Below are 57,671 nucleotides of genomic sequence, written 5' to 3'. Positions count from 1 at the left end.
GCAGCGGCTGGAGGAGAACAAGTTGCGCGGTCTGGACAGCCATCTGTCCTACCGGATCGGGTTGCGCACCTTCTCGGCGAACGAATCGCGTGCTGTGCTCGGTATCACCGACGCCTACCACCTGCCCAGCGTGCCGGGCTCCGCCTATCTCAAGAGCGACGCGGACGATCCGTTGCGGTTCAACGCCAGCTACGTGTCCGGGCCGTATGTTTCGCCGCGGGGCACACAACAGATCGACGGGCGTCCGGTGGGTGGCCAGTCGGCGGTGGTGTTCACCGCGAGCGAGGTGGAGGCGCCCGAACAGGAGTCGGCCTTCCCCGACAGTGCGGTGGGCCGCGGACTTCCGGAACTACCGCCGTCGCCGGGTGAGCTGCCACCCCCGCCGAGCGAGGTCGCCCGGCCCACCGAGGCTGTGCCTGCCACCCTGCTGCAGGTGGTCGTCCAGCGCCTGACCGGGCACGGACGGCCAGCGCACGAGGTGTGGTTGCCGCCATTGGACGAGTCGCCCTCGGTGGACATGCTCCTGCCCGATCCGGATTGGCGATCGCCGGCGAACCGGCACGGTCAGCTGTGGATGCCGATCGGCGTGATCGACAAGCCCTACGAGCAGCGCCGCGACGTGTTGGTCATCGACCTGTCCGGAGCGCAGGGCAATCTCGCCGTGGTCGGCGGCCCACAGGCGGGTAAGTCGACGACCCTGCGCACTATCATCATGGCGGCCGCTGCGACCCACACCCCCGAACAAGTGCAGTTCTACTGCCTGGACTTCGGTGGCGGTACACTCGCCGGCTTGGCGGGTCTGCCGCACGTCGGATCGGTAGCGGGCAGACTGGAGATCGACCGGGTCCGCCGGACCGTCGCGGAGATGACCACGCTGCTTCGCCAGCGCGAGGAACGCTTCCGCGAGCTGGGCATCGAGTCGATCCACGAGTTCCGCCAGCGCAAGGCGAAGCTGAACCAAATGACCGCCCAGGATCGTGCGGCCGACCCGCTGTCAGAGGATCTGCACGGCGACGTATTCCTGGTGGTCGACGGATGGCCGACAATCCGCGCCGAATTCGATGTGCTCGAGCCGGCTTTGAACGCGATCGCGGCGCAGGGCTTGTCCTATGGCATCCATCTCATGGTCGCGGCGACGCGCTGGGCCGAGATCCGACCTGCCGTCAAGGATCTCATCGGAACCAGGTTGGAGCTTCGGCTCGGCGACCCGTCCGACTCCGAGATGGACCGGCGCACCGCCGTGCTTGTCCCCGTTGGTCGTCCGGGGCGTGGCTTGACCCCGGAGAAACTGCATATGCTGATCGCGTTGCCGCGGCTGGACTCGGACTCCCAGCCGCTGACGCTGGCCGAGGGTGTCGGCGCCGCGAAGCAACAGATGAACGAACTCTTCGGCGGTCGCCGCGCCCCCGAGGTGCGCATGCTGCCCCTGAAGATCCCGCGCGGGGAGGTGCTCGCCGCCGCACGCCAGCGTGGCATCGAACTCGGCCCGACGCGGGTCGTCGTCGGGCTGGGGGAAGCCGAACTCGAGCCACTCGTCCTGGATTTCGGTATCCAGCCACATCTCATGGCGTTCGCTGATGTGGAATGCGGCAAGACCACCTTGCTGCGCAACATCGTCATGGGCGTGGTGGAGAACTCGAATGCCGAGCAGGCCAGGGTCATCCTCATCGACTACCGGCGTACCATGCTCGGACTCATCGAAGGCCAGCAGTTGGCCGGATACTCGACCTCGTCGCAGACATCGGTCGGAATGATCAAAGAGGTCGCCGGCTACCTCGGCAAGCGCATCCCTGGGTCGGACATCACCCCGAAACAGCTACGAGAACGCAGTTGGTGGACCGGGCCGGAGATCTATGTCGTCGTCGACGACTACGACATGGTGGCGACCGGGCAGAACCCGCTGGAACCGCTGCTCGAGTATCTCCCGCAGGCTCGCGACATCGGCCTGCACCTGATCGTGGCCCGACGCTCGGGCGGTGCTGCTCGGGCGTTGTACGACAAGGTGCTCGGCAGGCTCAAGGAGCTTTCGGTCGACGCGTTGCTGATGAGTGCGCCCAAGGACGAAGGAAAACTGCTGGGTGACATCCGGTCGTCGAAGCTCCCGCCGGGCCGAGGCATCCTGGTTTCCCGTAGTGGCGAGCCGGAGATGATCCAGGTGTCCCACCTGCCGCCGATGTAGGGAGCGTCGACAGTCCCAGTGCAGCAACCGACGACTCAGACGACTACTACCGCAGAGCCGGTTTCCACCTGAACCACATCGCAGGCCAGGTGGCGACCGGCCTCTCCCTGGCACGCCGAGCCGCAGCGTCACCTCCGGACCGGGCTCCATCTTCGCGCTGAACGCCTTGGACGGTTCGCGGTCGGCCGCCTTGGTTATCGCTTCGAAGATGTGGTGTCCGGACCTCGGCTGGTCCGGACGGATACGGTCGGTGACAACCGATCCCGTACTTCTTGGTCTCGGACAATCATTCCGCGCGAAACCACTGTGTGGACTAGATTTTCGGTGACCAGTACCTGGATCGCATTGCGGGCGGTGGTAATCGAGACCCGTATACCATCGGCAAACTCGGAATGACGGGGCAGTCGATCACCTGGCTTCCCTTCGGCCGCGCGGACCTCCTCCTCGTGGAAGGGGTCCGCGATCCGCATACGTCGGACCACCCGGCATCTTGCTCCTCGGCGGTCGTGCAGGTAACGAAGTGGACTCTTCGTGACTCTCTACGGCCGAGTAACGCTTGACAGGCGCCTTCAGAGGTTTATCGTATTGAGCGTCCTGATCCGGTGTTGTGCGGCGATGACGGCGAGGCAACGTGGCAGGTTCGAATTCAACAGTTGTAATGGCCCCCCCGGACACACCGAGGTGTGTCGATTCACTAGTGCATTCTGCGGCACCCGGACTAGTTCCTATGTCCGACCTGCTCGTTCGGGCGTGTCGCGGGCACCGTGTTGTCGGCGGCCCGCTGCTGTGGTTCGCCCGTGACCTAGCGGTACTACACGAACGTCGGCTGGTCGGCCGCGGCGGCTCGGTGGACACCACCCCGGCGGTGATCCGCGAAATCGAGCGCCGCAGAGCCGAACTGGTGATGGCGATCGACGACTGGGTGCTGCGCAGCGTGCCGCAGCATCGGTTCGGCGCCACCCTGCACACGGAGACGGTGGGCGCGGTGATCGACCGGCTCGCGGAGTCGTCGGTGCGTGCGCACCACGCGTTGATGACCCTGGACGCGCACGACGAGCTGCTGCACAGCGCCTGGCATCGTCTCGCCGAACTCGCGGACGGCTACGACGATCTGGTGCGCGACGTCATGGCGGGCAGACGGCGACTGCCCGAGTGGTGAGTCGGTAGCTCGGCACTCCACGCTCTCTACGCGCCGAGTCATCGGTTTCCCTGCTCGACCGAATTTTCCTGATAGAGCGCGTCTTTCGACGCCCGGCGTACGGGGTCTGTTCCGAGCGACCTGCGAGCAGTGGCTAGCGGTGCCGTTTCGAGCGACCTGCGAGCAGTCGCTAGCGGTGCCGTTTCGAGCGACCTGCGAGCAGTGGCTAGCGGTGCCGTTTCGAGCGACCTGCGAGCAGTCGCTAGCGGTGGCCCGACAGCGTCACGGGCGATAGCGGCGGTGATCGGTGGCGAAGTCGTCCGCGACGGTCGCGGCAAGCTCCACGTAGGCCCGCTTGGTCTGCTTGTGCAGCTGGTGCAGGTCGATCTCGGCGCCCACGGACATGTGTGGGTCGAACGGGATGATGTGCACGGCCCGGCAGCGGGACAGGAAGTACTCCCGCAGCTGCTGGATGCCCACGTTCGGCGACCCCGACCGCGGCGAGTTGATCACCACCACAGCGTTGCGCACCAGGTGGTCGTGCCCGTGCAGCGACAGCCAGTCCAAAGTCGCAGCGGCACTGCGCGCCCCGTCGATCGCGGGGGAGGAGATCAGCACCAGCGAGTGGGCCAGATCGAGCACGCCCGACATCGCCGAGTGCATCAATCCGGTGCCACAGTCGGTGAGGATGATGTTGTAGAACCGCTGCAGGATCCGCGCGACCGCGCGGTACTCCTCCTCGCTGAACGCTTCCGACGCAGCCGGATCACGTTCGCTGGCAAGCACTTCCAACCGGCTGGTGGACTGCGAGGTGTGTCTACGAACATCCGAGTACCGCTGGATCGACGAGTCGAGCAGCAGATCGCGCACCGTGGACCTGGTCTGCAGCGGCACCCGCTGCGACAGCGTGCCGAAGTCCGGATTGGCGTCCACCGCGATCACCCGGTCGCCCCGAATGGACGCGAAGATGGAGCCGATACCCATTGTCGTGGTGGTCTTTCCGACGCCACCCTTGAGCGAGAGCACCGCGATCCGGTAGTCGCCACGCACCGGTTGCCTGATCCGTGCGACCAGCTCCTGTAGCCTGCGCTCCTCGGCGGACATGCCGGGGTTGATGGCGCCGCCGGAGACATGGTGCACGGCCTTGCGCCACCCGCTTCCCGGCGGTCGCTTGACCTGCCGCCGCGGGACGTTGTCGAACAAAGGCTGCTGGTACTGCGCAGTCGGCTGGTAGTTCGGCTGCTGGGCGGGCGGCTGTGCGTATCCCGGCGGGTTGCTCCGCTGCGAGCCGTCCGCCTGTGGAGTGGGCTGTGCATACCCCTGGGGCTCAGGCCGGTACTGCTCGCCGGTCGCCCGGCTGTATGGCGCTGCCTGGCCGGATTCCTCCCGCGCGCGGGAGCCGCCGTGCTCGGTGGTGTTGCGCAACTGGTCGGCGGGTTCGCCTACTGGGGCGGGGCCGTTGACCGGTGCCGGTCCGCCGACGAACTGGGTCGGGTGGCCAGTGGATTCGGCCTGACCCGTGTTCGGGTATTCGGCGGGCCCGTGCGGCCCGATCCGTTCGCCGCCCGGCGCCTGGCCGCCCGCGAACTCCGGTGGGTGCCCGGCGTGTTCACGGACGGGGATGCTCGGAGCGTGCGGGCCTGAAGCGTAGTTTGTGTCCTTCCGAGCCGAGTCGGTGTGCTGCTGCGGGGCCGGCGGTTCCAGGCCCGGCTGCCGGTCGAAGTTCGGCGCTTGTTCGCCTGGCGTCTGGGGACCAGGCCGCTGGTCGAGCTCCTCGGCGGGCAGTCTGTGTCGTCCGCTTGCGACGGGCCGTGCCGAGGCGGCCACCGACGCTGTCGAAGAGGTCCAGCTCGACCCCGCGGTATCCGGTTGGATGCGAGCGGGATTCGCCGATCCGGCCGCACCCGACTGCCGGGACTCGGCGTCCGGCTGCGCCGCGGCTTCGGGCGCTGCCCCGTGTTCGGGGGGCGGTGTGGCACCCCACCACGGTGGTGGACCGCCGGAACCCGCCGCGGCAGGACCGCCGGTGGCTGCGGGGGAAGACCCCGTCGGTGCGGCGACCTGACTGGTCGGCGGTGTCGAAGGGCGCTCGCCGATGGGCGGCGTCGCCGAACTATCTGCTTGCCGCGGTGTCCGGTCCTCGCCGACGAACGGCGGGGTAGACCAGTCATCGGACGGCGCGGACGACCGACTCGTCCTGGTGTCCCGCACGACCGGAGGCCCCCCCGTCGGCGGGGCGAGCTGACTCTCGAGCGCCGGCACGGCGGGACGGCTGTCGGCAGGCGCGACTGTGCGGTCCGCACCCGTCGGTACTGCGGGGTGTTCACGGATCGGGGGTGTGGTTCCGTTTTCGCCCATTGGTCGGGGACCACCGGCCTGCCACGCACCTGCCGACCCCGTCGCGGAGGGCGAGGTGTGGTTCGCTGCCGTGGGTGGTGTCGCGGGGTGCTCGCCGATCGGAGGTGTGGACCGTTCACCAGGGGGCGGGGTGGGCCACTGGCTCGGCCGCGTCGCGGCAGTCGGTTCCTCGGTCGGATGGTTGTCGGTCGGCCGAGTGGAGGGCCATTCACCGGGCTGTGTCCCGGCCGGACGTTCACCCGTCTGCGCCGACGGGCCGACGGCGCCGTCGTGCATCGACCGTCCGGTGCTCTCGCCGTCCGGCACCTGGCCGGTCTGCTCACCGAGTACCCGTTGTGGCGAGTCGGGAAGGGATGGCGGCGGCGGCAGATCCGGCCTGCGGGCCTGGTGCGGCGCGGAGCGGCCGTTCGGCGCCGGCGGCTCGGCGGCCCTGCTGCCCAGCGGCTGGAATCCCGGGGAGGGCTGCGAGGGGTTGCGGGTCGGCAGGCCGGGTTGTGCGCCGCCGGTGTGCTGGGGCTCGCCCTCCCAGGAAAGGTTCTGATGCGGCGGCGCTTGCTCGGGTACGGGTTGCTGCCACGAGCCGTGCGGTCGCTGGTCCCGCGGCGGCGCTTCCGGTCCGGGCTGGCGCGCGTGGCCCTGACCGTTCGGACGCTGTTCCTCGCCGGGGTGTCCGTCCTGCTTGTCGCGGCGCCAGCCTTTGCGGCGCTTCTCCGGGCGTTCGGCTTCCGGTGCCCGGTTCTTGAACCGCCCGCGCCTGCGGTTGGAGGTTTCCTCGATGAGGTCGTCGTGCGGGAGATTCTGTACCGGCGCTTCGTAGCCGACCTGTGTGACTTCGCTCTCGGACAGCCATGGTGGCAGCATGGGGAGGCCGTCGTCGTTACGGCTCACGACTGCACCTCGCTAGCGCTCGGCTCCGCCGTGGCCAGGGGCACTGTGCCTGTGGCTCGCTCACTCACGGCTGCACCTCGCTAGCGCTGGGCTCCGGTCGCTCAGGGGCGCTGTCCCTGTGGCTTGCTCGTTACGCTCGCTCACGCGTCCCCCTTGATCTGCTCGACCCGATTACCTGGACAGCGGTCAGTTTACGCGACAACGTGATACCACCGCGGCGGCGGACCCGACGCTCACCAGGCATGGGAAGGTAGCTACGAAACGCCTGACGAAGCGGGTACACAGGGAGGCATTTTTGCCCGATCCGGGGCAGGTCGGTAAGCTGGAGCGGCGGTGCACCTAGGCTCCGACTGTTTGCATGCGTCCGGTTGTGTCAACGATCGGTCCATACAAGCAGAAACAAGGCAAACAAACCAGGTTGAGTGTAACCGGGATCGCGGAGGACATGGCGAAGAAAGACGGGGCCATCGAGGTCGAGGGTCGAGTTGTCGAGCCGCTGCCCAATGCGATGTTCCGGATCGAGCTCGAGAACGGACACAAAGTTCTCGCGCACATCAGCGGGAAGATGCGGCAGCACTACATTCGTATCCTCCCCGAGGACCGCGTGGTCGTCGAGCTCTCGCCCTACGACCTGTCGCGTGGCCGGATCGTGTACCGCTACAAGTGATCGCGCCAGGCGCGGTCGGGTCGGTGCGAGTCGGCCGTGTCCCGGTTCGGGCCGGGGCCGAGTCGAAAGACTCACCACAGAGACTTCCCCAGTCGCCGACTGGGGAAAACCTGTGTTCACACCCGTGTGAACCACAACAGATTGGACGGACGTGAAGGTTCAGCCGAGCGTCAAGAAGATCTGCGAGAAGTGCAAGGTGATCCGCCGTCATGGCCGGGTCATGGTGATCTGCGAAAACCTGCGCCACAAGCAGCGCCAGGGCTGAGCGGAAGCGGGGGAGACCTCGCTCCACCGCGCCCGAGGCTTTGCCGACGGCGTCGCTCGACGCAGCACCAGCCAAGCACCGAACCGCAGTTCGGATTGGCAAAGACGAACTCCCAGCACCAGCCGCACGCTGCGGAAATCCGGGTTCGCCCGGAGCGTGCGCGCCTACCACCGGTTCGGAGGCCGGTGCCCCACAAGACGAGGGGACGGACAGGGAGCAGACCTCCGCGACACTAAGGAACTGCCATATGGCACGTCTCATGGGCGTTGATCTCCCGCGCGAAAAGCGCATGGAGATCGCGCTGACCTACATCTACGGCATCGGCCGTACCCGCTCCAAGGAGATCCTCGAGGCGACCGGCGTCAGCCCGGACCTGCGTTCGAAGGACCTCAGCGACGAGCAGGTCACGCAGCTGCGTGACTACATCGAGGGTTCGGCCCTCAAGGTCGAGGGTGATCTGCGCCGTGAGGTGCAGGCCGACATCCGTCGCAAGATCGAGATCGGCTGCTACCAGGGCCTGCGCCACCGTCGTGGCCTGCCCGTGCGTGGCCAGCGCACCAAGACCAACGCGCGTACCCGCAAGGGTCCGAAGCGCACCGTCGCCGGCAAGAAGAAGTAGGGATAACCGATGCCTCCGAAGTCCAGGGCCTCCGGCCCCAAGAAGACCCAGAAGTCGCGTCGCCGGGAAAAGAAGAACGTCCCGCACGGCCACGCGCACATCAAGAGCACGTTCAACAACACGATCGTGTCGATCACCGACCCGAACGGCAACGTCATCTCCTGGGCGTCCTCGGGCCACGTCGGCTTCAAGGGTTCGCGCAAGTCGACCCCGTTCGCCGCGCAGCTCGCCGCCGAGAACGCCGCCCGCAAGGCGCAGGAGAACGGCGTCAAGAAGGTCGACGTGTTCGTGAAGGGCCCGGGCTCGGGCCGCGAGACCGCGATCCGCTCGCTGCAGGCCGCCGGCCTCGAAGTGGGCACGATCTCCGATGTCACCCCGCAGCCACACAACGGCTGCCGTCCGCCCAAGCGGCGTCGCGTCTAGCGGGAAAGGAATAGCGAAAAATGGCTCGTTATACAGGCCCCATCACCCGCAAGTCGCGTCGTCTGCGCGTCGACCTCGTCGGCGGCGACCAGGCGTTCGAACGTCGCCCCTACCCGCCCGGCCAGCACGGCCGCGCGCGGATCAAGGAGAGCGAGTACCTGCTTCAGCTGCAGGAGAAGCAGAAGGCTCGCTTCTCCTACGGCGTCATGGAGAAGCAGTTCCGCCGGTACTACGAAGAGGCCAACCGTCTCAAGGGCAAGACCGGTGACAACCTGCTTCGTCTGCTCGAGACCCGGCTCGACAACGTCGTGTACCGCGCCGGCCTGGCGCGTACCCGCCGGCAGGCTCGCCAGCTGGTCAGCCACGGCCACTTCCTGGTGAACAACCGCAAGGTCGACGTCCCCAGCTTCAAGGTCTCCCAGTACGACATCATCGATGTCAAGGAGAAGTCGCTCGGCACGCTGCCGTTCCAGGTCGCGCGCGAGACGGTCGGCGACCGCCCGGTTCCTGGCTGGTTGCAGGTCATCCCGGGTCGCCTGCGGATCCTGGTCCACCAGGAGCCGGAGCGCGCTCAGATCGATGTGCCACTGCAGGAACAGCTGATCGTCGAGTACTACTCGAAGTAATCAGCGCCGAGCCGTCCTGGTTACCCTGGGCGGTTCGCGCACACAGCGCTGCTGCTGGTGCGTGATGGTCACTAGCGACTGCTTGCAGGTCGCTCGAGCGGCGATCACGCACAACCCCTAAGGCGAGGCGTCAAATAGCGGGCGCCCAAACAGGAGGATGATCCACATGCTGATTTCACAGCGTCCGACGCTGACCGAAGAGGTCGTCGCCGAGAACCGCTCGAAGTTCACCATCGAACCGCTCGAGCCGGGCTTCGGTTACACCCTGGGCAACTCGCTGCGCCGTACCCTGCTGTCCTCGATTCCGGGGGCCGCGGTCACGAGCATTCGTATCGACGGTGTCCTGCACGAGTTCACCACCGTTCCCGGTGTGAAGGAGGATGTCACCGACATCATCCTGAACCTCAAGGGCCTGGTCGTGTCCTCGGAGGAGGACGAGCCGGTCACGATGTACGTGCGCAAGCAGGGCCCCGGTACCGTCACCGCCGGTGACATCGTTCCGCCGAGCGGCGTCGTCGTGCACAACCCGGACATGCACATCGCGACCCTGAACGACAAGGGCAAGCTGGAGATCGAGCTCGTCGTCGAGCGCGGTCGCGGCTACGTCCCTGCCGTACAGAACAAGGCGTCCGGCGCGGAAATCGGCCGGATCCCGGTGGATTCGATCTACTCACCGGTGCTCAAGGTGACCTACAAGGTCGAGGCCACCCGTGTCGAGCAGCGCACCGACTTCGACCGGCTCATCCTGGACGTGGAGACCAAGAACTCCATCAGCGCGCGGGACGCGCTCGCCTCGGCGGGCAAGACCCTGGTCGAGCTCTTCGGCCTGGCCCGCGAGCTGAACGTCGAAGCGGAAGGCATCGAGATCGGCCCCTCGCCGGCCGAGGCGGACCACATCGCCTCGTTCGGTCTGCCGATCGAGGACCTGGACCTCACCGTCCGGTCCTACAACTGCCTCAAGCGTGAGGGTGTGCACACCGTGGGCGAGCTGGTCGCCCGCACCGAGTCGGACCTGCTGGACATCCGCAACTTCGGCCAGAAGTCCATCGACGAGGTCAAGGTCAAGCTGCACGCGCTCGGCCTCTCGCTGAAGGACAGCCCGGCGTCGTTCGACCCGTCCAGCGTGGTGGGCTACGACGCGAGCACCGGGACGTGGAGCGACAACGGCACATTCAGTGACACCGACGGTGGCGAGCAGGACTACGCCGAGACCGAACAGCTCTAGGCCGTCGGGGTAGGCGCCTCGGACCGGCCGACAACCCGGCGCGAGCGACGGGCCGTAGGCGGAAGCGGAGCGTAACCGCGAAGGGCCCCGGGAGCGCCGGCAAAATACAAGGAGAACCACACAATGCCCAAGCCCAAGAAGGGTGCCCGCTTCGGCGGGTCGGCGTCGCACCAGAAGGCGATCTTCGCCAATCTGGCCACGGCGCTCTTCGAGCACGGCCGGATTACCACCACCGAGGCCAAAGCCAAGGCCGTGCGCCCGTACGCGGAGAAGCTGATCACCAAGGCGAAGGGCGGCACCCTGGCCGACCGTCGCGAGGTGCTCAAGGTCATCCGCAACAAGGATGTCGTGCACGACCTCTTCGCGGAGATCGGCCCATCGTTCGAGGGGCGCGAGGGTGGCTACACCCGCATCACCAAGACCCTGCCCCGCAAGGGTGACAACGCGCCGATGGCGATCATCGAGCTGGTCCGGGAGAAGACCGTGACCAACGAGGCTGATCGCGCTCGCCGCGTTGCCGCGTCGCAGAAGGTCGCGGAGGCCCCGGCCGCCGAGATCGTCGAGGGGGAGGCCGACGAGGCCGTCGCCGAGACCGGCGAAGCTCCGTCTGTCGACGGGGCCGCCGAGTACAAGAAGGACGCCTGACGCCTCGCGTCGCAGTTCTCGAACGAGCCCGCCACCCGCACTGGGTCGGCGGGCTTGTTCGTTTCGACTAGGAGACAGTGTGACCGTGGAGGATTCGGTGGGATCGACGTCGGCCGACCCGCAACCAGTTGGGGCGCAGGCACCCGAGAGCGGCGCGGTCGACGCGCCGGGGGTCCGTGTCCGGCTCGATATCGCGTACGCCGGCACCGACTTCCTCGGCTGGGCGCGTCAGCCAGGACTGCGCACCGTGCAGGGGGTGCTGGAGGAGTCACTGACCAAGGTGTTCCGTGAGCCGATCCAGCTCACCGTGGCGGGGCGCACGGACGCGGGCGTGCACGCCGAGGCGCAGGTAGCGCATTTCGATACGACCGCGGAGCTGGACGCGGGCAAGTTGGTGCATCGGATGGCGCGGTTCCTGCCGAAGGACGTGCGGATCAAGGATGCACGGCTCGCACCGCCGGATTTCGACGCGAGGTTCTCCGCGATCCGCCGTCACTACACCTATCGGTTGACCACCGCTCCCTACGGCGCCGAGCCGTTACATGCGCGCAGCGTGGTCGCATGCCGGTCCGACGTCGACGTCGACGCTATGCGCGCGGCGTCGCGAAAGCTGTTGGGGCTGCACAACTTCGCCGCATTCTGCCGCAGGAGGGAGGGTGCGACCACCGTCCGCGAGCTGCAGCGCTTCGACTGGGTGCGCGACGGTGACCTGCTGACCGCCTACGTCAGCGCGGACGCGTTCTGCTGGTCCATGGTTCGCAGTCTCGTCGGTGCGGTCCTCGCGGTCGGGGAGGGCCGCCGCACTCCGGAGTGGGTCGGCGAGCTGCTGCACGAGACCGAACGTTCCAGTGCGGTCACCGTGGCGCCCGCGCACGGCCTGAGCCTGATCGGCGTCGATTATCCCGCCGACGGGGAACTCGCCGCCCGCAATGCGCAGACGCGCGAGATCCGGTCCGTCCCAGTCGGGGACGGAAGATGCTGCGGCGACTGAGGCGTTGAGAAGAGTATTCAGGCGCAAGGTTTCCCCGCACCCGCGCAGGGGTGCGGGGAAACGAGGCGGTCACTTCGAGGACTGCCCTGTCTGCGCTTCGATCGTCTTCGGCTGGGACCCACCGGAAATTTCGATGCGGCGGGGCTTCGCGCGTTCCGCGATGGGGATCGTCACCGACAGCACACCATTGTTGTAGGTCGCGCTGATCTGTTCGGCATCGACATTGTCGCCGAGAGACAGCTGACGCATATACGTGCCCGCGAAGCGTTCCGAGGCGATCCATTGGACGCCTTCCTCGCTGGAAACAGTACGTTGCGCGCGCAGGGTGAGCGTGCCGCTGTCGACACTGACGTCGATCGAGCCTGGGTCCACACCTGGCAGGTCGGCATTCAGAACGTAGTGATCGCCCGCTCTGAACAGATCCATCGGCATGAATCTCGGTGCGCGAGCGGTCCCGACGGTTTCACCGAGCAGCTGACGAGCGACGGTGTCGATGTCATGGAATGGATCGAATCTCAGCACAGCAATCACCTCCATTTCCCAGTGGTGACGCCTGCCACGGCGGCGGGCGCCGGTAGCTGTGCACCCGCCACGTTAGCCCTCTCCGCACGCGAGGGCTATCGACCTCTCAGGTCGAAGCCCGGTCGCCGACGGGCATGGAATACCCGTATGCGCGCCTGTGTTGGCTCCGGACATGGCATTCGACAGTCTCGGACGGTTCGGAGTGTGGCGGGCGTACAACGGGTTCAGCCCGGAGGACGCGCGGGAGTTGGAGCAGCTGGGCTACGGCACGCTGTGGTTGGGCGCCTCACCGCCCGCGGATCTCGCTACGGTCGAGCCGCTGCTGGCGGCGACCGAGACGATCACCGTGGCCACCAGCATCGTGAACATCTGGGCGTCGGCGGCGAAGGAGGCCGCCGAATCGTTCCACCGGATCGAGGCGCGTTTCCCGGGCCGGTTCTTGCTCGGCGTCGGCGCCGGCCACCCCGAACACACCGGTGAATACCGCAAGCCCTACGACGCGCTTGTCGAGTACCTCGACGAACTCGACGCCGCCGGTGTGCCCACCGAGCGCCGCGCGGTGGCCGCGCTCGGCCCGCGCGTGCTGAAACTGGCCGCCGAGCGGTCCGCGGGCGCGCTGCCGTATTTCGTGCCGCCGCAGCACACCGCGCAGGCCCGCCGCACGATCGGCCCGGAGGCGCTACTGGCGACCGAGCACAAGGTGGTGCTGACCGACGACCCGAGCGAGGCGCACGCGATAGCCGATGGGACGATCGGTTTCTACCTCGGCCTGACGAACTACGTGTCGAACCTGCGCAGGTTCGGCTTCACTGACGCCGACTTCACCACTCCACCCGGCGACCGGGTGTTCGACGCCGTCGTCGCGCACGGAACGCCGGAACAGGTCGCCGCCCGATTGACCGAGCACCTCGACGCGGGCGCGAACCACGTGGCCCCGCAGATCCTCGGCGACGACTACCTCGCGGCGCTGCGCACCCTCGCGCCGTTGCTCGCCGAAAGGTCCTGAGCTTCCCTTCGAGCAGACGAACTCGTTCGGCCCTCGGCGTCAGCCGGGGGCCGAACCCGTTTGCGCATACCAGGGGCTTTGCCACGATCGTCCTAAGGGATTGTTAGGAAGTGAGCAGAGCCATTCCGCCGGACCTGTGACTGCCGACACACTGATCTGCGACGACGCGATGAGGCGTCGGAGTGAGGAGATCTTGTGACTACGACACAGCCAGTAGGCGAGCGCCGGGTGGTCGCGAACGTTCTGCGCGGGTCCATCGGCAACCTCGTCGAGTGGTACGACTGGTACGTTTACGCCGCATTCAGCGTGTACTTCGCGAAGACGTTCTTTCCCAAGGACGATCCGACAGCGCAGCTGTTGTCCACCGCCGCCGTGTTCGCCGTCGGCTTCCTGATGCGTCCGATCGGGGGCTGGGCGCTGGGCCGGTACGCGGACAGGTTCGGTCGCCGCTCGGCGCTGACCCTGTCGGTGACCGTGATGGCGGCGGGCTCCTTGTTGATCGCCGTGACGCCCGGATATCAGACCATCGGCCTGGCCGCGCCCGCCCTACTACTTGTGGCCCGGCTGCTGCAAGGTCTTTCGGTCGGCGGTGAGTACGCCACCAGCGCGACCTATCTGTCGGAGGTGGCCTCGGCAGGCAAGCGCGGGTTCTACTCCAGCTTCCAGTACGTGACCCTGGTCGCCGGCCAGCTCGTCGCGCTCGGAGTGCAGATCGTGCTGCAGCAGTTCCTCGACACGGCCCAGATGAACAATTGGGGCTGGCGGATTCCGTTCGTGATCGGCGCGGCCGGTGCGCTGATCGTGATGTGGCTGCGGCGCGGCATGGACGAGTCCGAGCAGTTCCGCGCCGAATCCGAGCGGGCGAACAGCACAGCCGAAGCCGTGACGGCCGTGTCCTCGGGTGTACAGAAGTCGCGCGGTTCGCTGCGCATCCTGTTGCAGTATCCGCGCGAATGTCTGCTGGTTATCGGGCTGACGCTGGGTGGAACCGTCGCGTTCTACACGTACACGACCTATATGCAGAAGTTCATGATCAACACCTCTGGCATTTCCAAGTCGACCGTCGCGTGGATCAACTTCGTCGCGCTGCTGGTCTTCGTGGTGCTGCAACCGCTGGCCGGTGCGCTGTCGGATCGGGTCGGCAGGCGCAAGTTGCTGATCTTCTTCGGCGTCGCGGGGACCGTGCTGACCGTGCCGATCATGACCGTGCTCGCGCACACCACCAATCCGGTCGCGGCTTGGGCGCTGATGATGGGCGCTCTGGTGATCATCACGGGATACACCTCGATCAACGCCATCGTGAAGGCCGAGCTGTTCCCGACCAAGATCCGCGCGCTCGGTGTCGGCCTGCCGTACGCCCTGACCGTCGCCATCTTCGGCGGCACGGCGGAGACGATCGCGCTAGCACTGAAGAAGGGCGGCCACGAGTCGCTGTACTTCTGGTACGTCGCGGGATGCATCGCCGTCTCGCTGGTCACCTACTACTTCATGCGGGAGACCTCGACGGTGTCGACGATCGACGCGGACGAGCCCACCACCGACGCCGATACCAGGTCCGGCGTCGCGGTGGCCGAGCCGGGACGACCGTTCGTCACCGTGCGTGACTGACCGCCCGGCACACGCGCCGATCCACCCGCTATGGGAGGATCGGCGCGTGCGGCTTGCGGTGGTCGAGGACGACGACGGCGTGGGAGACGCGCTGGCGGAGGCGCTCAACGCCCGCGGTTACCGTGCCGAACGCCTACGCCGCGGTGCGGATCTGCTGATCGCCCACCGTGACTACGACGCGGTGATCCTCGACCTGGGGCTACCCGATGGTGACGGCCTGCAGGTGCTACGCCGACTGCGCGAGGTGAGCACGGTGCCGGTGCTGATCCTGACCGCGCGCAGCGACGAACGCTCCATCGTGCGCGGCCTGCGCGGCGGCGCCGACGACTATCTGGTGAAGCCGCCGCGGATCGCGGAGCTGGTGGCGCGGCTGGAGACGGTGACCCGGCGCGCGGCCGCCGCTGCGCAGCAGGCGCAGTCGGTGGTGGTCACCGGTGACGTACGGGTCGACCTCGGCGCCCGCATGGTCGAGGTGGCCGGCGTGCCGGTGACGTTGACGCAGAAGGAATTCGAGTTGGTCGAGGCGTTGGTGGAACGGCCGGGCGCCGCCGTGAGCCGCCAGCAGCTGATGGACCGGATCTGGGGCGATGCCTTCGTCGCGGTGTCGCGTTCGCTGGACGTGCACATGACCGGCTTGCGGGCCAAGCTGAATCGGCCGGGCCTGATCACCACCATTCGCGGCTACGGATATCGGTGGGGGCAGTGAGCACGATGCGCGCAGCCGGGCGGGCCGGAGGTATGCGATGCGGCGTCGCCTGCTGGTCGCGCTGACGGTCTTCGCGGCCATCGCGGTGCTGGCGTTCGCGGTTCCGCTGTCGCTGACCATCGCGACCAGCCGCACCCAGCAGTTGGTGCTGGCGCGCTCCGGGGATGCCGACCGGTTCGCGAACCTCGCCGATGACGCCGTCAGCACGGGGGACAGCCGTGCGCTTGCCGACGAGGTGAGCCGCTATCACGAGCTGTACGGCGAGAACGTGCTCGTGGTCGATGCCAGAGGCACCACAGCGGTGAACGCGGGCGCTGACGTGACCGATCCCGGGGTTGTCGCGGCGGTGGCGGCCGCGCGCCGCAATCAGCGTCCGCACGCGGTGGACAAGCTGACACCGTGGGGCGCGCCGACCATGCTCGTCGCGCGGCCCGTCGGCACCGGCGTTCAGGTGAACGGCGCTGTCGTGATCGAGGCGTCCACGGCCCGAGCCCGCGGTGACATCGGGCGGGCCTGGGCGGTGATCGTGATCGGTGGCGTGGTGGCCATGACGTTGTTCATGCTGCTGGCGGTGACGCTCAGCCGCTGGGTGCTGCGGCCGCTCGCGGCGCTCTCGCACGCGGTCGCGGAATTGACCGCGACGCTGCCGAAGCCGCGTGCGGACACCGTCGCGCCGGTATCGATCGCGGGTCGCCATGGCGGGCCGCCGGAGATGCGGGCGCTCGCCGAATCGTTCGACGCTATGGCTTTCGCCGTCGCCGATTCCGCGGACGCGCAGCGCCAGCTCGTCGCCGACACCGCGCATGCGATGCGTAATCCGCTGGCTGCCTTGACAATTCGACTCGACTCCTTGGAGTCCGCGATTCCGGAGAGCGCCGCGAGTACCTTCCGTGGCGCGGGCGCCGAGGTCGACCGCCTGACCGCGCTGCTCGACGGCCTGCTCAGTCTCGCTGTCGCCGAGACACCCGCTGCGTTCGACGCCGTGCGAAGCGCCGACGACAGGCACTGCGACGCCGTGCAAGTGGTCGCCGACCGGTTCGACGCCTGGTGCTCGGCATTCACGGCGGCCGACCAGGAACTACACGTCGCGCCGTCACCCGCGCATGCCGACGTCGCGGTCTCCGCCGACGTGCTCGCCCAGATTCTGGATGTCCCGCTGAGCAATTCGTCGCGCTACGCGGGTCGCGGTGCATACACCGAGCTGACCGTCGCGACGGAGCCCGGCTGGGTCACGGTGACCGTCCGCGACGACGGCGCTGGGGTACCGCCCGGCGAGATCGACAAGCTCACCACCCGCTTCTTCCGCGGCTCGTCGGCACCGTCCGGCGGCTCCGGGCTCGGCCTGCCGATCGCCGCGGCGCTGACGCAGGCGCGCGGCGGTACCCTCACGGTCGAAGCGATCCATCCGCACGGCCTCGCGATCGGTGTCCGACTGCCCGCGGTGGTGGACCGATGACACGGCGCGAACCGGGTGGCATCGGTCGGCGCGGATTCCTCGCCCTCGCGGTCGCGGCCGGAATCGCGGGGTGCGGTCCGCGCGCCGCGGGGGCCACGGTGCGGCTGGCCTCCGGTGAGGTCGGCGGCTTCTATCACGCGTTCGCGGGGTTGCTCGGCGCCGCGGCGGCGAAGGACGGGGACGTGCGGATCGAACGGGTCACCACAGCGGGTTCTCAGGCCAATCTGACGCTGCTCGCACGCGGAGAGGTGGATGCCGCACTCGCGCTCTCGGACTCGGTGGGGGACAGCATCGACCGAGTGGCCCACCCGTCGCCCGACCACCACCCCTCATCGAGTAGCTCCGCGACGCTGTCCGCGTTGGGGCGGGTGTACGAGAACTATCTGCAACTGGTCGTGCGTTCCGATAGTCCGATCGGTGCGGTCGCGGATCTGCGCGGGGCGCGGGTGAGTCTGGGGGCGGAGGGGTCCGGTGCGGCGCTGACCGGCGAGCGGATCCTGCGGGTCGCGGGGTTGAATCCCGGTGTCGATGTGGCGATTTCGCATCGGCCGTTGCCCGAGGCGGTGGCCGCGTTGGGCGATGGTGACGCGGACGCGTTGTTGTGGGCGGGCGGTGTGCCGACGGCGTTGCTCGAGGTGCCGAGCCGGATGCGGCTGGTGGACATGGGTGAACTGGCCGCGCCGATGCGGGAGCGGTTCGGGCCGGTGTACGACCGGGTCGCGATTCCCGCCGACGCCTACCCGGGTGGCATCGCGGTGCACACGATCGGTGTGGCGAACCTCTTGCTCGCCGCCGCCGGCATGCCGAACGAGGTGGCCGCCTCGATCGTGGAGCTTCTGGTGTGGCAGGCGGATTCGCTGGTGCCCACCGAGGCGGCGGGCACCCAGTTCCTCGACGGTCGCTCGCTGATCAGCACCGGTTCTATCCCGCTGCATCCCGGAGCGGCCGAGGTCTACCGCCGCTGGCACGGCTGATCGGCGTCCCATTCCTGGCCAGCGGCGATGTGCGGGCGTGACCGGTCAGGAACGGACCAGGCGGGCGATGGCGTCGGTGGCTTCCTTGATCTTGGCTTCGGCCTCTGGGCCGCCCGCGACCGCCGCGTCCACCACGCAGTGGCTGATGTGATCCTCGAGCAGGCCCATCGCGACCGCTTGCAGTGCCTTGGTCATGGCGGAGACCTGGGTGAGGATGTCGATGCAGTACTTTTCTTCCTCCACCATCCGCTGCAGACCGCGCGCCTGACCCTCGATGCGGCGTAGCCGTTTGAGGTAGTCGTCCTTGGCGGTGATATAGCCGTGCGTCGCGTGATCGTTGGGGGTGGCTGCCACCGGTGTCTCCTCGCTGCCTGCCGGTCTGCGGGACGGACCGGTCAATACCCCCCTAGGGTACATCTGCCGGGGTGAATTGTCAGGTCAGGGCCCCGTACCGCCGGGTCGCGCCCAGGCCGGCGCTGGCACCCGGCACGCCCCGCTCCACGTCGAACGATTCCTCCGGTGAATCATCCCCGACGTCGGCCCGGCGCGGTCGCGCCGCCCCGTGATGCGGCGGCCGAGGCGAGACGGGACAATTGCGATATGAGTTCGCACTCTCGGCCTGCGCTCGCTGTCATCGGCGGCAGTGGTTTCTACGATTTCTTCGACAACGAGGCGACGACCGTCGAGGTCGAGACCCCTTACGGGTCGCCGAGCGCGGCCATCGCGGTCGGCGAGGTGGAGGGCAGGCCGGTTGCCTTCCTGCCCAGGCACGGCAAGAACCACGAGTACGCACCGCACACCCTGCCGTACCGGGCCAACCTGTGGGCGATGCGCTCACTCGGCGTGCGGCGGATCTTCGCGCCGTGCGCGGTCGGCAGCCTGCGCGCGGACTGGGGCCCCGGCACCGTCGCGGTGCCGGACCAGCTGGTCGACCGGACCTCCGGCCGACCGCAGACCTACTTCGGCGGCGGCGGCATCCATGTCTCGTTCGCCGACCCGTACTGCGACGAACTGCGTGCCGCCGCCATCAAGGCCGAGACCGACGCGCTGCCGATGATGCACTCGGGCACCATGGTGGTGGTCGAGGGGCCGCGCTTCTCCACGCGCGCCGAGAGCCGATGGTTCGCCGCGCAGGGCTGGGAGCTGGTGAACATGACCGGCCATCCCGAAGCTGTACTCGCCCGCGAACTCGAAATGTGCTATGCGGCAGTCGCTTTGGTGACCGATCTGGACGCGGGCCTGGAGGAGGGTGGCGGCGTGCACGCCGTCGACGTCTTCGCCGAGTTCAAGCGCAATCTCGCGCCGTTCAAGGAACTCATCCGCCGCGCGGTAGGTGCGGTCGACGGTACCGACACCTGTGAGCGGTGTCGTGTGCACGCGGGAGTGTCGCTGCCGTTCGAACTACCGTGAGCCCGATGCGGCCTGCACGCATGGGATTTCACGGCCACCGTGTCACCCGCGCAGGGGTTGGTCGAATTCGCGGCCATCAGCTGATTCCTCAGTGGCGGGATGGCCGACGACCACAGCGTCCGATAAGTACAGTCCCAGTCCCGCAATCGAGCCCTGACGCCGCGGCCAGGCTGATGCAAGAGAACGTGATGCCCGAATTCGGTCAGGAGAGGTGAATGCGGGTCACTCAGGCGGTTTTCACTTGAACGCGTCGGCGTGCGCCGTTGCCCACTGCTCGAAAGTGTGGGGTGGGCGCCCTATCACCTGCTCGACAGTGGGGTAGAGCGTCGCCTCGTCCAGCGTGCCGTCGGCGAAGAAGCGGAGGAAGGCGTCAACGTACTCCTGTGGCATGGTGGCGGCCAGCTCGGCCTCCGTCTCCTCAGTGCTGAGCCCGTGCGCGACGAGCGGGCGGTCGAGGACGGCGGCGAGCACCGCGATCTGTTCGGCGGGTAGCAGCGCCTGCGGTCCGGTCAGCTCGAGGACCTGCCCGTCCAGCCCGCCGTCGGTGAGCGCTGTCGCCGCGACCGCAGCGATGTCGGCGGGATCGATCCCCCCGACCCGTACGTCGGGGAACTGTACGCGGACGACGTCGCCGACCGCGAGCTGGGGCAGCCAGCGCAGCGAGTTCGACATGAACGACCTGGGCCGCAGAAATGTCCAGGCCAGCTCGGACGCGCGCACCGCACGCTCGGACAGCGTCATATAGCGGGACACGGCATTGTCCAGGTCCTGCAGCGCGGCCGAGCCGCCCGAGAGCAGCACGACCCGTTGCACCCCGGCCTTTTTCGCCCGTTTCAGCAGGTCGGGGAGGTCGTTGTAGCCGGAAAGCAAGAACATGCCGTGCACGCCGTCAAGCGCATCGCTCAGCGTCTCCGGCCGGTTCAGATCACCGGTGACCGCCTCCACTCCGGATGGCAGGGTGGCCTTCGCGGGGTCGCGCACCAGCGCCCGCACCGGCTTGCCCTGCTTGCTCAGCGTCCGCACCAGTTCCGCGCCGATATTGCCGGTGGCTCCTGCGACCAGGATCATTTCGTCTCCTCCCGTGACTGCACTGCGCTTGTCGTGCCGAACATAGCGACACACAGCGCGGTTCAGGTAAGAATTCGTCCCCGACGGCGGGAACCCGCGTTACAGCCCTGGTCTTCTGTCGGCAGTCCGAACAAACGCGGTGGTCCATGGCTGATGTCCGGGTGCCGCGGGGCGATACACAGGAGGTTAGGCTCGCGCGGTGGACAACCCGTTGCGACTAGAGGTCATCGTGGCCAGCGTGCGTCCGAAGCGGTTCGCGCCGGTGGTCGCAGACTGGTTTCTGCGCACAGTGCGTGCGCACCCCGAATTCGACACAGGCGTCATCGACCTCGCGTACACCCCGCTGCCGGTCGACCTCACCGAGACCGAAGCGACCGCGGCCTACCGTGCGCGGCTGGCCGCGGCCGACGCCTTCGTGGCCGTCACCTCCGAGTACAACCACGGGTACCCGGCATCACTGAAGACCGCTTTCGACACCGCCAAACACGAATGGCGCGCCAAACCCATCGCTTTCGTCTCCTACGGCGGCCTCTCCGGCGGCTTGCGTGCGGTGGAGCAGCTGCGGCAGGTGGTCGCCGAGATCCACATGGTCTCGGTCCGTGAGACGGTCAGCTTCCATCAGGCCACAAAGCAGTTCGACGATACCGGCGACACCAGGGACGGTGCCGCGATCGATGCCGCGGAACGCTTGCTGCGCCAGTTGGCGTGGTGGGCGCGCACATTGCGGGCTGCCCGCACAGCCGACCCGTACCCGGCGTAACGGCTACTGGTTTGCCATGACACGACGGCCGCGCGGCTGACCGATGTAGGTGGCTTCGCGCGGGATGGACACCAGCGTCAGGTCGACCTGGGCCGTGCCGGTGCGCAAGGCGACGTGGTTGCCGATCGCGCCGGGCTGGTGGATGGCCAAATCGGGACGGGTGGCGGGCCAGCCCATCGGATCGCCCGTCACGTAGATGGTGGTGACGCCCGCGTGCGGGGCGGGCGCGAGTACCCCGTCGACCACCGTCGCGGTGAATCCCGCGTCGGATTGGTGGGTTTCGACGGCGATGGTCAGTCGCTCCGGGTTGCCGATCGTGGTGACCAGGTTCTCCCACGCCTGCGCCCGGTCGGTGCGGATCAGGATCCGCTCGCCGACGGCGAGCGCGCGGAACACCAACTGCTGCGCCAAGTACAACTCGCCTGCGACATACACCGTCGAGATGCCCGCGCCGACGATGCGGACCGCGACGCCCTGTCCTTCGTCGTCCGAGCCGATCAGCTGGCCGCAGCCGGAGGAGGGCAGGTGCAGTGCGTCGATCACGTCGATCGGGTACTCGATCATCGGGACGGTGTCGTCCAGGCCGGGGACGGCGATCGGCAGATGGGCGAGCAGTCCGTCGCGGTGCCGTCCGTTCATCGAGACCATGCCCGCCAGCTCGGTCCGTTCCGGCAGCTCACGTGCGGTCAATCGCCATGCGGCACCGACGCTTACCGACTCGGCCGAGCTGCCGGGGCGCAGCCGCACTGCCACCGTGGTGTCGCGCGACGGGGCCACCCACAGCTGGGCGAGCAGGTCGGAGCCGAGATGCTTCGGGTCGACCGCGCTGCCGATGTTCACGCTGTTGCCGATCTCCGCGTAGCGCCAACGATGTTCGAGCGTGCGCGGATCGAAGTCGCCGGTGATCTGCAGTACCGCCTTGCGGATCTCGGGCGCGGTCAGGATGCGGGCATTGCAATCGGCGTCCTCGAGCGTTCGCATGATGCGCTGGGTGGCGATATTGACGGCGCGCGAGGCGCCCTCGGCTCCGCCACCGCGTCGCGCCGCGGCCTCCGGGCAGGCCACCGCGTCGAAACTGATCGCGAGCCACACCGTGCGGTGCGCGGTGGCGGGCAGTGGACCGAGCAGCGATTCGTAGATCTGACCCGCGGGCGTGCCGGAGCGGCTGCGATGCCCGTGACTGATGATGTCGATGCCGCTGAGCAGGATGTCGTGTTGGTTCAGGCAATTCGCCAGTTCCGGCAGCGGAAGCAGGTGCGAGGCGTGCACCGTGGTGCGGGCAATCCTGGTCAGCCCGCCGGGCGGCGGAAGTACCTCGACGACCGCGACCACGCGGCTACCGTCCCGGTACAGGCCCAGCGACCGTCCGTCCGTGCCGCGAAAGTCGACGGTGTCGCCGAGCCGGTATTCCCGGCGGGTGGAATAGCGCCACCAGGTGTCGATCCAGTCCAGCAGCGTGCGTTTACCGACCGGAATGAGCGGGATCAGCATCGCTACCACCGCGGCGCCGAGCGCGGGTAACGCCGGAAGACCGGCGAACAGCGCGATCAATCCGGTGATCAGGCCAATGATCTGTGCGATCAGCAGATTTCGCATCGAGACGCGTCCGAGGAGCGGCTGTGGTCCCGCTCCGGCCGGTTCCGTCATCGTCGTCCCCCAACTACACCCGGTGTCGGCCGGTTCGCAGTGGCCGAGCTGAACAAGAGTCCTCGGGAACTGTACTGTGTTCGGCGAACGCGAGCACTGTTCGGGGGAGGAATAATGCCTTCAAAACCCACCACACGGTGGCAGGTGAGTGGCTACCGCTTTCTGGTCCGGCGAATGGAGCACGCCTTGGTGCGCCGGGACGTGCGAATGCTGCACGACCCCATGCGTTCTCAGTCGCGCGCGTACGCCGCTGGCCTGATCCTGGCCTGCGTCGTTCTCGCAGGCTGTGGCGTGCTCGCACTGCTGCGCCCGCAGGACAAGATCGGCGACAACAAGATCCTGATCGGCAAGGATTCCGGCGCCGTATACGTGGTGATCGACAATGTGGTGCACCCGACCCTCAACCTCGCCTCGGCCCGCCTCGCCGCGGGGGATGCGGCCAAGCCCGCGATCGTGAAGGAATCGGAGCTGGGGAAGAAAGCGCGCGGTCAATTGATCGGCATCCCAGGCGCTCCCGGCTCGTTGCATTTCGACAAGGACGGCAAGGGACGCGTCTGGACGGTGTGCGACACCATCCAGCTCGACGGCACCAATAAGGCCACCACCTCGGTGCTCATCGGCGATCTCGATCTCGGCGACAAGGCGGCGACGATGCCACGCGACCGGGCGATGCTGGTGCAGAGCAAGTCCGTCACCTACCTGATCTACGACAACAAACGCGCTCGCATCGACACCGGGACCAACGCCGTGATGGACGCTCTCGGCATTCGCGGCGCGACCCCGCGGCCGATCAGCGAGGGGCTGATCAATGCGATTCCCGAGGTGCTGCCGATCGAGCCGCCGCGCATCGATGATCCTGGTGCGACCCCGAACTATCCGATCGGCGACCACAAGGTCGGCGAGGTCGTCCAGGAGACCGGCACCCAGCAGCACTACGTGGTGCTGCTGGATGTCCTGCAACCCATTTCGCCGCTGACCGCCGACATCATCCGCAACGCGAATCCGGGCGCGACGCGCAACCCGAAGATCGAGCCGTACGAGCGCACCGCGGCCAACGTGGCTTCGAGGCTGCCGGTGCAGGACTACCCGGAGACCGCGCCAACTCTTGTTCAGGCCAAGGACCGGCGGGTCAGCTGCCTTTCCTGGAAGCCGATCACAGCGGCCGCCCGTGCCGCGGGCGGCGGCAACCATGCCGAACTCGCGATCGTCACCGGTGTCGACCTCCCGATGCCGAGCGACGCGCGACCGGTGCCACTGGCACAGGCCGACGACAGCGGACCCAACGTCGACTCCGTGTACTTCAAGCCGGGTTCCGGCGCGTTCGTGCAGACCACCGGAATCGAGCCGGACAGTCAGCGCCGCGACAGCTTGTTCTATGTCTCCGACACCGGCGTGCGCTACGGCATCAAGAACGACGATGCCGCGAAAGCACTGGGCATGCACCAGGATTCGGGTGTGACGCCGGAACGAGCACCCTGGTTGATCGTCGGCCTGCTCGCCAGCGGGCCGACCATGGGGCGCGAAGAGGCGATGGTTGCCCACGACGGTGTCGCGCCGGATCAGTCCCCTGCGAAAGCACTTGTGAAGAACCAGAATTGACGTCCGCCTGCCCGGCTGACGCCGAGCAGGAGAATGATTGGCTGCGTGTCCGGTCGGGGCCCCACTCTTGCGACTGTGCCACAAGGATCATGTTCTAGAACGTGGCTCAGCGATCCCGGCTGGCGACGCTCTTATCGCTGGATTTCCGCTCTGCCGGTTACATATCGTCGCCGGATACGCCGAACCTGCGACGGATAGGAAACGACGCGAGCAGGCCCAGGGCGAGCAGTGCCGCAATGGTGCCGCTGCCGATCAAGGCCACGTTGCGCGCACGATGGTCCGGTGATGGTGCTGGAGCGGGTACCGCGAGCTGAACACTCTTCGGTAGAGATGGCCGCTTGGGTGGCAATTCGTGGGTTACCTCAGCGGTCAACGCAGCCACCGGGTCGACGGCACCGTAGCCGATGTAAGGGTTCCATGTTTCCGCAGGGGCGTGTGCCGTGGCCTCGATGCGTTTGATGACCTCCAGCGCGCTCAACTCTGGGAAACGGGCTCGCACGAGTGCGGCGACACCCGACACCAGGGGCGTGGCGAAGCTGGTGCCTTGAATCGGACCGAGCTGTCCCTGCTGCCGGATGCTGCTGACTTGGACCGCGGTTCCTTTGCTGTTCGGATCGTTGAACAGTGGATCGAGAGAGGTGATGTTCTCACCAGGCGCCGCCACGCCGAGCCACGGCCCGGGCACAGTGAACTTCGACGGCTGCCCGTTGTGGTCGATGGAACCGACGGAGAGCACGTAGTCGTCATAGCGGGCGGGCGACACATTCAGGTTCACCTTGCTCCACGGGTCCGCGGCTGGATCGAGAGGATCGATGACCGCGTTGGTGCCCTTGCAGTTCTCGTCGGAGTTGCCGGCTGCGACCACCACGACCACGTTCTTCTCGATCGCGGCGTACCGGACCGCGGCGCCCAGGTCAGTATCTTCGAATGGCTCCGAAGTCGGCCTGCAGGCGACCTCGGACACATTGATGACGGTGGCTCCCATGTCCGCCGCGCGACGGATCGCCGACGCCATGGTGCGAGTGGTGCCGTACGCCTGGGGCAGCGCGTCCGGCCCCTTGTCCCGGTTTGCTCCCTCCTTCTGATACAGGCCGCTACTCTGCCGGATGCCGAGGATCCGCGCCTCGGGCGCGACCCCCGAGAAGCCTTGACCGTCAACCTTCGTCGCCGCTATGAGCCCCGCGACCAGGGTCCCGTGCGCATCGCAGTCCTCGGTTCCGTCGCTGCTGCTCACGTAGTCGCCGCCCGCGATCAGCCCCGGCAGCCGCGGATGACGGACGACGCCGGTGTCGATGACCGCCACGAGTTGTCCTGCGCCCCGGGAGAACTGCCAGGCATGTTCGAGGCCGAGCGAGAGCTGCGCAGCCGGGGTCGTCGGCCCGTCGCCGCCGGACCCGGTACCGACGCAAGGGGTGTTCGACGCCCGCTCGGTCTTGTCCGGCGGTGCGGCCGGATTGCCCGGGGGTGGTGGCGTGTCCGGGCTCACTGTCGGCTTCTCCGCGTGCGCGAGCGGGCTTCCCGTAGTAGCTCCGAACCCGACGGACACGCTGAGTGCGAGAAGACATGCGGCCGTGCCGGTCCGGACAGCACGGAAACGTCTGCCACCCAAATGCTTCGGAGTCATCGGGGCGAGCTCACAGCCCGCGGACGAGTGAGTAGAGGTCGGCGACCCAGAATGCCAGCGGCAGTACGGCGGCGACGAATCCGTACTCGAGCAGTTCGACTCCGCGGCGCATCGGCGGGGTGGCCGACTGGTTCGGGATGATGATGCCGAGGATCAGCGCCGCGATCAGCCCCACCATCGCCGCGCCGAACACCGCGAGCGGCTGGTCCAGCGCGAAACCGGCCCCCACCAACATGATCAGCACGATCGCCGAGCCACCCGAGATGAGTACCACGGCCTGCTCGGCGCCCACGTATGTGCGGCTGCGGAACATCAGCACCACCGCGCAGACCAGCGCGAGCGCCACGCCCTGCCAGTACGGGACGTCGGCCTTCGGGTCGGTGGCCGCGAGCGCGCCGGTGGCAGTGATCAGCGTGGTCGCCGCGACCAAGCCGGCGAGGTACATACGGGCACGTTCCGACTTCACCCGCAGGACGTCCATGGTCGGCAGCGCTCGGTGGTCGTCAGGATCGTCCTCGGTCGGGTCGATCGGTGTGCCGGGCGAAGGGACCGGCGGCAGCGGCAGTTTCGCGAGCAGCATGGATACCCGGGGCGCGAGCGAGAGCCCGCCGAGCCCGAGTGCCGCGACGCCCGCGCCGATCGCGCGCTCGGGCTGGTCGGTGAACAGACCGACCAGCGCGGCGGGCACCGCGTAGGTCGCGAGGGTGGCCGCGCCGATGAACACGGCGAGGCCGACACCGGTGACGCGCCAGGCCAGGATCGCGGTCGCGCCCAGCACCACCGAACCGAGCAGAATGTGCGCCCAGCCGTAGTGGTCGGGCACGTAGAGCATGCCCGCGGTGAACGCGGCGGGCAGCGCGCAGCCACCGAGCACCAGTGCGGTGGCGGTGTCGCCGTACATCCTGCTCAGCACCATCGCCGCCACCACGAGCAGGATCGCGACGACCAGCGCGACCGAGCCGCCCACCGCGATCGGCAATGCGCCGGGAGACAGCAGCAGGCCGAGACAGCCGACGGTCATGGTGACCGCTGCGAGCACCGAGCCGGTGATCCGCGCGACCTTCGGGGTCCAGCTGCGGTAGTGGTCGGTGTCGGCGATCGCGACGTTGTACATGATGTCGTCGAACAGCGGTGTCGGCGCCGTGTGTGAGGCGCTCTCCAGCATCAGCAGTTCGCCGTCGCGGACGCCGTGCTCACCCAGGCTGAGCGAGTTGGAGAACGGGGGATGACCGATGCGGGCGAGTACCCATTCGGCGGGCTCGAAACGCTCACCCTCGTTGTCGAAGTCGTTCGTCCTGCTGTGCTGGGCGACCATGTCGACGACGCTCGGAATCACCAGCGCGACCGGCACGTCGACCGGGATCGCCATGTCGACCTGGGTGTGCTTGGCCAGAATCGTCACCCTGGCGAGGTCGGGCGCGCGGACGATACCGCGCGAGGATTCTTCGTCGATGTGGTCAAGGCGCGCGTGCGTCAAGCTTCCCCCAACTCGGTCTTCTGCCTCGTGATTCCGCGAACCCGTCGGCCGTTGGCGAGCTTGCGAACCCACGGTTCGGGCAGCAGAATGCTGGTCGAACTGTACGACATGTCGGCTGTGACCTCTACACTGAGCCCGAATCACAGCTCGCCTAAGGGGGATTCTCGTCGATGAGCACTGTCCGCTTCCAGCGCCGTGCGCGCCGCGAGATGCCGCGTTTGCCCGGCGGCGAGGTCACGCTGCAGCCGCCGCCCGAAATCCCCCGGGTGACACCGGGAAACCTGCTGACGAAGCTGATGCCGGTCGTGATGGTGATCGGCATGGTCGGCATGATGGCCCTGATGTTCACCCAGGGCGGCGGCATCGCGTCGAACCCGATGGGCATGATGTTCCCGGTCATGATGCTGTTCTCCATGGTCGGCATGTTCGCGGGCCAGGGCGGCGGTAAGGGGCAGAAGGCCGCGGAGGCCAACGAGGACCGCAAGGACTACCTGCGCTATCTCGACCAGGTCCGCAGGGACGTCGACGAGACCGCGCGACAGCAGCGCGCGTCGGTCGAATGGAGCCATTCCGAACCGGGATTGGTCTGGATGCTCGCGGGCACCAGCCGTATGTGGGAGCGCCGCGCGGGCGACAAGGATTTCTGCCACGCTCGCATCGGTATCGGCGGTCAGCGCCTGGCCACCCGGCTGGTCGCGCCGGAGACCGGCCCGGTCGAAGAGCTCGAGCCGATCGCCGCGGTCTCGCTGCGCCGCTTTGTGCGCGCCCACTCGACCGTGCCCGACCTGCCGACCGCGATCGCGGTCAAGGGCTTCGCCACCATCGCGCTGGACGGTGACCGCGGCGAGGCGCGGGACATGACCCGAGCGATGTTGGTGCAGCTGTGCATGTTCCAGGCGCCGGACCAAGTGCTCGTCGCTGTCGTCTGCGGGGCGGACACCGCGCGGGAATGGGAGTGGACCAAATGGCTCCCGCACACCCAGCATCCCGACGCACAGGACGGCATCGGAACCCAGCGCATGTTCTACGGATCGATCCGGGAAGCCATGGCGGGACTGCATCCGTTGCTCGGCAATCGGGTTCGGTACTCCAGGAATCAGCCCGCCAACGCGAACATGGTGCACATCGTCATCGTCGTCGACGGTGGTCTGCTCGAGGCCGAGGACGATCAGCTGCGCGAATCCGGCTACGAGGGCGTCACGATCATCGACCTCTGCGGCTACGCGCCGCGCCTCGCGGTGTCCCGCGGCATCAAGATGATCGTGGAGAACGGCGAGTGCGTCGGCCGCGGCGCGACCGGCAATCAGGAACGCTTCGCGCTCATCGACCGGATCAGTCCGCAGCAGGCCCAGCAGGTGGCGCGCAGACTCGCGCCCTATCGCGCCGCGACCCAGCGCAGCAGTGACGTGGAAACCGATGACTCCGAGGTGATCTCGACCTGGAGCCAGCTGATGGGCCTCGGCGACATCGGCGCGTTCAACCCCGAGCATGCCTGGCGTCCGCGCTACGGCAGGGAACGCCTGCGTGTGCCGTTCGGCGTCGGCGCCGACGGCCTTCCGGTCGAATTGGACATCAAGGAGGCAGCCGAGAACGGCATGGGTCCGCACGGATTGTGCATCGGCGCCACCGGTTCCGGTAAGTCGGAGTTCCTGCGCACCCTGGTGCTCAGCCTGCTCGCCACCCACTCGCCGGACCAGCTGAACCTGGTGCTCGTCGACTTCAAGGGCGGCGCGACCTTCCTCGGTCTCGACGGGGTGCCGCACGTCGCCGCCGTCATCACCAACTTGGAAGAGGAAGCCGACCTCGTCGACCGCATGAAGGATGCTTTGGCCGGCGAGATGAACCGCCGCCAGGAGGTGCTGCGCGCGGCGGGCAACTTCGCCAACGTCTCCGAGTACGAGAAGGCCCGCGCCGCCGGCGCCGACCTCGACCCGCTGCCCGCTCTGTTCGTCGTGCTCGACGAGTTCTCCGAACTGCTCACCCAACACCCGGATTTCGCGGAGCTGTTCGTCATGATCGGCCGCCTCGGCCGTTCACTGCACGTGCATCTGCTGCTCGCCTCGCAGCGCCTGGAGGAAGGCAAGCTCAAGGGCCTGGAGAGTCACCTGTCCTATCGGATCGGTTTGAAGACGTTCTCCGCCAACGAATCCCGTCAGGTCCTCGGCGTGCCGGATGCCTACAACCTGCCGAACCTCCCCGGCGGCGGCTACCTGAAGGCGGACTCGGGCGAGATCCAGCGCTTCCAGGCCTCCTATGTCTCCGGCCCGTACGTCGGAGGCGGCTCGCAGCGTGACATCACCATTGCCACCCAGTCCGGCGAAATCGACATCAAGGCACGGCCGTTCACCGCGACACACGTCGGCTTCCGCGCCGCGGACCGCGTTCCGCTGCCACCCGAGCCGAGTCTGGAAACCCAGCATGACGAGGACGGCGAGCAGCTGTCCAACGTGAACATGCTGGTCTCCCGGATCCGCGGGCACGGCCGCCCGGCCCACGAGATCTGGCTGCCGCCGCTGGACGAGGCCCCCACGCTCGACCAGCTCATCCCGCGCTCCATCCGCACCGGCGAGTACTCCGCGGTGGCCACGCTGCGCGCCCCGATCGGCATCGTCGACCGCCCCTACGACCAGCGCCGGGACCCGATGGTCGTCGACCTGTCCGGTGCCCGCGGCAACGTCGCCGTCGTCGGCGGCCCGCAGTCCGGCAAGTCGACCGCGCTGCGCTCCCTGATCATGGCGATGTCGTTGACGCACACCGCCGAACAGGTGCAGTTCTACTGTCTCGACTTCGGTGGTGGCACGCTCGCCAGCCTGCTCGGGTTGCCCCACGTCGGCTCGGTCGCGAGCCGGTTGGACGAGGATCAGGTCCGGCGCACCATCGCCGAGATGACGACTATCGTCCGGCAGCGCGAGGCGCGCTTCCGCCAGCTCGGCATCGAGTCGATGACGGAGTTCCGCCGTCTGCGTTCGATGGATCCGGCCAGCAGCCCGGCTGCGACCGGCGCGCACGAAGATCCGTTCGGCGACGTATTCCTGGTGATCGACGGCTTCGGTTCGATCCGCCAGGACTTCGAGATGCTCGAGCAGACCATTATGAACCTTGCGGTGCAGGGTCTGTCCTACGGCGTGCACGTGGTCATCGCCCTCGCCAGGTGGGCCGAGGCGCGCCCGGCGCTCAAGGATCAGATCGGGACCAGAATCGAACTGCGCCTGGGTGATCCGATGGATTCCGATTTGGGCCGCAAGTTCGCCTCGCTCGTCCCGCAGGGCCGACCGGGCCGCGGTATGACGCCGGAGTGCCTGCACATGCTGACCAGCCTGCCGCGCATCGACGGCAGCGCGAACCCCGACAACCTGGGCCAAGCGGTCGGCGACGCGGTCGCCACCATCGCCGGGCTGACGCCGGGCCGTCCGGCACCGCAGATCCGCATGCTGCCCGAGCAACTCCCGCGGGAGCAGCTGCTGTACCTGGCGGGGGACTGGCCGTCGCAGGTCGACCCGAACAGCAAGTGCATGCGAATCCCGGTCGGTATCAACGAGTCCGAGCTGGCGCCGGTCTACATCGATTTCGCCGAGAGTCCGCACTTCATCATCATCGGCGACACCGAATCGGGTAAGACGACGCTGCTGCGTTCGCTGATCGAGGGTATCGCCGCGTCGAACACCCCGGACCAGGCGCGCTTCATCCTCGGCGATTACCGGCGCACCATGCTCGGCCTGGTCCCCGAGGGCTATCTCGCGGGTTACGGCTCGACGGCACCGCAGTTTACCCAGAACATGAACGATCTGGCTGCCTACGTCAGCAAGCGCACGCCAGGGCCGGATGTCACGCCCCAGCAGCTGCGGGAACGGTCCTGGTGGACCGGCCCGGAACTGTACGTCATCGTCGACGACTACGACCTGGTGTCCACCTCGGCGGGTAACCCGGTGCAGGCGCTGGTGGAACACTTGCCGCACGCCCGTGACCTCGGATTCCACCTGGTCATCGCCCGCCGCTCGGGTGGAGCGAGCAGGGCGATGTACGAGGCTACGTTGGCCAGGATGAAGGATCTCGGCTCGGCCGGTCTGATCATGAGCTGTAGCCGCGACGAGGGTGTGCTGATGGGAACTACGCGGCCGAGCCTCATGCCGCCGGGGCGCGGCACCCTCATCACGCGCAACGGTGAGGGATTGGTGCAGTCGGCCTGGATGCCGTTGCCCTGATGTCCACCGTAGAGCTGGTGGTCACGGAGACGCGTCTGTGGGCACGTGGCGCGACCACACACTGGGACGTGCCGCCCTCGATCGTCCTGAGCAGCAACGGGTTCGACCTGGTCGTCGGTGAACCGCTGACACCGCCCACTCTGGTGAGTTCGGCTGTTCAATTCATCCCGGCTGACGCGATCGCGCTGACGCCGCGCGCACCGTCGGTGGTCGACGGGTTGAGCGCTGTCTTTGCCGCGGTGCTCGAGAACCTGGGCATAGTGGGGTCCTGCGAGCGAATCATCCTCATCTGCCCAACCGACTGGGGTTTGCCGCGCCGCTCGGTACTCGACCAGGCGGCACGGGGATTCGCGGCCGATGTCGTGTTCGAGGACATGGCAGTGCGGTCGGTGGCGGTCGATGAAGGCACCAGCCACAGCAGCCGTACTGTGGTGCTGGAATTCGGCACGCTGACCACGACGGCGTCTGTGGTGATCCGCGACCACCACGGTGTCCACATCGAATCCTGCGAGCACGAGCCAACTCTCGCCCTCGCTGAGATCACCGCGGAATCGCCCGCGTTCGACGACCTGTGCGCGCTGGTCGACCGCCTGCTCGGTGGCCGGCCCGTCGATCTCGCACAGGTGGTCGGCGTATCCGATCCCGTCATGCTCGAACTGCTCGGCGCAGCCGTCCAACAAGCCTCCGGCACCGCGGTCGAAGTGCGCGCTGTCGCCGGCCCCGACTTGATCCGTAGTCGTCGGCCGGACCCGGCCCACCCGCAAGATGCCGCACCAGTCTTGACGCAGACCGAATGGATGCAGCCGCTGCGCGCGCGTGCTGCCGCACAGCGGCCGAACCACCACCGGGCCGCAGGTTACGTCGCCGCGTTTGCCGCTGTCGCCGTGGTCGCTGTCGCTGTGGTCGCAGGTGTCGTCCTGCTGGGCCGCTCGAACGACACGACCACCACGGCAGGGGTGCCGATGACCTCCGCCGCATCGGAGCCGACTGCTCCCACTGCGCCGCCGACATCTACCGTTTCCGCCCCTGAAACGTTCGGTCGCATCAGTTTTCAGCTCCCTGACGGATGGCGTCTTGTCTCCGCGCCCGGCGACGGCAAGTCCCGCATCGATCTCATCCCGAACGACGGCTCCCGGCATCGAATGTCCGTCGTGCAGACAGCCCTGGTCGCAGGCTCCGGCTACGAACAGGTCGTGACCAACCTCGAGGCCCAGATGGCGCAACGCCCGACCGGTGCGCTGACCGATGTGAAGCGAGAGGTGGTCTTCGGCGGACGCTCCGGGCTCGCGTACACCGAGCGTCCTCGGGACGGATCAACGGTTCTCTGGCACGTGTTGCTGGAGTATGGGATGCAGGTCAGCGTGGGGTGTCAGTATGTCGGTGAGAGCTGGCCGGAATTGTCGAATACTTGCGAGAGATTCGGTAGCTCTGTTCGTGTGATCGAGTGAACCCGAGATGAAGAGCCAGCGATATTCGGCTCGAAGTGATTGACCAACACAAAGATTCGCGCCCCCGGCAATGATCTGCCGGGGGCACGAATCGGTTCGAGGCGATGCTCAGAACAGGCCGGCGAGGGCGGTGTCCGTGCTCTGCAGCTCCGAGTTGCCCGAGCTGACCAGCTTCGCGGCACCGTGCAGGGTCTGGTTCAGCTGCTCGACATGGCCGTTCCACGACCGCTGCAGCTCGGCGAACGCTTCGTTCGCGTCACCCTTCCAGTTGGTCGTCACGAACTCTTCGACCTTCTTGTGAAAGGCCTCCAGCTCGTTTCTGATCCCTTCGGCCCGGGCGATGATGGCCCGAGCTCCGTCCTCGACGCCCGAGAAGTTAGCGGATATGGGCTTTCCAGCTGCCATTGTTCAGGCTCCTTTGCTACGTAATTCTGGGTTAGACCGGAGGAAGTTCCAGGCTGGAGACCTGAGCCTGCACCTGCTGGGCGAAGTCGGTGTCCTGGTCCTCGTACGTCGAACCGGCCTTGATGAGCTTCTCCGACGTCTCCATCAGCTTGTCGTTGAGCTTGTCCGCCTGGAAGTAATACCGCTCCATGAAGGCGTTGAACGCGTCACGCGCCTGGCCCTGCCAGTTGGCGCCGTTCGTCACGTTGTCCTCATCCGTCTTCAGCTGTCGGATGGCGAGCATCAGGTTGTTGTGCTGCTCCTGAAACTCTTTCGCCTTCTGCCCGATGAGTGCATTATCCGCTGAGAGAGACCCTGCCATGGTGGCTCCTCCTGTTTCGGTTGATGGTCAACGTCGCAAGTGCCAGCTGACCTCTTCATGTAGTTGGACGCGGCTGCCGCTCGATCGGTTCCACCCCGTTCACCAGAATCCTGGTGGAATTGCGTCGAAACGCGCGTCCCAAGTGGGCGACTGGCTACGCCGAGGTACGGAAGGCCTGGATGAGATCCCCCCCGGACGTCCGACCGCAGGTGCCGTCGCGTCTGTCTAGTCGTTGCCAGCGCGCTGCTCCCCTCCTTCCCCCTGCTCGCTACCACCTGAACCGGCGAGTGGGCTGGCTGCGCAACACCCTACCGAACGGCGTGCTGTCGCGCCACCAGCGAACCCCGAATGCCAAGGTCGGCAACGGAGCTCGCGCGCAAGCGGGTATCCGAGCCGCGGACCGAATCATCCAGTTCCAGTGCACCGCGCCGAGAACTATTTGACGATCTTCGCGATGGTGGGAACCATCTTGTCCACCAGCACATCCACGGACTGGCCGGTCCACACCTGGAAGGCCTGCACGGTCGAAGGGTCGTCGACGACAACGATTTTCGCCGAGCTGGAGAGGATGCCATTCGGGAGACCGCGCAGTCCGCCGTTTCCGGCCTGGCCGTCCGATCTGAGTACGATCACCACTTCGGAATCGATATCGGTCGTATAGCTGTTCGCCGACATCGCCCGTGGCGACTTCTCGTCACCGATCGCCTTGTACTTGCTGCTGTATCGAAAGCCGATATCCTGCAGGAATTTCGACTGATCACTAGGCGTCAGCACGGCGGACAGCGTGGAATTACCGAAATTGAATGCGGTGATCGTCTTTCCGTCGAATTCCGGATGATTGTCGCGCACCTGGGCCAGGCTGCTTCCCGAGCCGGGAGAGTTCGTCCCGCCCCTGATAAGGAAGAACGTTCCCGCGGCGATCGAGACTGCTATGACGACGGCGATGATCGCGGGTACGAGAACGCGTCTGGCGTGGGAACGCTCGCTGCCGCTTCGGATCGTCTCGATCAACCGCTGATCAGTGTCCTCGCGCGGTGGCCCATACGCGGCGATCGCGGTGCGAGGGTCGGTCATCGGCGCCCGCGGGTCCGTCGAATAGGTGTCGGGAGCGCGGTACTGCGGTGCACCGTACAACGCCGCCTCGGCGGCCTGGATGAATTCACGGCAGGTGCTGTACCGGTGGGCTGGGTCCTTCGCCATCACCTTCTCGATCACACCGTCGAGCGCTGCGGGCAAGTCCGGACGAACAGCGCTCAACTTCGGTGGTGGCTCGTGCAGATGGCCCATCATCACTACGGCGGGCATGGTCGAGGGATAAGGATTCTGGCCGGTGAGCAGTTTGAAGAACGAACAGCCCAGACTGTAGATGTCGGCCCGCGGGTCGAGGCTGCTTCCGACCAATTGCTCGGGGGGTGCGTAGGCCACGGTAGCCATGAAATTGCCTGTGGCCGTCAGATCTTGGCCGTCATCCGAGGATTTGGCGACGCCGAAGTCGGTGAGCAGCACCCGTTCTTCGTCGTCTCCGTCGGCAGTGGAGAGCAGGAAGTTGGCAGGCTTGACGTCTCGGTGCAGCAGCCCGCGCCGATGGGCGTAGTCCAGGCCCTTGCCCACCTCCGAGACGGTACGCAGCGCTCGTTCCGGAGTCATGACCGACCGCCCCTTCCTCGCCTCCTCCGCTGCGTCCGTGCCGTCGACGTACTGCATGGCGATCCACAGCTGGCCGGCTTCTTCGCCGCGGTTGTACACGGCGACGATGTTCGGATGGTCGAGGCCTGCCGCGAGGTTGGCCTCCCGCTCGAACCGCGCGCGGAACTCGTCGTCGGTGGACAGGTCTGCGCTGAGAACCTTCAAGGCATCCCGGCGGGGCAAGATCGGATTCTGCGCCAGGTAGACGGTTCCCATGCCGCCGCTGCCGAGGACCTGAAGCACCCGGTATCCGCCGATAATTGCGCCGGGACGCAACGCCATTCGGTCCTCCTCAACCATGTCGAACGCCCCCACCGACGAGCTCTCGGGGAAAATCTAGCAAGCGAAATCCGGGCGTTCGACCCACGCCCGGCGCGATGCTCAACGCCCATGGGCCAACAGCTTGTACTGCGCCGCGGTCTTTTGCTGAAGGTCTTGCAAGTTGTTGCTGCTCACCTGGGCTACGTAACGATCGAAGGCGAAGTAGCACACCGGCTTGTCCGCCCAGGACTTGCTCGGGCCTTCTTTCGGCTTGAAGCATTTGGCATCCGACAAATTCGACGGACTGTCCGCCGGGTCGTACTCGGTCGCGACCGGTGCCGAGATCGCGGCCAGCAGCCGGGTCGTACTGGCCGAATCTCTCGCCCGCAGCACCATTGCTCCTGCGGTCGCGGCATAGTCGACGCCGGCGTCCAGGTACGCGGAGCGCGCCGAATTCGGGTCCTGCTCCGAATGCAGCAGCGCCTGTACCGGATACACCCCCGACGCGTCGGAACCGTCGACCGGTTTGTTCTTCTCGTCGAGCGGAACTGTCCGGCCGAGCATTCCGTCCATGTCCAGCGGTAGCGCGGATATCTTGTCGATCGGTGTCGGTGTGTACTGCCGAAGCATGTCGATGACCTTGTCGAAAGAGCGCTTCGTGAGATCGGCGGGAGGGCCGGGAGCGAAGGGCACGCTGATCGGGTCATTGATCTGGACCAGCAGCGCCATCTCGCCGTGCGCGAGCCCGGTGCTCAGATAGTTGGTGCCGTACTCGGTGTGGGCATTATGCCTGGCTCGGGCCTCCGGATAGCCGGGAATGGAGATGCTGTCACCCGGAACACGCTCGATGAGCTCCTTGACCGCCGCGGACGCGTGGTTTCCATCGGAGAAGCGGAGAACGTGGATGATCACCTCGCTGCCGAGGCCGAATTCCTTCCTCCGCTGCCCATGGGTGAGCCACCCGGTCACCAGGCCGGGCGCTACCGCATCGAATTCACTGCGTTCCACCGCTTTCAGCGAAGGTGGCGTTGTCGGAGTGATCATCCGCGTGCGTGATCCGCCACCTTCGTAGATGTATCGGTTGTCGATGTCCGACACGAGCGGCGTTGCGGCACCGATGCGTATCGCTTCGCGCGCTGCTCCGGATCGGTCGGTCCTGGTCTGCTCGATATCGATCGGCGCCGTCGGATAGCTGCCAGAATCCAATTTCGTGACATCGACTCGCTGGACATCGGCCTGCTCGGTGGTGCCACCTCCGCAGGCGCTGGTCGCGAAGACACCCGCGATGAGCGCCGCGCCCGTCAGGCTTCGTATCCGCATCGATGATCACCCACTCTTCGCGAGAATCGAGTACTGAGCGGCGGCCCGTTCCAGCAACTGCCGGTCCACCCGGCTGATGTCGGGAAATTGGGAGACCACCACGGCGACGTATCGGTCGTACACGATGACGCACAGACCCTTGTTCAAACGGTTGGTATCCCTGTAGTCCAACTTCAGACACCGGGTGTCCGCGAGGCCGGGCGGCGGATCGACGACCTCGTCGTTCTTCTCCGGTTTGGCGAGAGCCGCCTGGAGGCGGAATGCGGAGGGAAGGTCGCGTGTCCGATACACCGTTCCACTCCGGCGGCCGATCAGGTCGACGCCGCCTTCTTCGAACGCTTTGCGCACCTCGATCGGATTGCGTTCGAAGTGCAGAATTCCGGAGGGCTGATAAGGGCCGAAATCATCTCGGCCGAAGAAAGGGTCGCTGTAGTCCTTTGCCGAGGGCGCGGCGCGGCGCATGATTCCGTCCGGGTCGAGGGGCAGGTCGAGCAGGTCGTCGAGCGGAACCGGCTGCTGCTTGTCCAGTTCGGCGATCTGCCGATCTATCGTCTTCTTCAGGACGCTCGCGAGTGCGTCTTTGTTCGGCTCGGGTACCCCGGCATTGACCGAGATGACGTACGGGCCGTGCTGGAGGAACGCAATGGCGGCCAGGTCGTTTCCCGAGGTCGACTTGGCGTCGGGATACCCATCGATCGGAACGGGATGCCTGCCGGGCTCCTCGTTGGTGATCCGGTCGAACTCGTCCGCGGCGTTCCTGCTGTCGGTCTCGGTCGGAAATCGAAGGATCGAGATGATCAATTTCTTTGTGCTGCGCAGATTTCCATTGGTCCGCGAGACATAGGCGCCGGCCAGCACGTTGTACTTCTCGCCTATCACCTTGTACTTCTCCGGGAACGCCCCCGGGTTGACCATGCTCAGGGGAGTCGCGATCAGCCTGACATAGCCGACGTCGGTGATGTCGCTGTCTATGTCGAACGGCTGCACCAAATAGTTCAGCATCCGACGGGCTTCGATGAAGCGGACATCGTTCGCGGAGCTGATCCGCGGGTTGTACGCGGTGGGCTCGGTATCCAGCGCTCCGGTTTTGAGGATCGCCGGATCCACCGGCGACATACCGGGCTGTGGATTGCCGTCGACTGTGCTGGAGCATCCCGCGGCCAAGACGATCGAGCTGGCGAGTACCGCGAAAGTTTGAAGTCGGTACCTCACTCGGGCCCCCTCATTTGCTCGTCAATAGCGCGTACTGTGCGGAGACCTTCTGGTGCAGGTCCTGCAGTTGCTTTCCGAATGCCTGCACCGTGTATCGATCGACCTGGAAGACGCACAGGTTCATAGCGACTGCCTGAGTGCTCGCCACGGTGTCCGCGTAGCACTCGACGTGATCGCCGAGCCCGGCCGGCGTCCCGACCAGCTTCTGGTCGGATTTCAGCTGCTTCGACGGTTGCCAGGCTGCCCATAGATCCTCGGCGCCCTGTCGCGTCTTGCTACGGAAGACTACGGCGTCGCCGAACGAGACGAGATCGACTCCGCTCTTTTTCAGGGTCGCGAGGGAGTTCTGCGTGCCATCCAGCAGAGACATCACGCCACGACCGGCGTATATCCCGTCGGGATCGGCGCGGATCGGTGATTCCGGATTGCTCGGAATCGTCCGGCCGAGCAGCCCGCCTGGATCGAGTGGGATCCGCGGGAGTTCGTCGGAGGGGGTCGGCCGAAACGTGCCGAGCAGGGGGATCTGTACGTCCAGCATCTTCTCGACCTGGGCGGTCAGAGCGGGGAGATCGGGTGCGGCGGTGTCGTCCTCCACCTTGACGTAGACGACGTACCGGTCGTGGACGGTCCAGGAACCGAGCGACGACACGTCCGGACGCCAATGTGCCGTCGTATTCGGGTGTTTCGTGATCGTGACCGGTTGGTTGTCGCGGTTGTAGGTGAAGTCGTCGTGCTCGAGCGTCGGGCCGACCGTCATGGCGGTCTCGGCGTCGGGGAACATCATGACCGCCAGGCTGAGCGTGCGCCTCGCTGCCTCCCGTGGGCCTCCGGTGCTCCACGCGTCGACCCAGCCCGCGACGAGATCCTTCGCGACCTCGTCGAAGGTGTCGTTGATGACCAGCTTCCCCAGCGACTTCTGGTTGTAGACGATGTGTGGACGCAGCGTCCAGGCATCTTCGACGTAGGTGGGGTCGGCCTCGAACGGCAATGCCACGAAGTCGGCGAGCCGTTGCGATTCCCGCGCGCGTGCCTGTTTCTCGTTCTTGGCGTTGCCGATCTCGCGCGGCTTCGTCTGATAGTTCCCGACATCCAACGTGGCCGGATCCGGCTGAACCCGTTCGGCCCGGCCTGACACCGTCGAACCACATGCGCCGACACCGACGGCCAACATCCCCGATATGATCAGGGCGTATGCGGTTCGGAGCGGCATCGGTCTCGCAGCAAACTGCAACGTCCCTCCCCAAAAGCCTTGCGTAGTCCCGCGGATTGTACTTCACCGGTTCCCGTCAGACCGGACCGAACGGTCCGAGCAGATCGGTGTGCGCGGGTCAGAAACTGTTCGCCAACAGCGCATACTCCGCGGCGACCTTCTGTCGCACGTCCGGTTCCTTATCGCTGGTGACGACGCCGACGTAACGTTTGTAGGCGACGTAGCAGCGGTACTTGTACTCCCGGTCCGGGTCGCCCTTGCTGTTGAGCTGGAGACACTTGGCGCCGGGGACGTCCTTGGGGGCGCCGAGGGTGTCGTAATGCGCGCCTTCGCTTTCCAGCAGACCGGTGACCAGTTTCTGGCCGGCGGCCGCATCGCGGGTGCGGGCGATGTAGCTGTCGTCGACGATGGCGGTGTGGTCGACGCCAGCGTCCTCGATCAGGCGCAGTTGTGCGGCCTCGTCGTCGGCGCGATGGACGGTGTGGTCGGCGCCGTAGATGGCGAAGGTCGCCGGATCGGAGGTGCGGCTCTTGCGGTCGGCGACGGCGACGCGGGCAAGCAGGCCGTCGGGGTCGACCTGCAGGGCGTCGACCTCGTTCGCGGGGGTCGGGGTGAACTTGTCCAGCTGCGCGACCTGCGCGGCGAGGGTCTTGTCGATCCAGCTCACCAGGTCGGCGCTGTCGGCTCGAGGCCGTTGTACGAACAAGGAGATGACGAATTCCTTGTAGGCCATGAAGGTGCCGACGGTAGGAACGCCCGGCCGCCAATGGATGTAGGCGTCGGGGTACTTGGTCGACGAGAGCTTGCGGTTCTCCGGCGACACGGCGATGTCCACGTCCTCGAGTTCACGAGCGGCGAGCGTCGCGGTGGCCTTGTCGGGGAAGCGGAAGACGACATCGGTGATCGCGGTGGCGTCGGGGGACGGGTTGGTCTGGCCTGCGGGGTCCGGGCGGTCGGCGCCGCTGGCGGCGTAACCGACTACCAGCTTGCGGTTGTCGAAGACCGGCTTGGAGACCTTGGCGACGAAGTCGAGCGCCTGCTCGGCGTCGGCGACCACGGTACTGCCGCGGCCGACTTTCAGTGCCGGATCGATTCGGACGGCCGGGACCACCGCGTCGGACATCCGCATGCCTTCGAGCAGCGCGCCCTTGCCGGCGGAGTCCTGGTTGTACTGGTGCCGGTCCACGGGGTAGGTGCCGACCTCCAGCTTTCGCACGTCGATCTCCCCCGCGGTGGGCGTACCATGCACGCCCGCGCAGCCGGCGAGCAGTCCTGCCCATGCCAGGCAATACGCGGTGAGCGCAGTGCGTTTGGTCCGAACCATGACAGGCCCCTCGTTCCTCCCGTTGCTGACACTGAAGTTACCCGACGGACACCGGGGACGGGGACCGATAGTGCTCGCATTGCAATACCCTTGTCTGCGTGACGACGACCCTGCACTGTGCCTTCGGTGGAGGCCGATACCGTTGATGGATCGGCAGGTCGAGGTTGTCGTAGGTGGCCATGCCGTGGCCGGGGTCGCCGGCGCGGTCATCGTGGTGGCACACCGCGGACGGGGCAGGTTGACCCAGGATTCTCCGGCCGTCATCGCCCTCGAATCGTTGGCCGAACTGGTGCGCGCGGCGAACGATCAGGAGCCGAAGGGGCCGGGCGCGGTGGTGGCCCGGCAGGCGACCCGCTGGCTCATGAAACAGGCCGAGCGGATCAGCCCGGGTGAGCCGATCGACTTCGGCATTCTCTCCGCTGCCGAGAACGGAGGCGTGGCGATCTTCCTGCACGGTGCGGTCACCGCGGTGCTGGCTGGTGACGGCACGGTCGAGCAGTATCGCGGCAGCGGTGCGGCGTTCACGGTCGATCTGGTCGGGGAGGTGCCCGCACGGGCGCTCGCCCTGTTCGTCGACGACGCGAAGGGCCGAATTCCGGATCTGCCGCCGGAGCGTGGCATCGGCTGGCTGGTCGAGGGTGTCGCGCAGGCCGGCGGCGCCGTTGTCTGGTCCGACGGAGCGCGTGCCGCAACCCCCACGGACGGACGGGCGTCCCGCCGCGAGGGCACGCATCGCCGCGCCGAGGTGTCGCCGCTGCCGACCGCCCGCATCGAGCACGAGCCGCCCGCCGACTCCGAGGTTCGGCAGTCGCTGAAACCACAGCAAACGCCCCGGCCCGAGCAGCCGCCGGAACCGCAGCAAGCGCCCGAGCCACAACACATGCCGCCACCTCAGCCACACCGGAAGGCGCCGTCGATCGCGACCCGCGACTCCGAGGCCGAGCAGGAGCCGATCGATCCGCACAACGCGGCGACCCAGCTCGGTGGCACCAACCCCGCTCCGCTGCCCGACCCTGAGCTGCAACGCCGCTTGGAGGCGACCGCGAAAGCCACCGCGCTCACCGTCAAGGTGCTCGGATTCAAGTGCGCGCGAGCGCATCCCAGTGATCCGCGTGCCGCGTTCTGCACCGTGTGCGGCATGCCGGTCGACCAGACGCAAAGGCTGATCGAAGTGGTCCGCCCGCCACTGGGCATGCTGATTCTCGATGACGGCACAACCTACATGCTGGCGGCGGACGCGGTGATCGGCCGCGACCCTGAACATTCCGCGGCGGCCGAGCGCGGACTCGTTCCGCTGCGGGTCGACGACTCCTCCGGCGGCATGTCGCGCGCGCACGCCGAGATCCGCCTCGTGAACTGGGACGTGACCGTGGTGGATCGAGGTTCGACCAACGGCACCCGCACCCGCTTGCCCGGCTACCGCGACTGGGTGCGCCTGGCCCCGAACCAGTCCATGGTGCTGATCCCCGGCACCGAAATCATGCTCGGCAACCGTGTGCTTCGTTTCGAACACGCGGCCCCGCCACCGTTCGGCCGCTGACCCGCTGGGGAACAGGGCTCGGAGTCTAGGAGTAGCGAGCCATGCAGGTGTTCTGGCCGCCGAGCACGCCGGCCCGGAACGCGTCGACCCTGGCGAAACCGCTCGGCACGGTCTTGCCCTCGACGTCGCTCGCGGCCAGTCCGTCGGTGAGCAAGCCCGAAACGGCCTCGTCGAGATCACCTGCGGCGAGCTTGATGTCGCCCTGGTTCACGGGTCGTCCGGTCTCCGCGAGCTTTCCGGTGACCACCCCGGAAAGGCACGCCGCGCGCAGTCCGGCCTTCGGACCGACGAGTTGCTGCTTGTGATTGCGCTGTACCGCCAGCGTGTATCGGGAGATGAACACCATGTAGCCGTTGTAGTCGCCGGTCACCTTGACCGGTAGCGGCTCACCCGGGTCCGAGTTCACGGTGCCGCGTTGAGCCAGTTCGGGAACATCCGTAGCGATGAGGTTCTTTGCCGCGCAATAGGACACGGGTTCGGTCGTAACGCCGCTGCGGCAGTCGACTGTCGCCCCGCTGTAGTCGTAGGTGGGTTCCTCGGGTATCGGAAGGATCGCGGCAAGCGCCTTGCTGAGTTCGATCAGGTTGTTCTTGGTGATCTCGTACTCGCCGGACTCTCCGTCGAAGCTTGTCGGCAGGTTGCCGCGGCGTTGGTTGATCTCGTCGATGTCGATGCCCTTGCAGGCTCGCGGTCCGTCGGTGAAGCCGACCTGGACGGCGGTGACCCGTTCGAAGGCGGAGCCGTGCACGCTCTCCGGGTCGTCCGGGTTGGAGTCGCGGATGGCGACCGTGGCGGCCAGCACCGAGTTGAGGCCGTCGGAGGTGTTGATCGTGAAATGCGCGGCCTTGCCCTCGGCGACGTGGCGCATGAACGCGCCCGCGAAGCAGTCGGCCTGCTGCTCCTTGACGATCACCGGGTCCTTCGAGCCGACGATCTTGGCCATGGTCTGTACCGCGTGCCCGTACTCGTGCGCGAGCACCATGACCACGGCCATCTTGCCGAAGGTCTCCTCCATGGTGGGAAGCAGGACCGACCGATCCCAGCCGATGGAATTGTCCAGTCGGCAGTAGGCGGCGTTCACCAGGCGGTAGGTGGACTCCTTGCAGAACTCGACCGCGTCGGTGCGCGGGGACTTCGCGCTCCAGGACAGCAGCTTGCCGACCGGCTTGAACTCACCCTGGAATTCCTTGCCGAATTCGTTGCGCCAGTATGTCTGAATGTCGTCGACGGCGTTGAGCGCCAGCCTGTCCATCGCGCCGCCATCGCCGTTTGTCGCGGTCAGTGTGCTGTCCGGGACACCGTCGCGTGGTCCGCTCGGACCGCTGGTCGTGGGCAGCCCGGCGACTTTGAACGGGTCGTCGTAGATGGAGACGGCCCTGCCGTCGATGAGCCTGGTGCAGCCTCCGACCAGTACCAGAACGGTCAGCATCGCCGTAATAACCGCGGTCGCTTTGTAAGTCGGCAAGGCTCCCCCTGGTCGGCCGTTATCACGTTCACGTCGGTCGCCCGGATCGGGGCAAGAGGCGCGTCGGGGGCACCGCCGGTGTCCGGGTGATGGAATAGTATCCGCTGCATGTCTTCACCGGGGGCGCAGACCATCACCGTGCGCCATGATGGAACCGAACGGGTCTTCGATTCGAGCCAAAAGGTCACCATGGGCCGGGCGCCGGAGGTGACGCTGTTCGTCGACAGCCCGCTCGTTTCGCGGGTCCACGCGACGCTCCTCTGGCAGGGCAGCGCCTGGGTGTTGGCCGATAATCAGAGCACGAACGGCGTGTTCGTGGACGCGCGCAGACTCAGTCAGCCGGTGTCGATCGATCGCCCGACCCAGGTGCGGCTCGGTGACGCGATCAGCGGTCCGCTGCTGCACCTGCTACCCGCGAATCCCCAACCCCCGCAGCGGCCTTCGGCACGGCCGCCCCAGCCTGCGCCGCAACCGCAGTCGGGTCAGCCTTCCGCGCACCAGTTCCAGCCTCCGCAGTATCAGCCGCCGCCGCAGGCCGCACCCGCGCCGCCGCTGAATGTCAACCTGACGACCAGGGCCGGCACCTCGAACGTTCCGCCGGTCCGCGCGAGGGCGTCCGCCGCGCCGATCGCCCGCCCCGATCGCGTTCCCCCGAGCGGCCTGGCCATCGGCCGCACCACCGACAACCAGATCGTCGTCAACGATCCGCTGGCCTCCCGCAAGCATGCCCGCCTCGTCGCCTCCGCCGAGGGGCTGACCATCGAGGATCTCGGTTCGGCGAACGGCACGTTCGTCAACGGGCACCGCCGGCAACACGCGGTGCTGCGCGAGCGCGACATCATCACCATCGGCAATGTCGACTTCGTCGTGCAGCAGGGCACGCTGGTGCACCGGCAGAAGCCGGTCGCCGAGCAGGGCCTGGCGGTGCACGGCGTCGGGTTCACCGTGGAAGGCAACAAGCAGCTGCTCGTCGACGTGAACATGTCGGCGAGCCGAGGGACGCTGACCGCGCTGATCGGCCCTTCCGGCGCGGGTAAGTCGACGCTCTCGCGCTTGATCGCGGGCACCACCCGTCCGTCCGGCGGCGTGGTCACCTTCGAGGGGCGCAACCTGCACGCCGAATACGAGGCGCTGCGTTCCCGCATCGGCATGGTGCCGCAGGACGACGTGCTGCACCGTCAGCTCACTGTTCGCCAGGCGCTCGGCTACGCCGCCGAACTGCGGCTGCCCCGGGACAACAGCAGGGAAGACCGCCAGGCGGTGATCGATGGTGTGCTGAAGGAACTTTCGCTCACCGAGCACGCCGACACCAGGGTCGACCGGCTCTCCGGCGGCCAGCGCAAGCGTGCCTCGGTGGCGCTGGAATTGCTGACAGGTCCTTCGCTGCTCATTCTGGACGAGCCGACCTCGGGCCTGGACCCGGCGCTGGACCGGCAGGTCATGGTGATGCTGCGCGAGCTGGCCGACGCGGGTCGCGTGGTGATCGTGGTGACCCACTCGGTGGCGCACCTGGACATGTGCGATCAGGTGCTGTTGCTCGCACCCGGCGGCAAGACCGCCTACTGCGGCAACCCGGCCGGGGTCGGCGCGACCCTCGGCACCAGCGACTGGGCGGAGATCTTCGCCGACGTCGCGGCAAATCCGGATCAGGCGTTCGCCGCCTATCGTTCCCGGCAGGCGTTCGCGCCGCCGCCTCCTCCACCGCCGCAACCGTACGGGTCGGCGGGCAGTCCGCCGCAGTCCAGCGGCGGCAAACAGTTCTCGACCCTGGCACGCAGACAGATCCGGCTGATCCTCGCCGATCGCGGCTACCTGGTGTTCCTGGTGGTCCTGCCGTTCATCCTCGGCGGGCTCTCCCTGGTGGTGCCCGGTAAGAACGGTTTCCAGCGCGGTGCGTTGAAGGCGCTACCGGACGGTACGTTCGTGCCGGAAGGCGGCGGCGAGACACAACAGCTGCTGGTGGTGCTGATCCTCGGTGCCTGCTTCATGGGCTCCACATTGACGGTGCGCGACCTGGTCGGCGAACGGACGATCTTCCAGCGGGAACGCGCGGTCGGCCTGCTGCCTTCGGCGTATCTGATGGCGAAGATCGCGGTGTTCAGCTGCACCGCGCTGCTGCAGTCGGCGGTGCTGGTGGGGATCGTGCTCGCGGGCAAGAAGCGGCCCGGCGAGGGCGCGGTGCTGGCTTCCGGCAGCGCGGAGTTGTATATCGATATCGCGTTGACCGCGGTCTGCTGTGTGGTCCTCGGTCTGCTGCTCTCCTCGCTGGCGAAGTCGAACGAACAGGTGATGCCGCTGCTGGTGGTGGCCATCATGTGCCAGCTGGTGATGGCGGGCGGTCTCATCCCGGTCACCGGTCGAATAGTGCTCGAGCAGGTGTCCTGGCTGTTCCCGGCCCGTTGGGGTTACGCCTCCGGTGCGTCGACGGTGAATATCCGGGAGGTGTTCCTCAGCGCACAGCCCGACGCGCTGTGGCAGCGCAAGCCGGAGATCTGGGTGCTGGACGTCGGGATCCTGCTGGTGATCACGACGGTGCTGGCGATCATCACGTGGCGCCGGTTGCGACTGAAGAAGTCGGCGGCGTGATTCTTCCCGAACCGACGGTGAGTGACCTTGCTTCGCCGCGCGAAAACGGCGACGACCCGGGTCTGACCACGACGTTGAGCATCTCGGCCGGGAACCGGGCACACTTATGCGTGTGACGGTGCGAGTAGGGGCAGTACATCTCGGATGGGATGTGGTGTCCGTGGCCGCGGGCGGCGGGGGCACCCCCATCCGCCCGGTACAGGTGGAGGGTATGTGGACACCGCCGGCATATTTGCTGGCGGATTCGTCGGGTCGGTTGTACACCGCGGGTGTGGAACGGAGACGGCCTGATCTGGGGATGGCCATCGCCGACGTGCGCGACATCCTCGGGCATCCGCAGATCGTGGTGGCGGGTGCGACATGGCCCGCCGAGCTGGTGTTCCGCGCGCGGTTGTACAACCCGCTCGCGGAGATCGGCAAGCACGTGCGCGGCAAGCCGGACCTGGTGGCGCTACCCTTCCCGGACGGCTGGCCGGACGAGAAGGTCGAGGTCTACGCCTCGTTGGTGGAACAGCTCGACGTCACGGTCGAGCCGCTGCCGGAAAGCGTCGCGCTGTCGGGCTATGTGCGCGCGCTCGGGCTGGTGCACCCGCCGGATCAGGCGAGGCCGCGCGGCATCGGCGCGACGGGCGTGTACTCCGACGGCAGGACCATGTTGGTGGTCGCCGTGCACGGCGACGACGAGCAACCCACCGAGTCGGTCGATGTCCCGGTCGACGCCGAGGCCATGCGAGACGCGCGATCGGCCGACAACGTGGTGATCGAAGTGATGGCCGCGGCCCGCTCGATCGGCGCGGATACCTCGACGGTCCTGCTGTCGGGCAATGTGTGCTTCAACGACGCGCTACGCCTGGCCTTCCAGAATCATCTCGGGCACCGGCTGCAGGTGGCCGACCATCCGATGCACGCGCTCGTGCTCGGTGCCGCGCACTTGCTGGTGACCGACACCGAGTCGGGTGAGCCGGTGTCGACGGGGAGGCACACCGAACCAGCGCCCGGGCCTGGGGCCCCAGTGGACCCCGCCGGACAGCAAGCCGAATACGCACAGCATCAAGCCGCCGCCGCTCAGCGGCAGGCCGACGCGGGGCAGCGCCGAACCGAGGCCGGATCGCAGCGGCCGGCGGAACAACCGCCGCAGCAGCCGGACGCGGGGCAGCGCCGAACGGAGCAGCCGCCGTTCCGGTCGGTTCCCGGCGTCCAGTACGGCCCGGGGTATCCCACCCAGCAGGAGGACGCGACCACCCGGATCGGGCGCGACCAGGTGCCGCACAGCCTCCCGCCGAACCTCGCCGAGCTGGGCAGCCGCTTTACCCGTCCACCGAGCCAGTACCCCGACGAGCAGCAGAGGGGCCCGCAAGGCGATCTCGCCGGCCCGCCGCCTGGGCCGCTTCCCGGTGGCCCGGTGCCGCCGCTCGGCCCGCAGCCCTCGTACCAGGGCGCGCCGGACCAGCAACTGCCGTACCAGGGAGTGCAGCAGCAGCAGCGCGGCGGGCAGCGGCAGGAACCCGGCAGGGAATCCGACGACGAGGAGGATCGGCCCCACAAGGGAAAACGCTGGAACAAGATGAAGGGCAACCTGTTCGGAGCCAACACCGTGGTCGGCGCGGTGGCGCTTGCCGTGATCGCGTTGCCCGCCGGCGGTGAAAGGGTCGAAACTGGCGGTGCTGTTTCGAGCGACCTGCAAGCAGTCGCTAGCGGTGTTGTTCCGAGCGACCTGCAAGCAGTCGCTAGCGGTGTGAGCTCGGTCGCCCTGGGCAACGAGGCGGCGCCGGGCGGGACGGAGCCGATCGTGTGCGAGCTGACCCCGTACGCCATCAACCAGCCGAAGCCGGGGATCGCCACCGCCAGAGGCAACCAGTCGGGCGCTCCGGCCGACGAGAGCGGCGTTCCGGCGTGCGGACGACCCGGTATCGACACCCTGCGCTACGTGGTGCCCGGGCCGCCCGGCGCCATCGACCCCGGTCCACCGTTCGAGATCTGACGCGATTTCTTTCCGGCCGGGCCCCGCTGGTATCGTCGCTCGTTGGCGTGTGGAACGCTCGGCCGATTGCGTTCGGATCGGTCCGGTCGTCCACCGAGTCCCGGGTCTCCACCGGCCGCCGGAAAAACACCTCGACCACACGCTCGGCTGGCAACACCAACGACAGACAGGGAAGCACTGTGCCTACGTACAGCCCCAAGGCGGGTGACGTGACCCGTAAGTGGTACGTCATCGACGCCACTGACGTAGTGCTCGGCCGTCTCGCCGTCCAAGCAGCGAATCTGCTGCGTGGCAAGACGAAGCCGACCTACGCCCCGCACGTCGATGGTGGCGATTTCGTCATCATCATCAACGCCGACAAGGTTGCCATCAGTGGCAACAAGCGGCAGGACAAGCTCATCCACCACCACTCCGGGCACCCTGGCGGCCTCAAGTCGCGCACTGTCGGTCAGGTGTTGGAGGCTCGCCCCGATCGCCTCGTCGAGAAGGCCGTCAAGGGCATGATCCCGAAGAACAAGCTCGGCAACGCGATCGCGGGCAAGCTGAAGGTCTACGCGGGCCCGACGCATCCGCACGCCGCCCAGCAGCCCATTCCGTTCGAGATCAAGCAGGTGGCCCAGTGACCGCTCCTGAGGAATTCAACGAGGACGCCGTCGAGGAATTCGACGCTGTCGAGGCCGTCGAGGACGGCGCGGGCTACGAGGACCCCGAGGTCTCGGCGTCCTTCGCTCCGATCGTGATCGACCGTCCGGTGCAGACCGTCGGCCGCCGTAAGGAGGCCGTCGTCCGCGTGCGGCTGCTCCCCGGCTCCGGCAACTTCGTGCTCAACGGCCGCACCATCGAGGACTACTTCCCGAACAAGGTGCACCAGCAGCTGGTCAAGTCACCGCTGGTGACCGTCGAGCGCACCGAGTCCTTCGACGTGCACGCCCGCCTGGTCGGCGGCGGCCCGTCGGGCCAGGCAGGCGCCCTGCGTCTGGCCATCGCCCGTGCGCTGATCGAGGTCACCCCGGACGATCGTCCCGCGCTGAAGCGGGCCGGCTTCCTGACCCGCGACCCGCGTGCCACTGAGCGCAAGAAGTACGGTCTGAAGAAGGCGCGCAAGGCGCCGCAGTACTCGAAGCGCTGATTCCGTCGTCGTCGACCTCCGGCATCCGCCACCCTCGCGGTGCCGGAGTCGGCGGGAGTGGTCAAGCCCGGAGGCGGTAGCCTGCGTAACCATGAGGGCCCGCTCACGCCGGGCACGGTCGACGTGGCAGCTGTTACGAGAGCAGGCTTCCAGCGAACGGCTGGTTGCCTGCTCTCGTGCTGTATGTTCTTGCGGCGTTCGCGGGGCCCTTCGTGGTTACACAGGCTGCCGCCTCCGGGCCTGTCGCTCACGCCGCAGATCCACCGATTAGGGGCGAGGTATGGGACGGTTGTTCGGCACCGATGGGGTCCGCGGGCTTGCCAATGAGTCGCTGAGTCCGGAACTCGCGCTGCGCGTTTCGGGCGCGGCGGCGCAGATCCTGAGCCGCGGCAAGAAGCGTGCGCTAGCGGTGGTCGGCCGCGATCCACGGGCCAGCGGGGAGATGTTGGAGGCCGCCGTGACCGCCGGACTGACCGCGGCGGGAGTGGACGTGCTCTCGCTGGGGGTGCTGCCGACGCCCGCCGTCGCCTACCTCACCGGTCTCTACGACGCCTGCCTCGGCGTAATGATTTCCGCCTCGCACAACCCCATGCCGGACAACGGGATCAAGATCTTCGCCGCGGGCGGGCACAAGCTCGACGACGCGATCGAGGATCGGATCGAGGCGCTCATCGCCGAAGACGCGCCGTTCCGGCCGACCGGCGCGGGCATCGGTCGGGTGCGCAATGCCTCCGGTGCGCGCGACCACGGGCTGGTCATCCCGGATCTGTACAGTCTCGCGGGCACACACGAGCGCTACGTCGAGCACCTGGTGGAGGCGACCGGGCGGGACCTGTCCGGGCTGACCGTGGTGGTCGACTGCGCACACGGTGCCGCCTCGGAAGTCGGGCCTGCCGCATACCGCGAGGCCGGGGCGACGGTGATCGCCATCAACGCCGAGCCCGACGGACTGAACATCAACGACGGCTGTGGCTCGACACACCTCGACCAAGTCCGTGCCGCCGTGCGGACACACGGCGCCGATCTCGGCCTCGCACACGACGGTGACGCCGACCGCTGTCTGGCCGTCGACGCCGAAGGCAACGTGGTCGACGGCGACGCCATCCTGGCGATTCTGGCGCTGGCCATGCACGAGGCGGGCGAGCTGGCGGACAACACCCTGGTTGCCACCGTCATGAGCAACCTCGGCCTGCACATCGCCATGCGCGCGGCCGGAATCACCGTGCGCACCACCGCGGTCGGTGACCGCTACGTGCTCGAGGAACTGCGGCGCGGTAGATACACGCTGGGCGGCGAGCAGTCGGGACACGTGGTGTTCCCCCGCTACAGCACCACCGGGGACGGAATCCTGACCGGGCTGCGCCTGATGGCCCGGATGACGCAGACCCAGCGCACCCTCGCTGATCTGGGCGGCGTGCTGCAGACCGTGCCGCAGGTGTTGGTGAACGTGTCGGTGAGCGACAAGTCCGTCGTCGCCACCGCGCCCGAGGTGCGCGACGCAGTCCTGGAGGCGGAACGGATCCTCGGCGATTCCGGGCGAGTTCTGCTGCGGCCCAGCGGGACCGAGGACCTGGTGCGGGTGATGGTGGAGGCCACCGACCCGACGCAAGCACGGCAACTGGCGGACGATCTCGCCAAGCGGGTCAGCTCTGTGTGATTGGCCGCGCGGGCGCGGCGTGTTCGCGGCCCCCTCGTGGCTCGCGTCTGAGCGGCCGACGCTGGCGACTTCGTCGCGGACTCGGCGGCCGTTCGGACGCGAGCCGGGCCGCGAACGGGCAATGCTCGGTCTCGCTGACACGAAAATAGCGAATTTCCCCACCCACGGCGGAGCGCGCAGCGCCCCTGAACAGCTTCGCTCGGAACCGGGGGCGGGGCTGGTGCGGTTGTGTCGGGAGGCGACGGTGGTATTGATTGTTCGCTCTTCGCTCTGTTCGCACTGTGTTGGTTTGCGACGCTGGGTGTTCAAGGCTTCCTCATGGCTCGCGTCTGAGCGGCCGCAGCTGGCGACTTCGTCGCGGACTCGTTGGAGGCTCGGGCGCGAGCCGGGCCGCGGAGGGGTAATGCTCGGTCTCGCCTCGCCCGGAACGAAGTGGGCCGATGTGATTTGCGTGCTTGGCAAACGGGGCGTTGATCGGCAGCGCGCGTTGGTCCTGCGGCTCTGCGTGTTCGCGCCCCTTCAGGCTCGCGTCCGAGCGGGCGAGACTCGCGTCTTCGGCGCTTGCGCTTCGCCCACTCGGACGCGAGGGGCATTGCTTGGTCTCGCTTTGCCTCGAAAGTGGGAGTTGGGCCGATTCTGTTGCGTTGAGCGGTAATCGAAGTGGTTCGGCAATGCCTTGGGCACTCGGCGTTACGGCCTTTGGGTCTCGGGTTCGAGTGGCCCCGCCGACGGCGGTGCCGCATTCGTTTCGTCCGCTCGGAAGCGGGGTGCGCCGATCTGGGGTTGCCTGGGCGGCGATCACACGTGCTTCGGTTGCGCAGTGGTCTTGCGGTGTGGTTCGGGTTCTCGACTGGAGACGACTGGTTTCAGAGCGTCTCGGTGAGGGCGCCCGCTTCCATGTGCCAGCGGCGGGTTGCGTGGATGGTGTCGAGCATGCGCCGGTCGTGGGTGACCAGCAGGAGTGTGCCGGTGAATGATTCGACGGCCTGCTCCAGTTGTTCGATGGCAGGAAGGTCGAGGTGGTTCGTCGGTTCGTCTAGCACGAGCAGGTTGACGCCGCGGGCCTGGAGCAGGGCGAGGGCGGCGCGGGTGCGTTCGCCGGGAGAAAGGGTGTCGCAGGCGCGCAGTACATGCGAGCCGCGCAGGCCGAATTTGGCCAGTAGCGTGCGGATCTCGGCGTCCGGCCAGTCCGGCATCTCGGCGCCGAACGTGTCGGCCAGCGCCGAAGTCCCGCGGAACAGGCCACGCGCTTGATCGACTTCGCCGATCTCGACGCCGGAGCCGAGGCTCGCGGTGCCGCTGTCCGGCGGGATTCTTCCGAGCAGCACGGCAAGCAGCGTGGACTTGCCGGAGCCGTTCGCGCCGGTGAGCACAATGCGATCGGCCCAGTCGATCTGGGTGGTAATCGGCCCGAGGGTGAAATCGCCGCGCGTGACGGTCGCGTTCGAGAGCGTGGCCACCACCGAGCCGCTGCGCGGGGCGGTGGCGATGCTCATGCGCAACTCCCACTCCTTGCGCGGTTCCTCCACCACCTCCAGCCGTTCGATGCGGCGCTGGGTCTGCCTGGCTTTGGCGGCCTGTTTCTCGGTGGATTCGGCGCGCACCTTGCGGCCTGCCTTGTCCGAGTCCAGCTTCCTCGGGTCGCGTGCCTTGCGGCGGGCGTTGCGAACGCCGTGTTCGAGCCAGTTGCGCTGCATCTGCGCGCGGGACTCCAAGCCCGCCTTGGTGTCCGCGTACTCCTCGTAGGTTTCGCGCGCGTGCTGACGGGCAATCTCCCGCTCCATCAGGTACGACTCGTAGCCGCCGTCGTACATGCCCACCTGCTGCTGCACCAGGTCCAGCTCCACGATCCGATTGACGGTGCGAGCCAAGAACTCCCGGTCGTGGCTGATCGCCACCAGTGGAACACGGACACCGGTGACGAACCGTTCCAGCCGGGCGAGGCCGTCCAGATCCAGATCATTGGTCGGCTCGTCCAGCAGCAGGATGTCGAAGCGCGACAGCAGGACCGACGCCAATCCGGCGCGCGCGGCCTGGCCGCCGGACAGGCCGGTCATCGGTGTGTCGAGGCCGTTCGGCAGACTGTCGGCCAGGCCGAGATCGGCCGCCACCTCGTGGGCGCGCTGGTCGAGGTCCGCGCCGCCGAGTGCGAGCCAACGCTCCAGTGCGGGGGAGTACTCGTCCGTGCCGCCCTCGGTGAGTCGTTCGGCGGCCGCATCCATGGTCCTTTGCGCCGCTGTGACTCCCGTTCTGCGACCGAGGAATGCGAGCACCGTCTCGCCCAGCACCCGCTCCGGCTCCTGGGCCAGGTAGCCCACTGTGGCGTCCGGCGGGCTCAACGTGATGCTGCCGGTCGGAGCGTGGCGATCGGCGAGCATGCGCAGCAGTGTCGACTTGCCCGCACCGTTCACGCCGACCAGACCGATCACGTCACCCGGCGCGAGGGTGAGGTCGAGGTCGGCGAACAGCGTGCGTTCGCCGTGACCCGCGGACAGCCCGCGGGCATGCAGAGTGGTGCTCACCTGGACGAGTCTGCCGTGCTCGGGGTCGGACCCTGAGATCGGCCCTGGAGAAATCAGGGTCGGTATCGGTCGCCGGAGCGATGTCGCGGTGGGCGTCGCCCGGCAGAGTGGAGTTCGCAGGGATCACCACAAGAGAGGGAAGACCCATGACCGCCCTTACCCGTCGTTTCGCCCGCTCCACCCACGACAAATGGATCGCAGGTGTGTGCGGTGGCATCGCCGACTACCTCGGCTGGAACGCCAATGTCGTCCGTCTGCTGTTCGTGGTGTCGTGCCTGCTGCCCGGCCCGCAATTCGTCATCTACCTGGTGCTGTGGCTGCTGATGCCCAAAAAGTGACTCGAGCCTGTGCGGGATGACAGGATGGAGCGATGCCGCTCGCGGCACCGCACGATTCCCGCTGAGGAGGAGTCTTGGTCACCTCGGGCGAATTACCCGGTCTGGATCTACCCGGCGTCGACGCGTCCTCGCCACTCGACGGCCTGGGTACGGTCGAACTGCACCACCCCACCCAGGACATCGACGGCGACGGCACCCTCGACTCCGTCACCACTACCGGTGACGAGGCGATGCAGGTCTGGACCGACTACGACCACGACGGCTTCGCCGACCACGTCACCGTCGTGGAGAAAGACGGCGACTACGCCGCATGGGAGTTCCACCGCCACCCCGACGGCACCTCGGAGTGGCTCCGCACGGACAAGGGCAAGATCGGCAACTGACCCGAACCCGCCCTGAACTGAGCGGTCTGTCTTGCTGCCCGACGAGGCGCCATCCACCGACCGCCTGGTAGAAGGCGTGCGAGGCTTCAGCCTGCGGCTGGACCGCCAGCGTCGCGTGCTGCTCGGGTCGGCTGTCGAGCAGAGTATCGAGTAGTCGGCAGCCGACGTGTCGATGCTCGGACGGCTGGATCGATTACAGCGAAGGTCCTGTCAGGCTCTTCGCGCGTGACATCCGAGGGTACCGGCTGCTGAAAACCGTCCCACCATCCAGCGTTGGCAGTCAGGGCGTTCCCGTAAACGAATCCAACCAGAGTGCCATGGGATTCGGCGAGAGCGATGGCGAAGCTCGGCCGGGTGATCATGCTGTCGAACATCTGCCAGTGCCGCTGCGGCTCGGTCGACGGCCAATCGGCGCGGTGGCATGCCGGTGGTCTCCCTCGGCGGGTGGCAGCTACTGGACGCCGAGGGCAACCCTGTCATCGGGTCGAAAGTCGCCGAAAGCCCAGGGCAAGCAGTGCGTATCGCGTTGGCGGGTTGATCGATCTCAAGTCCCTTGTCTCAGAGCCACAACAACCCTCGTCGTCATTTCAGCGATTCCGCAGCGAAACCTCGTACGAAGAACTCCTTTTTCAACTCGGCGTCCGAGTAGCGGCTCCACGTCGGCCGAAAACAGACGAGCAGTGTGTGCGGATCATCGCGGTATCTCGCTGAATGCGGAAACCGGGCATAGAAGAAGTCCTGCGCCTTGATCAGCGCAGGCCCGCTACTGACTGTGGCCTCTCCCCGCATTTGCAAGGTCGCCGGTATTTCCGGATCATCGCCGACGGTGACAGCGGCGCGCGGGTCCAGTATCAGATTCTTCGCGGTGCGGCTCTCGTCGTGCAGGCTGATGTAGAAGTCTTCGCTATCCTCATCCGTCGCGAAATGCGCCGCCGAAGTATAGGGTGATCCGCCGGGTAACAGCGTGGCGAGTACACACGTGGTGTTGATTCGAAGCAGGTTCAGCCGTCCTTCTTCGGCTGAGCCAACGTTTCCCATCGCGTCTCCTCTGCTCACGCTGATACGGCGGGATGCTCCTATGGATGTCAAGTGGTGGTGTGGGCGGGTTCGGCGGTGATGAGCTGGTAGAGCTCGCGGGCGAGGTAGCGTTTGAGTCCCTTGAGTCAAGTCCTCATGCTGTGAGGCGTTGTGCGGCGTGATGGCAGTTTGGGTCGTAGGGTGTGCCGTGGTGCCAGCAGGACCAGATGACGCGGAGCCAGGCGCGGGCGACTATGCGGGTGGCGTGCGGGTTGCGTTTACCGCGTGCGCGGGCGTTGGTGTAAAGCTTTGCGGCCCACGGTGATTGCATGCGGGCGTTGTGGGCGAAGGCGGTAATGGCTTTGCGGGCCCGCGTATTGGCTGCCCAGCGAAAGTAGACTCCACTGGTCTTGCCGGAGGCTTTRGTGACTGGGGTGACGCCGCATTCAGCGGCGGCCTGGTCGACGGTTTCGACGCGGTCGAGGATCGGCCCGACCTCGGCGAGTAGTTGAGCCAGGTTGATGGTGCCCACGCCTGGTAGAGCGGCCAGCAGCCGTGCTCGGGGGTGTCGAGCGACGCGGTGCTTGATCAGGGCTTCCAGGTCTGCGACAGCGGTTTGGATGGCGCGCAGCAGTTGGATTTGGGCTCCGATCATCACGGCCAGGGTGTCGGTGGGCAGCTGGGCAGCCGGAACGGCGGCGGCGCGTAACCGGGCCAGAAGCTGCGCGGCGGGTTTTCCTCCGCGGTAGGAGTTTCGGCGCAAGAACGCGGCCATGCGTGCCTCGCCGAGCCGTGCGGCCGATTGCGGCGTGGGGTAGTCGGTGAGGAAGGCCAGGGCAATGGGCGATGCCAGCGAATGGAACAGCTCTTTGGGTCCCGGCCAGTGGGTGTCGAGCAGGGCGGCGAGCTGGTTGATGGCGGCGGTGCGGGCTTGGACTTGATCGTCTCGGAGCCTGATGAGCGCCTGCAGTTCGCGCAGGCCGGCGTCGACTGGGTCGAGTCGGCGCAGCCGGTGTCCGTCGGTGCGCAGGTAGTCGGCGAGTTTGCAGCTGTCGCCGGGATCGGATTTGGCGCCCGAGGCGCCCCATCGCGGCCGCGCGGCATGAAACGCGTTCGGATGCACCGGCACGACCGGATGCCCGGCGGCCAGCAACCGGTCGACGACCAACCCACCGGTCCGCTCGATGATCACCGGCAGGTCGGCGGGATCTCCGTGACGTGCCAGACGGGCCAGCGTCGACGTCCACGCCTGCTCGGTGTGGCTGAACGCCCATCGGTCCAAGACGTGACCACGGTCATCGATGACGGTTACGTCGTGAGTCTTGCTCGCCCAATCCAAGCCGACGAACGGCATGCACAGTCTCCCAAAGGGTTTCGATGGTCATGCCCTCGCCAGTCGAGGCTCCGCTGCCGGTTCCTCATTGTTCGGCCCTCGATTGGGGCATGTCCCTGACGCCGGTCATCGGAGCCTCGGCGCATCAGGAGTGGCAGTACTCAAACTGGCCGTCCATGCGGCGCGGCAACGTGGCCATCTCCTGATGCTGGCCGAGGGCCGCGATCCGATCGGCGGACCGCATCACCAATACTCACCCAATGAGGCAGCGGATGATTTCTTTCTTGGACATGCCTTCTTTGGTGCGTCGTTCGGTGTAGGCGCGAGTGCGGGGGTCCCAGCGCAGGCGGCAGAGCACGACTCGGTAGAGGGCGGCGTTGGCGTGGCGGTCACCGCCACGGTTGAGGCGG

General features: G+C 67.1%; 47 protein-coding genes and 1 pseudogene (1 of these 48 running past the window's edge). 28 read left to right on the top strand and 20 right to left on the bottom strand.

Going from position 1 to position 57,671, the window contains the following annotated elements:
• Positions 1-2,179 carry the 3' portion of a type VII secretion protein EccCa gene (gene eccCa / locus AB4Z47_RS16215; RefSeq protein WP_441951621.1) on the top strand. The gene continues 1,895 nt to the left of window position 1, outside the view, so the window shows 2,179 of its 4,074 coding nt (coding positions 1,896-4,074); the start codon falls outside the window, past its left edge; it ends in the stop codon at positions 2,177-2,179.
• A 194-nt stretch (positions 2,180-2,373) separates the two neighbouring features.
• Here eccCa (AB4Z47_RS16215) and AB4Z47_RS16210 read toward each other — a convergent pair whose 3' ends face one another.
• Positions 2,374-2,649, bottom strand: coding sequence for a GntR family transcriptional regulator (locus AB4Z47_RS16210; RefSeq protein WP_441951662.1), 276 nt, complete (start codon positions 2,647-2,649; stop codon positions 2,374-2,376).
• A 257-nt stretch (positions 2,650-2,906) separates the two neighbouring features.
• Between AB4Z47_RS16210 and AB4Z47_RS16205 the strand changes: the two genes are divergently transcribed.
• Entirely contained in the window at positions 2,907-3,338 is a 432-nt protein-coding gene (locus AB4Z47_RS16205; protein WP_441951619.1) for a DUF4254 domain-containing protein, read from the top strand.
• Positions 3,339-3,599: 261 nt separating this feature from the next.
• Here the strand turns inward: AB4Z47_RS16205 and AB4Z47_RS16200 are convergent, their stop codons facing one another.
• Positions 3,600-6,563: a nucleotide-binding protein gene (locus AB4Z47_RS16200; RefSeq protein WP_441951618.1), complete on the bottom strand. Its 2,964-nt coding sequence runs from the start codon at positions 6,561-6,563 to the stop codon at positions 3,600-3,602.
• Positions 6,564-7,008: 445 nt separating this feature from the next.
• On the opposite strand from AB4Z47_RS16200, the gene infA reads away from it, so the two are divergent.
• From infA to truA, 8 genes are all read left to right on the top strand, one after another.
• Positions 7,009-7,230: a translation initiation factor IF-1 gene (gene infA, locus AB4Z47_RS16195; protein WP_003418601.1), complete on the top strand. Its 222-nt coding sequence runs from the start codon at positions 7,009-7,011 to the stop codon at positions 7,228-7,230.
• A gap of 151 nt (positions 7,231-7,381) precedes the next feature.
• Positions 7,382-7,495, top strand: a complete 114-nt coding sequence (rpmJ, locus tag AB4Z47_RS16190; protein WP_040686659.1) for a 50S ribosomal protein L36 — start codon at positions 7,382-7,384, stop codon at positions 7,493-7,495.
• A gap of 247 nt (positions 7,496-7,742) precedes the next feature.
• Positions 7,743-8,114 (top strand): 30S ribosomal protein S13, encoded by a 372-nt coding sequence (rpsM, locus tag AB4Z47_RS16185; protein WP_040686660.1) that lies wholly within the window; start codon positions 7,743-7,745, stop codon positions 8,112-8,114.
• Between the two features lie 9 nt (positions 8,115-8,123).
• Entirely contained in the window at positions 8,124-8,537 is a 414-nt protein-coding gene (rpsK, locus tag AB4Z47_RS16180) for a 30S ribosomal protein S11 (protein ID WP_014981768.1), read from the top strand.
• 20 nt (positions 8,538-8,557) lie between these two features.
• The gene (gene rpsD, locus AB4Z47_RS16175; protein ID WP_441951616.1) at positions 8,558-9,163 is read left to right on the top strand and encodes a 30S ribosomal protein S4; all 606 of its coding nucleotides are present in this window, start codon (positions 8,558-8,560) and stop codon (positions 9,161-9,163) included.
• Positions 9,164-9,329: 166 nt separating this feature from the next.
• A complete protein-coding gene (locus AB4Z47_RS16170) occupies positions 9,330-10,388 on the top strand; it encodes a DNA-directed RNA polymerase subunit alpha (protein ID WP_327112682.1) in 1,059 nt (352 codons plus the stop codon).
• A 123-nt stretch (positions 10,389-10,511) separates the two neighbouring features.
• Positions 10,512-11,033, top strand: coding sequence for a 50S ribosomal protein L17 (gene rplQ / locus AB4Z47_RS16165; protein WP_441951614.1), 522 nt, complete (start codon positions 10,512-10,514; stop codon positions 11,031-11,033).
• 85 nt (positions 11,034-11,118) lie between these two features.
• Positions 11,119-12,024 carry a tRNA pseudouridine(38-40) synthase TruA gene (gene truA, locus AB4Z47_RS16160; RefSeq protein WP_441951660.1) on the top strand — a complete coding sequence of 302 codons (906 nt, stop codon included), beginning with the start codon at positions 11,119-11,121 and terminating at the stop codon, positions 12,022-12,024.
• Positions 12,025-12,093: 69 nt separating this feature from the next.
• Here truA and AB4Z47_RS16155 read toward each other — a convergent pair whose 3' ends face one another.
• The gene (locus AB4Z47_RS16155) at positions 12,094-12,546 is read right to left on the bottom strand and encodes an Hsp20/alpha crystallin family protein (RefSeq protein ID WP_441951613.1); all 453 of its coding nucleotides are present in this window, start codon (positions 12,544-12,546) and stop codon (positions 12,094-12,096) included.
• Between the two features lie 172 nt (positions 12,547-12,718).
• Between AB4Z47_RS16155 and AB4Z47_RS16150 the strand changes: the two genes are divergently transcribed.
• From AB4Z47_RS16150 to AB4Z47_RS16130, 5 genes are all read left to right on the top strand, one after another.
• The gene (locus AB4Z47_RS16150; protein WP_441951612.1) at positions 12,719-13,552 is read left to right on the top strand and encodes an LLM class F420-dependent oxidoreductase; all 834 of its coding nucleotides are present in this window, start codon (positions 12,719-12,721) and stop codon (positions 13,550-13,552) included.
• 195 nt (positions 13,553-13,747) lie between these two features.
• On the top strand, positions 13,748-15,160 hold the full coding sequence (locus AB4Z47_RS16145; RefSeq protein WP_441951611.1) for an MFS transporter: 1,413 nt from the start codon (positions 13,748-13,750) through the stop codon (positions 15,158-15,160).
• A 46-nt stretch (positions 15,161-15,206) separates the two neighbouring features.
• The gene (locus AB4Z47_RS16140; RefSeq protein ID WP_441951609.1) at positions 15,207-15,866 is read left to right on the top strand and encodes a response regulator transcription factor; all 660 of its coding nucleotides are present in this window, start codon (positions 15,207-15,209) and stop codon (positions 15,864-15,866) included.
• A gap of 37 nt (positions 15,867-15,903) precedes the next feature.
• Entirely contained in the window at positions 15,904-17,322 is a 1,419-nt protein-coding gene (locus AB4Z47_RS16135; protein ID WP_441951607.1) for a sensor histidine kinase, read from the top strand.
• Entirely contained in the window at positions 17,319-18,296 is a 978-nt protein-coding gene (locus AB4Z47_RS16130) for a TAXI family TRAP transporter solute-binding subunit (RefSeq protein ID WP_441951605.1), read from the top strand. The genes AB4Z47_RS16135 and AB4Z47_RS16130 overlap by 4 nt, the downstream gene beginning before the upstream one ends.
• A gap of 45 nt (positions 18,297-18,341) precedes the next feature.
• Here the strand turns inward: AB4Z47_RS16130 and AB4Z47_RS16125 are convergent, their stop codons facing one another.
• Positions 18,342-18,650: a metal-sensitive transcriptional regulator gene (locus AB4Z47_RS16125; protein ID WP_357266196.1), complete on the bottom strand. Its 309-nt coding sequence runs from the start codon at positions 18,648-18,650 to the stop codon at positions 18,342-18,344.
• A 246-nt stretch (positions 18,651-18,896) separates the two neighbouring features.
• On the opposite strand from AB4Z47_RS16125, the gene AB4Z47_RS16120 reads away from it, so the two are divergent.
• A complete protein-coding gene (locus AB4Z47_RS16120; RefSeq protein WP_441951604.1) occupies positions 18,897-19,706 on the top strand; it encodes an S-methyl-5'-thioadenosine phosphorylase in 810 nt (269 codons plus the stop codon).
• 237 nt (positions 19,707-19,943) lie between these two features.
• Here the strand turns inward: AB4Z47_RS16120 and AB4Z47_RS16115 are convergent, their stop codons facing one another.
• Positions 19,944-20,774 (bottom strand): NAD(P)H-binding protein, encoded by an 831-nt coding sequence (locus AB4Z47_RS16115; protein WP_441951603.1) that lies wholly within the window; start codon positions 20,772-20,774, stop codon positions 19,944-19,946.
• 199 nt (positions 20,775-20,973) lie between these two features.
• On the opposite strand from AB4Z47_RS16115, the gene AB4Z47_RS16110 reads away from it, so the two are divergent.
• Positions 20,974-21,534, top strand: coding sequence for an NADPH-dependent FMN reductase (locus AB4Z47_RS16110; RefSeq protein ID WP_441951602.1), 561 nt, complete (start codon positions 20,974-20,976; stop codon positions 21,532-21,534).
• 3 nt (positions 21,535-21,537) lie between these two features.
• Here the strand turns inward: AB4Z47_RS16110 and eccE are convergent, their stop codons facing one another.
• Positions 21,538-23,181, bottom strand: a complete 1,644-nt coding sequence (gene eccE, locus AB4Z47_RS16105) for a type VII secretion protein EccE (RefSeq protein WP_441951600.1) — start codon at positions 23,179-23,181, stop codon at positions 21,538-21,540.
• A 114-nt stretch (positions 23,182-23,295) separates the two neighbouring features.
• Between eccE and eccB the strand changes: the two genes are divergently transcribed.
• The gene (gene eccB / locus AB4Z47_RS16100) at positions 23,296-24,780 is read left to right on the top strand and encodes a type VII secretion protein EccB (protein WP_441951598.1); all 1,485 of its coding nucleotides are present in this window, start codon (positions 23,296-23,298) and stop codon (positions 24,778-24,780) included.
• A gap of 157 nt (positions 24,781-24,937) precedes the next feature.
• On the opposite strand, the gene mycP is transcribed toward eccB, so the two are convergent.
• Together mycP and eccD are read right to left on the bottom strand one after the other, a co-directional pair.
• Entirely contained in the window at positions 24,938-26,404 is a 1,467-nt protein-coding gene (gene mycP / locus AB4Z47_RS16095) for a type VII secretion-associated serine protease mycosin (RefSeq protein ID WP_441951596.1), read from the bottom strand.
• Positions 26,405-26,414: 10 nt separating this feature from the next.
• The gene (gene eccD / locus AB4Z47_RS16090) at positions 26,415-27,881 is read right to left on the bottom strand and encodes a type VII secretion integral membrane protein EccD (RefSeq protein WP_441951595.1); all 1,467 of its coding nucleotides are present in this window, start codon (positions 27,879-27,881) and stop codon (positions 26,415-26,417) included.
• Between the two features lie 170 nt (positions 27,882-28,051).
• On the opposite strand from eccD, the gene eccCa (AB4Z47_RS16085) reads away from it, so the two are divergent.
• Both eccCa (AB4Z47_RS16085) and AB4Z47_RS16080 read left to right on the top strand, forming a co-directional pair.
• A complete protein-coding gene (gene eccCa / locus AB4Z47_RS16085; protein WP_441951593.1) occupies positions 28,052-32,083 on the top strand; it encodes a type VII secretion protein EccCa in 4,032 nt (1,343 codons plus the stop codon).
• Entirely contained in the window at positions 32,083-33,531 is a 1,449-nt protein-coding gene (locus tag AB4Z47_RS16080; RefSeq protein WP_441951592.1) for a type VII secretion-associated protein, read from the top strand. The genes eccCa (AB4Z47_RS16085) and AB4Z47_RS16080 overlap by 1 nt, the downstream gene beginning before the upstream one ends.
• A gap of 108 nt (positions 33,532-33,639) precedes the next feature.
• Here AB4Z47_RS16080 and AB4Z47_RS16075 read toward each other — a convergent pair whose 3' ends face one another.
• The 7 genes from AB4Z47_RS16075 to AB4Z47_RS16045 form a co-directional block, all read right to left on the bottom strand.
• Positions 33,640-33,936, bottom strand: coding sequence for a WXG100 family type VII secretion target (locus tag AB4Z47_RS16075; protein ID WP_327112722.1), 297 nt, complete (start codon positions 33,934-33,936; stop codon positions 33,640-33,642).
• Positions 33,937-33,967: 31 nt separating this feature from the next.
• A complete protein-coding gene (locus AB4Z47_RS16070) occupies positions 33,968-34,297 on the bottom strand; it encodes a WXG100 family type VII secretion target (RefSeq protein ID WP_327112724.1) in 330 nt (109 codons plus the stop codon).
• A 435-nt stretch (positions 34,298-34,732) separates the two neighbouring features.
• Entirely contained in the window at positions 34,733-36,265 is a 1,533-nt protein-coding gene (locus AB4Z47_RS16065) for a serine/threonine-protein kinase (protein ID WP_441951589.1), read from the bottom strand.
• Between the two features lie 99 nt (positions 36,266-36,364).
• Entirely contained in the window at positions 36,365-37,564 is a 1,200-nt protein-coding gene (locus tag AB4Z47_RS16060; protein WP_441951587.1) for a DUF7373 family lipoprotein, read from the bottom strand.
• Between the two features lie 6 nt (positions 37,565-37,570).
• A complete protein-coding gene (locus AB4Z47_RS16055; RefSeq protein ID WP_441951585.1) occupies positions 37,571-38,776 on the bottom strand; it encodes a DUF7373 family lipoprotein in 1,206 nt (401 codons plus the stop codon).
• 10 nt (positions 38,777-38,786) lie between these two features.
• A complete protein-coding gene (locus tag AB4Z47_RS16050) occupies positions 38,787-39,947 on the bottom strand; it encodes a DUF7373 family lipoprotein (RefSeq protein ID WP_441951584.1) in 1,161 nt (386 codons plus the stop codon).
• A 157-nt stretch (positions 39,948-40,104) separates the two neighbouring features.
• Positions 40,105-41,310: a DUF7373 family lipoprotein gene (locus tag AB4Z47_RS16045; protein ID WP_441951582.1), complete on the bottom strand. Its 1,206-nt coding sequence runs from the start codon at positions 41,308-41,310 to the stop codon at positions 40,105-40,107.
• Between the two features lie 145 nt (positions 41,311-41,455).
• Here AB4Z47_RS16045 and AB4Z47_RS16040 point away from each other — a divergent pair, with 145 nt between their 5' ends.
• Positions 41,456-42,850: an FHA domain-containing protein gene (locus tag AB4Z47_RS16040; RefSeq protein WP_441951580.1), complete on the top strand. Its 1,395-nt coding sequence runs from the start codon at positions 41,456-41,458 to the stop codon at positions 42,848-42,850.
• Between the two features lie 25 nt (positions 42,851-42,875).
• On the opposite strand, the gene AB4Z47_RS16035 is transcribed toward AB4Z47_RS16040, so the two are convergent.
• A complete protein-coding gene (locus AB4Z47_RS16035; RefSeq protein ID WP_441951658.1) occupies positions 42,876-44,279 on the bottom strand; it encodes a metallopeptidase in 1,404 nt (467 codons plus the stop codon).
• Between the two features lie 144 nt (positions 44,280-44,423).
• Here AB4Z47_RS16035 and AB4Z47_RS16030 point away from each other — a divergent pair, with 144 nt between their 5' ends.
• The 5 genes from AB4Z47_RS16030 (at position 44,424) to glmM (ending at position 51,668) form a co-directional block, all read left to right on the top strand.
• A complete protein-coding gene (locus AB4Z47_RS16030; protein WP_441951578.1) occupies positions 44,424-46,901 on the top strand; it encodes an FHA domain-containing protein in 2,478 nt (825 codons plus the stop codon).
• Between the two features lie 106 nt (positions 46,902-47,007).
• Positions 47,008-48,882, top strand: a complete 1,875-nt coding sequence (locus AB4Z47_RS16025; RefSeq protein WP_441951576.1) for a hypothetical protein — start codon at positions 47,008-47,010, stop codon at positions 48,880-48,882.
• A gap of 179 nt (positions 48,883-49,061) precedes the next feature.
• Positions 49,062-49,505: a 50S ribosomal protein L13 gene (rplM, locus tag AB4Z47_RS16020; RefSeq protein ID WP_327112742.1), complete on the top strand. Its 444-nt coding sequence runs from the start codon at positions 49,062-49,064 to the stop codon at positions 49,503-49,505.
• Positions 49,502-50,011 carry a 30S ribosomal protein S9 gene (rpsI, locus tag AB4Z47_RS16015; RefSeq protein WP_406270552.1) on the top strand — a complete coding sequence of 170 codons (510 nt, stop codon included), beginning with the start codon at positions 49,502-49,504 and terminating at the stop codon, positions 50,009-50,011. The genes rplM and rpsI overlap by 4 nt, the downstream gene beginning before the upstream one ends.
• Positions 50,012-50,291: 280 nt before the next feature.
• Entirely contained in the window at positions 50,292-51,668 is a 1,377-nt protein-coding gene (gene glmM, locus AB4Z47_RS16010) for a phosphoglucosamine mutase (protein WP_441951573.1), read from the top strand.
• Positions 51,669-52,534: 866 nt separating this feature from the next.
• Here glmM and AB4Z47_RS16005 read toward each other — a convergent pair.
• Positions 52,535-54,190 carry an ABC-F family ATP-binding cassette domain-containing protein gene (locus tag AB4Z47_RS16005; RefSeq protein WP_441951571.1) on the bottom strand — a complete coding sequence of 552 codons (1,656 nt, stop codon included), beginning with the start codon at positions 54,188-54,190 and terminating at the stop codon, positions 52,535-52,537.
• Between the two features lie 146 nt (positions 54,191-54,336).
• Between AB4Z47_RS16005 and AB4Z47_RS16000 the strand changes: the two genes are divergently transcribed.
• Positions 54,337-54,528, top strand: coding sequence for a PspC domain-containing protein (locus AB4Z47_RS16000; protein ID WP_441951569.1), 192 nt, complete (start codon positions 54,337-54,339; stop codon positions 54,526-54,528).
• A gap of 74 nt (positions 54,529-54,602) precedes the next feature.
• Positions 54,603-54,911, top strand: coding sequence for a DUF6802 family protein (locus AB4Z47_RS15995; protein ID WP_441951567.1), 309 nt, complete (start codon positions 54,603-54,605; stop codon positions 54,909-54,911).
• Between the two features lie 582 nt (positions 54,912-55,493).
• Here the strand turns inward: AB4Z47_RS15995 and AB4Z47_RS15990 are convergent.
• The 3 genes and pseudogenes from AB4Z47_RS15990 to AB4Z47_RS15980 form a co-directional block, all read right to left on the bottom strand.
• Complete coding sequence (locus tag AB4Z47_RS15990; RefSeq protein WP_441951565.1) at positions 55,494-55,949, bottom strand: pyridoxamine 5'-phosphate oxidase family protein; 456 nt, start codon at positions 55,947-55,949, stop codon at positions 55,494-55,496.
• A gap of 133 nt (positions 55,950-56,082) precedes the next feature.
• Complete coding sequence (locus AB4Z47_RS15985; RefSeq protein ID WP_441951564.1) at positions 56,083-57,282, bottom strand: IS110 family transposase; 1,200 nt, start codon at positions 57,280-57,282, stop codon at positions 56,083-56,085.
• Between the two features lie 241 nt (positions 57,283-57,523).
• Positions 57,524-57,671 (bottom strand): annotated as a pseudogene (locus AB4Z47_RS15980) (IS110 family transposase); the annotation flags it as partial.

It is taken from the genome of Nocardia sp. 2TAF39 (genome assembly GCF_052114905.1).
In the GTDB taxonomy this organism is placed as follows: Bacteria; Actinomycetota; Actinomycetes; order Mycobacteriales; family Mycobacteriaceae; genus Nocardia.
This window is presented reverse-complemented; position numbering and strand designations above follow the sequence as displayed.

Bases quoted from the DNA above. Each gene is read 5' to 3' on its own strand.
- AB4Z47_RS16040 (WP_441951580.1), top strand. From the start codon at position 41,456: ATGGATCGGCAGGTCGAGGTTGTCGTAGGTGGCCATGCCGTGGCCGGG.
- AB4Z47_RS16045 (WP_441951582.1), bottom strand. From the start codon at position 41,310: ATGGTTCGGACCAAACGCACTGCGCTCACCGCGTATTGCCTGGCATGG.
- eccE (WP_441951600.1), bottom strand. From the start codon at position 23,181: ATGACGGAACCGGCCGGAGCGGGACCACAGCCGCTCCTCGGACGCGTC.
- AB4Z47_RS16025 (WP_441951576.1), top strand. From the start codon at position 47,008: ATGCGTGTGACGGTGCGAGTAGGGGCAGTACATCTCGGATGGGATGTG.
- AB4Z47_RS16060 (WP_441951587.1), bottom strand. From the start codon at position 37,564: ATGCGGATACGAAGCCTGACGGGCGCGGCGCTCATCGCGGGTGTCTTC.
- AB4Z47_RS16075 (WP_327112722.1), bottom strand. From the start codon at position 33,936: ATGGCAGCTGGAAAGCCCATATCCGCTAACTTCTCGGGCGTCGAGGAC.
- AB4Z47_RS16050 (WP_441951584.1), bottom strand. From the start codon at position 39,947: ATGTTGGCCGTCGGTGTCGGCGCATGTGGTTCGACGGTGTCAGGCCGG.
- AB4Z47_RS16150 (WP_441951612.1), top strand. From the start codon at position 12,719: ATGGCATTCGACAGTCTCGGACGGTTCGGAGTGTGGCGGGCGTACAAC.
- infA (WP_003418601.1), top strand. From the start codon at position 7,009: ATGGCGAAGAAAGACGGGGCCATCGAGGTCGAGGGTCGAGTTGTCGAG.
- AB4Z47_RS16170 (WP_327112682.1), top strand. From the start codon at position 9,330: ATGCTGATTTCACAGCGTCCGACGCTGACCGAAGAGGTCGTCGCCGAG.
- AB4Z47_RS16035 (WP_441951658.1), bottom strand. From the start codon at position 44,279: ATGCTGACCGTTCTGGTACTGGTCGGAGGCTGCACCAGGCTCATCGAC.
- AB4Z47_RS16205 (WP_441951619.1), top strand. From the start codon at position 2,907: ATGTCCGACCTGCTCGTTCGGGCGTGTCGCGGGCACCGTGTTGTCGGC.
- glmM (WP_441951573.1), top strand. From the start codon at position 50,292: ATGGGACGGTTGTTCGGCACCGATGGGGTCCGCGGGCTTGCCAATGAG.
- rpsK (WP_014981768.1), top strand. From the start codon at position 8,124: ATGCCTCCGAAGTCCAGGGCCTCCGGCCCCAAGAAGACCCAGAAGTCG.
- eccCa (WP_441951593.1), top strand. From the start codon at position 28,052: ATGAGCACTGTCCGCTTCCAGCGCCGTGCGCGCCGCGAGATGCCGCGT.
- AB4Z47_RS16030 (WP_441951578.1), top strand. From the start codon at position 44,424: ATGTCTTCACCGGGGGCGCAGACCATCACCGTGCGCCATGATGGAACC.
- AB4Z47_RS15990 (WP_441951565.1), bottom strand. From the start codon at position 55,949: ATGGGAAACGTTGGCTCAGCCGAAGAAGGACGGCTGAACCTGCTTCGA.
- mycP (WP_441951596.1), bottom strand. From the start codon at position 26,404: ATGACTCCGAAGCATTTGGGTGGCAGACGTTTCCGTGCTGTCCGGACC.
- eccB (WP_441951598.1), top strand. From the start codon at position 23,296: ATGCCTTCAAAACCCACCACACGGTGGCAGGTGAGTGGCTACCGCTTT.
- AB4Z47_RS16065 (WP_441951589.1), bottom strand. From the start codon at position 36,265: ATGGCGTTGCGTCCCGGCGCAATTATCGGCGGATACCGGGTGCTTCAG.
- AB4Z47_RS16115 (WP_441951603.1), bottom strand. From the start codon at position 20,774: ATGATCCTGGTCGCAGGAGCCACCGGCAATATCGGCGCGGAACTGGTG.
- rpsD (WP_441951616.1), top strand. From the start codon at position 8,558: ATGGCTCGTTATACAGGCCCCATCACCCGCAAGTCGCGTCGTCTGCGC.
- rpsM (WP_040686660.1), top strand. From the start codon at position 7,743: ATGGCACGTCTCATGGGCGTTGATCTCCCGCGCGAAAAGCGCATGGAG.
- AB4Z47_RS16120 (WP_441951604.1), top strand. From the start codon at position 18,897: ATGAGTTCGCACTCTCGGCCTGCGCTCGCTGTCATCGGCGGCAGTGGT.
- AB4Z47_RS16135 (WP_441951607.1), top strand. From the start codon at position 15,904: ATGCGGCGTCGCCTGCTGGTCGCGCTGACGGTCTTCGCGGCCATCGCG.
- rplQ (WP_441951614.1), top strand. From the start codon at position 10,512: ATGCCCAAGCCCAAGAAGGGTGCCCGCTTCGGCGGGTCGGCGTCGCAC.
- AB4Z47_RS16130 (WP_441951605.1), top strand. From the start codon at position 17,319: ATGACACGGCGCGAACCGGGTGGCATCGGTCGGCGCGGATTCCTCGCC.
- AB4Z47_RS16210 (WP_441951662.1), bottom strand. From the start codon at position 2,649: ATGCGGATCGCGGACCCCTTCCACGAGGAGGAGGTCCGCGCGGCCGAA.
- AB4Z47_RS16000 (WP_441951569.1), top strand. From the start codon at position 54,337: ATGACCGCCCTTACCCGTCGTTTCGCCCGCTCCACCCACGACAAATGG.
- AB4Z47_RS16070 (WP_327112724.1), bottom strand. From the start codon at position 34,297: ATGGCAGGGTCTCTCTCAGCGGATAATGCACTCATCGGGCAGAAGGCG.
- AB4Z47_RS16080 (WP_441951592.1), top strand. From the start codon at position 32,083: ATGTCCACCGTAGAGCTGGTGGTCACGGAGACGCGTCTGTGGGCACGT.